Consider the following 52,214-nt stretch of genomic DNA (forward strand, 5'->3'; position numbering starts at 1 on the left):
CATCTCGATGGCGACCAGCGCGCCGTCGGTCGTCACCAGCACGGCGTTGGCGAAGACATGGCGCATGTCCTGCTTGTCGCTCTCTTTGCGCCAGTGCATGAAAGTCGCGAACCGCGCCGCGTGTGCCTCGCCCTCGAAGCGGCCGCGTGTCGTCTCGAGGCGCGAGAACACCAGCACGCGCCCGTCGAACAGATGCGGGTTCGCCGCGGTCTCGCGCTGCCAGTTCGCCTCGATCGCGGCGGCATTGCGCGCCTCGTAAGGATGCGGCGCCGGGTCGACGCGCAGCCGCGCGTCGGCGACATCCACCAGTCGGTTCATGGCGAGCGTGAAGGCCACGGGCGCGTCAGACCATGTCGAGGGTGATGGCGACCGGACAGTGGTCCGACGCCTTGGGCCGGTCCCAGCCGGTGCGCGGGAAGCGCTCCACCTTCTGGCCGGGTGGGAAGATGGTGCGGTGCGGCTGGCCGTTGCGCACGATGTCGGGCATCTGCGCGGCATTGGTGCGCGCCAGCGCCGGCGACAGCAGGATGTAATCGAGCTGGCACAGATGCCGCTCCTGCGGGCCGCGCGTGTGATAGAGCGTCCAGCGATCGAGTTCGGGACGCCGCTGCACGACGTTCTCGGAAAAGCCGTCGCCGGTGAGAACGTGGACCGAGCTTTCCATTTCGGCGGCCGGTCGGAAGTCGTAGCCGGTCTCCTCGTCGCCTTCGATCACGACGCGCTCGGCATAATCGTTGAGGTCGCCGCAGATCACCCACCGCTTGTCGGCCGCATGGTCCTTGCCGAAGCGCTCCTCGATGATGCGGCGCGTGGCCTTCGCCTCGGCGATGCGGATCGGCATCGTCGCCTCGCGGCCGGTGAGCCCGTTGCGCGGGCTGCCCATGGACTTGAAATGCAACGCGTAGATTGTCAGCGGCCTGCCGCCGATCCTCACGTCCACCTCCAGGCAGTCGCGGCGGAAGATGCGCTCGTTGCCGGCATTGCCGGTGTCGGCGAGTTCGGGCGTGTGCAGGCCGAAATCGTCGTAGGTGACGTGGGCGTGGCTGGTCATGCGCACGAACTCGATCGGCTCGCCGTGGCGGGTCTCCTCGCGCATCAGCACGGCGACGTCGATGCCGCGGCTGTCGTTTCCCGCCGTCATGTATTTGTGCCGGTAGCCCTGCCCCATCATCTTGAACAGGTAGCCGTATTCGAAGGCCTTCAGCGATTCGAGGTTGTCGACCTCCTGAAGGCACAGGATGTCGGCGCGCGTCCTGGCGATGGCGAGGGCGGAAAGCTGGCGCGTGTCGTCGGTGTGGGCGATGGTGCGGGCCCGCTCCAGTTCGCGGTACTCCGCCTCGTTCTCGACGTTGAACATCGCCACGGCCCGGTCGCGCCACAGCTCGTTGCGGTAACCGCCGAAATCGAAGCGGTTCATGAGATTTTCGATGTTGAACGTGGCGATGCGGACCGACATGGGCGCGATGTTTGCCCCGCCCGCCGCCGAATGACAAGGCGCGGACGGGAACGAGCGGGCTCCTGCGCCGTTCAGACGCCGTTCAGGTCGCGGGGCGTATTCGTTGCATCCACAGGCCCACGAGCCTCGTTTTCCCGATGGAGACACGCATGCACAAGAAGCTTTCGGCGGTCGCCGCGCTGGCCGCTCTGACGATCTCCGCTTTCGCCGCCGTACCGGCCTTGGCCGACGAGAGGTCCTGGCAAAACCCCGGCCCGACGGTCACCGACTCCGCTCCTGTGGGCTGGGTCGACGATTGTGCCGGCCGCGGCGGCGGCACCGACTGCCCGACCGAGGTCAACCGAAACCCCAACCGCTACGGCGACGGCGGGCACTATCGCGATGACCGCCACTACCGCGACGATCGCCGCCAGTATCGCGGCGATCACCGCTTCGAGCGGCGCAATTGGGAGCGGCGCCACTGGGAGCCGCGCCACGAGCGCCGCTGGGAGCGCCCGCGCATAGGCATCCAGATCGTCCCCGAATACCGGCCGCGCTACCGCCATGCGCCGGATGTCGGCCTGTCGCGCGCGCATGTGAACTGGTGCGAGAACCGCTACCGCTCGTATCGCGCCTGGGACAACACCTTCCAGCCCTACAACGGCCCGCGCCAGCAGTGCTGGTCGCCCTACAGCTGATCGCATTTGCGACGAAACGAACGAAGGGCGGTGCCGTCGGCACCGCCCTTCGTGCATCTGCGCGCGCCTGGCACAGGTTCGCGATTAATTAGGCAAAGGTCGACCGGCCGGCCCCACGCCACCGGCCGGTCGACCCGCCCCCACCGACCTCTTCGAACAGCTACCGGATGCGCACGCCGATCTCGCGCGGGCTGCGCCAGCACACCACCGCCTCGCGGGGCTCTCCGCCGGAAATGCGCAGCGAGAATTTCGGCGGAACGGCCAGCGTGTCGCCGAAGGCGAGCTTGGCCCCGTCGGCCGAAAGATTGCGCACCACGCATTCGACGGCGCCATAGCCGCGGTTGAAGGAAATGGACGCGCCCTTGAACGCGCGCTGGCGCACCGCGCCACGCCGGTCCGCGAACACCTCGCCATCGATGGCAATCGATTTCTCAGTGATCGGCATCATCTCGGTTCTCCTCGATCAGGTGGGAGGAACGATGCGAAGATCGTGCCAGAGAAGTGTGCCGGGATGGGACGCCCGCGCTTATGGGATCAGGTTTCGTGCCTGAGAAAGGTCGAAATCAGCGCCAGTCGGGACGATTTGAACTCCTCGGGGGTCCACCCGCAATCGACCACGAGGGACCGCCAGGCCCTGAGATGGCATATCTCCCATACGACATGCGCGGTCCGATCGGGATCCGCTCCCTCTCGAAGCAGACCAAGCCTGGCCATGCTACGTAGCCTCGCAACAAGACCATTCCTGAACAGGACGATCATACGGTCCTCGATCGCCGCTTTGGCTTCCGCATCCGTAATCGCAGCTGCGTCGAGCAGGATCGCTACGGGATAGACATCCGGAAGATAGTCGATCCAGGCGGAGACGACGTCCAGAAGCTGACCGGCATCCGTGCGCCTCTCACTCGCCACCTCAACGAGTCGCGCCAGGCGCGGCGACTGCTGATCCCGGTGGCGCGCCATCGCGGTAAGCAGGCCGGTCCGGTCTCCAAACGCGTAGAAGATGCTCTGGCGGGAAACACCTGCCTCCGCCGCAATTGCCGCTTGACCGATGTCCACCCTCCCTTCGCGCTCAATGAGCCTCCATGCAGCTTCCAGGATGGCGGCCCGTGTCGGCTCGGAGATCGATCTCGCCATTTTACACGCGTAAACCTTCCTGCTATTTTACGCATGTTAACCCACGCGGGAGTATTCGCAATGCCTACCGAAACCGCAGTGCTTTTTCATATCGCCGTCGGCACCGTCTGCGTCATCTTCTATTGGGCGACCTTCCTCCAGAAAAAGGGAAGCCAGCGCCACCGGCGCAACGGCAAAGTGTTCCTTGTCGCGCTGCTCGCCGTGCTCGCAACGGTGGGTGGTGTGCTGTTTCTGTCAGGCGGTCGTTCGCGCCCGAGAGGATCGTGCAGTTCGCCTATCTCACCCTGTGCGTGGTGACCGTTGCAGGCACGGCGTTCTTGGCCATACGCCTGAAGCACGACCTCGAGCGCTTCCGCGGGCTCTGGTTCAAGGTTCTGGGTATCCTGGCCTTCGCCATGGGCGCCGCCGTGCTCGCCGCCGGCATCGCGACCAGCGATCCGATGCCTGCGTTGTTCTCGGTGATCGGGCTGCTTTACGGCGGGGCAATGATCCGTTTCGCCTACATGAACGCGCCGGTCCATGCGAACTGGTCGCTGATATGGCACCTGAACGGGATGACGTTTTTGTTCAACGCGGTGCACGGCACCTTGCTGGCCGTGCTCTGGCGCTGGCTCGTCGATCCCTCGGCAGGCGTCGAGCTCAACCTGGCCACGCAGATCGGTACGATGCTCGGGTCTCTGGCGCTGCGCCTCTGGTTCGGCGCGCGGTACAATGCGCCGCTCAGGCTGACTGCTCGCCGTTCCGCCCTTGCGCCTGCGTGACGGAAGCAGTCCTGCCGCCACGCCCTGTAGCTGCACGGAGGCCGGGTGCGCGATGCTGCCCGGCCTCCGCGGAGAGCCTTAGTTCTTCGTCTTGTCGACCAACTTGTTGGCCGAGATCCAAGGCATCATGCCGCGCAGCTTCTCGCCGACCTGTTCGATCTGGTGGCCGTCGTTCATGCGGCGGATGCCCTTGAAGCGGGCCATGCCGGAGCGGTATTCCTGCATCCATTCGGACGTGAACTTGCCGGTCTGGATGTCCTTCAGCACCCGCTTCATCTCGGCCTTGGTCTCGGCGGTGATGATGCGAGGGCCCGACACGTATTCGCCCCACTCGGCGGTGTTGGAGATCGAGTAGTTCATGTTGGCGATGCCGCCTTCGTAGATCAGGTCGACGATCAGCTTCACCTCGTGCAGGCACTCGAAATAGGCCATCTCGGGAGCATAGCCGGCTTCCACCAGCGTCTCGAAGCCGGCGCGGATCAGTTCGACCAGGCCGCCGCACAGCACCACCTGCTCGCCGAACAGGTCGGTCTCGCATTCCTCGCGGAAATTGGTCTCGATGATGCCCGAACGGCCGCCGCCGACGCCGCAAGCGTAGGAAAGCGCGAGGTCGAGCGCGTTGCCCGACGGGTCCTGGTTGACTGCGACCAGGCACGGCACGCCGCCGCCCTTCTGGTATTCGCCGCGCACCGTGTGGCCGGGCCCCTTGGGCGCGATCATCAGCACGTCGACGGAGGCCTTCGGCTCGATGAGGCCGAAATGCACGTTGAGACCATGCGCGAAGGCGATCGCCGCGCCGTCGCGGATGTTGGGGGCGATCTCGTTTTTGTAGATGTCGGCCTGCAGCTCGTCGGGAGTGGCCATCATCATCAGGTCGGCCCACTTGGCAACCTCGGCGACGGTCATCACCTTGAGCCCGTCGGCCTCGACCTTCTTCGCCGTCGCCGAGCCTTCCTTGAGACCGACGGCGATCTCCTTGACGCCGGAATCCTTCAGGTTGAGCGCATGCGCCCGGCCCTGGGAGCCGTACCCGATGATGGCGACCTTCTTGCCCTTGATGAGATTGAGATCGGCATCGCGATCGTAATAGACACGCATTTCAGAGGTTTCCTTCCTTTGGTTGATTCAGATTGAGAAGATGACGGAGCCGGGAGCACGGCGGGTCCTCGGGACGAACCCGAAGATGACGGCGGTACGTTGACGAGCGTGGGACGTTCACTTGACGCCCCCGTAGAGCCGCAGGAACTGGCCGACCGCGCGGTGGGCGTCGGCGGCGATTTCGGCCCTGGACTGGGCGAGCCCGTCGCCCAAAAGCAGCCGAACCTGCACGTCGCGGCCGACGAGGCCGAAGAAGGTGCGAAACGTCACTTCGGCGTCGTCGAAGGCAAGCAGGCCGGCCTCGCGCGCGGCTTCGAGCAGTGGCTTCAGCCGTTCGCCGATGGCGAAGCGGCCGTTGGACAGAACGATGCGGCCGAGATCGCTGCGGCCCGAGCCGGCATGGCCGATCGCCACGCGGTTGAGCGCGATCGAGGTCTTGGACGAGATCACCGTCAGCCAGTTGGCGGCGAAGGCCTCCAGGCTCTCGGCGAGCGCCTCGGCGTCGAGGTGCTGGCGGTCCCAGTTGCCCGCCCTCACCTTCGAGGCCTGCCAGCGCACGGTCGCCGTCAAGAGCCCGTCGCGGTCGCCGAACCACTTGTAGAGCGTTTCCTTCGAACATGAGGCGCGCCGCGCCACCGCTGTCATGGTCAGCGCATCGCGACCTTCCACGAGCAGTTCCAGGACGGCGTCGAGCACCTCCCGCTGGCGGGGCGAAAATTCGGTATCGGGCTCGGCGGCGGCGTCCATGCGGCGCCTGTACCGTACCGTACGTTACGGCGTCAAGCGGCTTGGCGCATGACGGGGCGCTCGGGCCGGGACGTCACAGGGCCGACAGCCAGCCGGTGAACACCATCCGATCGGGATGGGGCGACCCCGCCGCCAGAGCGGGTGCGTTGCGGCCTTCCACGACCGCCTGGCGGGCTTCGCGCGGGGTAAAGCCGTAATGGGCCTTGAAGGCGCGGCTGAACTGCGCCTCGCTGGAAAAGCAGAGCGCGTGGCCGACGTCGCCCAGCCGGGCTGCCGCGCCCTGGTGGAGGATGTCGCGCATGGCCTGCTTGAGACGCGCCTCGCGGATGGCGCGGGCCACGCCGCCGACGGGCTCGAACAGGCGGTACAGCGTCGCGCGCGAGACGCCTGCGGTGCGCGCCACGGTCTCGGGATCGAGAGCCGGCGAGCGCAGGTGATTCTCGATGTGGGCGCGGGCGCGGGCGACGACGGCGAGGTCGAGATCGGCTCGCGCGCGCTCGGCAGCTTCCAGGGAGGGTTCCAGGCAGGAGGCGAGGAGCGCCGGCGTCAGCGCGCCGATGGCCTCGGCCTCCCCGGCGCCGACGGCCCCGGCATGGCGCATCACCGACACCAGATGATCGGCGAGGATCATCGCCATCGGCGTCGCGAGGAACCGGCCGTGCAGTCGCTGGAGCTGCGCGTCAGTCAGCCCGAGAACCCGGCGGGGCACGACCACGGACACGTTGTGCGACGGCGTGATCCCGTCTTCGGAGACGCGGCCAAGGTCGATCACCACCAGCCGGAAGGCGCGGCCGCCCTCCTCCGGTGCGACGTCGAGGTCGACGCGGATCATGACGTGGTCGATGAAGTCCCGCAGCAGCCGTTCGCGCGGGCGGGCGAAGACGAACTCCTTGGTGCGCATGCTGCTGACCAGCAGCGTGCCCAGGTTGACGCTGCGAATCTCGCCGGCGAAATCGGCGACGTCGGCCGCATCGACCGGCGTCATGTCGAACATGGAATTGATCCTGGCCCGGAAAGCTTCGAAGCGGAGGTCTGTCGGAAGTCGCTCGGACGAAAAGACCTGGGTCACAGGCGAAACGCGCGGCACTGCAAACTTCTCCTCGGCGATGCTCTTCGGGGACCTCTACGACGGTCCCTGAGACTTCGTATCGGCGAAAATGAGACGCCAGCGCAAATCCTGACGCCAAGTTGAGACGCTGTCGATACCGTCGCAGCCCCGTTTTCCACTATTCGCATCGATCGAAGAACGCAGGTCGGCGCTGCGCCGGCTGCACGGGAAGGGTGGGATCGATGAAGACGCAGGCGACGGGACTGGCGATCGTGTTGGTGATGGCAGCAGCCGTGGCGGGCTGCGTGACGACGGAACAGGCGAGCGAGGCGGTCCAGTCGCGCTGGGTTGGCCAGGGCGCCGACGCATTTTTCCAGCGCTACGGAGCGCCGGTGTCCGAGTACCCGCTGTCGAACGGCGACGTGCTCTACACCTGGCGCGGCGGCGAAACCACGAAGTACATCGCCGCGACCTATGCGGCGCCGACCATGCCGGCCATGCCTTCGACGACGTTCGGCGGCTCGGGTTTCGGCCCGACTCCGGCTGCGCCGCCAACCACGCAGCCGCTCTACAGCCGCGAGAAGGTGCGCACCGAGACCCAGGTCGAGAACCCCAGCCCAGGCATCACCCGCACGACGACGACGACCACGACGCGCAGTGCCTCGATCGGCATCGGCAGCTTCGGTTCGAACGCGCCCGCCCAGCCCGTCGCCGGAGGCCGGCCGATGCTGACCCCGGCGCGCACCGAGCAGCTGTTCTGCGAGGTGCAGCTCACGGTCGACAACGGCAACATGATCAAGGCGCTGCGCATTTCGCGCGACACGGCCGCGGCCGGCATCGGACTGTCGCGCTGCGCCGAGGTGCTCGAGGTCAAGGGCTGAACGGGACCGCCGACCGCGGCGATCCGCGGGAGGCTTGCCGCCGCGCGGCCAGCCGACCTTCCCGCCGCGAGCGGGGCTTGGCCTCCGACCGCGTCGAACCACCAGGCCGACCCCGGCTCTCCATCGTCGGCAATTGCCGTCTTCATGGCATGGCCTCCGGCGACCGGGCAGCGCCATCCCCGTGGATGAATTCACAGCCTCGGCAGGGATGCGCGCCCGCAACCCCTTGATTTCCCGTGCGACGGCCGACTGCCCGCTGCCTTCGGCTGCTTTTTTCACTCACGGTCCTCCCCGCGCAGGCATACTGCGTCCTGCAGCTTGCCGCCGGGAACGGGACGTACGACCGGACGACCCAGGCAAGTGCGGCGCTGGTCGATCACCCGCGAACGGTGGCGGGCTCGACCGGCCTCGACGGGAACCGTGCGCCGTGGGTCCGCAAGGACCTTCGACCGGTGGACCGTCCAGGAACAAACGCCGGCGGGGCGCGACTGCTGCGCCACCACTATTTCGCTTAGCTGGGCAAGGCACCGCGTCCCGCCTCCCGGGCTCTTCGACAATGGCCAGACGGTTCGACCGGGCGTGGCGACGATGATGCATGTCTCGCGAATGGAGAACCGCTCGGATGGCCGACCTTCGACGGAAACCGCGCCCGACAGGCGGCACGTCTGGTCGAGCGGCTTCAGTTCGCCTCGGTCGCGTCGAAGGCAGCGCGGGCGCGCAGCACCGCCGCGTGGTTGGCCGCGGCCCAATGCAGCAGATGCTGCAGCGAATCGTGCATCGAGCGGCCGAGATCGGTGAGAGAGTACTCCACGCTCGGCGGCTTGGTGGGGAAGACCTCGCGCCGCACGTAGCCGTCGCGCTGCAGGTCGCGCAGCGTCTGGGTCAGCATACGCTGCGAAATGTCCGGCACGAGGCGGCGCAGTTCGCCGAAGCGGTAGGGCTGCTCGGCCAGCGCCATCACGAGCAGCGAGGTCCACTTGCCGAAGACGTTCTGCACGACGTCGCGCACCGGGCAGTTCGCCAGCCCGTCGGGGCTCGTGCGGTAGATCTCGATCATCTGCCTCGTCGAGGCCGGCCTCGCATCCATGCTTGGTATCCTTTCAGTGCCTACCCGAGCCGAAACTGCCTTCTTTACCGCCGCCGGGCGCTGACTATTTTAGCCCTGCTCTCGTTTGGAGACCACCACGAAATCCCAATGCAGGAACCCGATCCATGTCAGACAAGATTCTCGTCACCGGCGCCTCCGGCCAGCTCGGCGGCGCCGTCATCCGCCATCTCCTCGAGACCGAGGGCGTCGCGCCCGCCCGCGTCGTCGCCGTGACGCGCGATCCGGCCAAGCTGTCGGCGCTCGCCGGGCGGGGGGTGGACGTGCGCGCCGGCAGCTTCGACGAAGAGGCCGGGCTGACGCGCGCCTTCGCCGGAGCGGACACCGTCCTCATCGTCTCCACCGACGACGTGCTGACGCCCGGCCTGCGCCTCCGGCAGCACCTCGCAGCCGTTTCCGCGGCGAAGGCGGCCGGCGCCGGGCGCATCGCCTACACCTCGATGCCCTCCCCCGAACCCGGCAATCCGGTCCTGTTCGCGTCGGACCATCACGGGACCGAAAACGCCATCCGGGCGAGCGGCATCCCGCATTCGATTTTCCGCAACGGCTGGTACCACGAGAACCTGATGCGATCGTTGCCCGCCGCCCTCGCGTCCGGCAACTGGTACACCTCGGCCGGCGAAGGCCGGACATCCTACATCCTGCGCGACGACATCGCGCGTGCGATCGCCGCCGGCCTCGCCCGACCGGATGCCGGTAACGCCACCTACACGCTGTCGGGCACGCAAGCCTTCACCAATGGAGAGATCGCGGCAATGGCCGGCGAGGTGCTCGGCAAACCGATCGCCGTGGTGAACCTGACCGACGAGCAGCTCGCCGAAGGCCTGAAGGCCGCCGGCCTGCCCGAACCGGCCATTCCGCTGATCGTGTCGCTCGAAGCGGCGACCCGCGCAGGCGTGCTGGGCACCGTGACCCAGGACGTCGAACGGCTGACGGGACGCGAGCCCTCGCCGCTGAAGGCGTGGCTCGAGGCGAACCGGGGCGTCCTCGCCGGCTGAACGCGCGTCACTCGCCGGCCGCCGTTCGCGGCCGGCCCATGGGCATTTCGGTCAGCTCTGGAGCGCCGCCAGGAACCGCCGCACCGTCTCGGCCATGCCGAACTCCAGCGCGTCCGCGGTCAGCCCGTGGCCGATGGAGACCTCGGCGAGGTTCGGCACAGCGCGCGCCAGCGCAGGGAGGTTGTCGACTGTCAGGTCGTGGCCGGCATTGACGCCGAGGCCCGCCGCGCGCGCCAGCGCGGCGGTTTTTGCGAGCTTTTCCAGCTCGATGGCCGCCTTAGCGGAATCATCGTATGAACCGCCATAGGGGCCGGTGTAGAGCTCCACGCGGTCGGCGCCCGTGTCGCGCGCCGCCGCGATCTCGGCTTCCGATGCGTCGGGATCGCAAAACAAAGACACCCGCATGCCGCCCTTCTTCAGACGCGCCACGACCGGCCGCAGGAAATTGCCCTGCCGTTCGAACGGCCAGCCATGGTCCGACGTCGCCTGCGCCGGATCGTCGGGCACCAGCGTCACCTGTTCGGGCTCGCTGCGCTCGACCAGATCGAGGAAATCCTCGCTCGGATAGCCCTCGATGTTGAACTCGGCCTGCGGGAACTCATCGTCGATCAGCGCCCTGAGATGCGGCAGGTCGGAAAAGCGGATGTGGCGCTGGTCGGGCCTGGGATGCACCGTCAGCCCGTGTGCGCCGGCTTCGAGCACAATGCGGCCGAGGTTCGTGACGCTCGGCCACGGCAGGTCGCGGCGGTTGCGCAGCATGGCGACGGCGTTGAGGTTCACGGAGAGCTTGGCGGACATTGGCGGGCCTGTCATTCCATACTTGCGGGCGAACGCGTATCATGGCTCACATGAAAAGGCACAGGTCCAGCCCCCGCTTGCGGGGTGGACAGGAAGACGGCAGATCGACCGGGGGCGCCGAATGATCGTTCACGACAATCCTCCGCACATCCGCAGGATGGAGACCGGCCGCGACGACGCCTTTGGCTTCGAGATCACCGGCCACATCACCGCGTCCGACATCGAGAACATGTTCGGCTTGCTGGAGGCCGCATACGAACTGCACGACCGGATCGACGTCCTGGTCGTCGTGCGGGAATTCGAGGGCTTCGACTGGAGCGCGGCGTTGAGGAAATCCACGCTGTCCGGCAAGGCGCACGCGCTGAAGCATATCCGGCGCTATGCCGTCGTCGGCGGTCCCGGCTGGATGAGCGCGGCAATGGGGTTCTTCAAGCCGTTCCTGTCGGTGGAGATGAGGCACTTCGCCCTCGACGAGGAGGCCGAGGCGTGGGCGTGGCTGGATGCAGCCTGAGTTCCTCGCCCACGAGATTATTTCCATGAGACGGCCATCCGCCGCCGCCCCGCGAAGCGGTGGAGGAGCCGATGGATGACGGCGGGTCGGCCGAAATCGGGCTGGAGTTCTCGTTCGAGATCCGCGCGAAAATCGCGGTCCCGCTGGACGGTGGGCCGGGGCGGGACGGGCATCGCCGCATCATCCCAATAACCGGCGGCACGGTTTCAGGCCCCGGTCTTTCCGGGCGTGTCGTTCCCGGCGGCGCCGACTATGAGCGGGTACGACCGGATGGCTCGTCCATTGTGGAGGCGCACTACGCAATCGAGGCCGACGACGGGACGCCGATCTATGTCCTCAACAAGGGACTGTTCCGGGCACCTCCCGAAGTGATCCGGCGGCTCGATGCCGATGAACCCGTCGGTCCCGGAGCGTACTACTTCCGCACGGCTCCGGTGTTCGACGCGCCGGCCGGCCACCATGGCTGGCTCTCGGACAACATCTTCGTGGCCACCTGCCGGTTCACCTCGACCGAAGTTTCGATCCGCGTCTACGTTGTGACGTGATCTATCGCACGATCGTCAGCCGTTCCGCCGCGCGGGTGATCGCGGTGTAGAGCCAGCGTTCGCGCATGTCGCGGAAGGCGAAGCTCTCGTCGAACAGCACGACGTCGTTCCACTGCGAACCCTGCGCCTTGTGGACGGTCAGGGCGTAGCCGTAATCGAAATCGTCGAAGCGCTTCTTCTGCTGCCAGGGGATCTCGGCGTCCGGATCCTCGAAGGCGGCCTTGAGCAACTTGATCTTCGACACGCCGCGGTCCGGATCGTCCTCCTCCGGCGAGACCAGCAGGTTGATGCCCGGCTTCACCGTTTCGCGGGAGGCCGTCATCACCTTCCACAGCGAGCCGTTGAGCAGCCCCTTGGCGGGGTCGTTGCGCAGGCACACCAGCTTGTCGCCCGCCTGCGGCAGCGACGAGGTGAACCCCTTCAGCTCGCGCAGCCGCATGTTGTAGCGCCGCCGCGTGCGGTTGGTACCGACCAGCACCTGGTCCGCCGCCAGCACCAGTTCCTGGTTCACGTCCTCGCGCCCAATCACCTGCGCGGTGCCGTAGTCACCCTTCATGAACTCGCGGCCCTCGCGAACGTCGAGCGCCAGCCGGATGATGGGGTTGTCGCGCGCCTGCCGGTGGATCTCGGTGAGCAGGACATCGGGTTCGTGTTCGGTGAAGAAGCCGCCGCCCGAGATCGGCGGCAGCTGCGCCGGGTCGCCGAGCACCAGGATCGGTGTGCCGAAGGTCATCAGGTCGCGGCCGAGTTGCTCGTCCACCATCGAACATTCGTCGACGACGACCAGGCTGGCGCGCGAGATCGGGCTCTGGCGATTGAGCGAAAAGGTCGGCGATATGGAGGTCCGGCCGGTCGCCTCGTCCGAGATCGCCTCCTCGCCCTTGGGGCGGTAGATCAGCGAATGGATCGTGCGCGCGTTGGTCGCGCCCTTGGAGCGCAAGACTTGCGCGGCCTTGCCGGTGAAGGCCGCGAACTGGACCTGCCCGTCGACATGCTCGGCGAAATGGCGCGCCAGCGTCGTCTTGCCGGTGCCGGCATAACCGAACAGGCGGAAGATCTGCGGCCGGCCTGCCTTCAGCCAGCGCGCCACCGCCTTCAGCGCGGCATCCTGCTGCGGAGAGAATTCCATCAGCCGGAGAGACAGGATTCGCGGGGGATGCGCAAGAGAGCCGCCTTTCGCAAGATCCGTCCGGGCAATGTCACTGCCCGTGTAGAGGAGAGGGATGCCAAGCGTTTGGCCACGATAGAAACAAGGGGCGGCTGACGACCCGCATGGGCTGTGGAGAACACTCCAGAGCCCATCTTCAACCGCGCAATGGATCGTTGTCCAGCTCGATCGGCTTGCCATGCGGGGTCGCGTGCGCGGCGCGCTGCCACGCCTCGGCCAGCGCTATGACCTCCGGCGCGCCCGCTACGTCCTTGTCCGCCAGAAGCCGCTCCAGCGCGGCGAGCCAGTGCGCGTAGTAGTCCTGCCCGTGTGGGTCCGCGTCCCCCCGCGCCCGTTCGGCCGAAAGGGCGGTAGCCCATTCCGCCCAGGTGAACAGGCCGCGTTCGTGCAGTGCCACGACCATGGCGAATGCATGCGCCTGCCAAGGCTCTGCGAAGACGGGATCGTCGCCGCCCGGCGGCATCGCCGGATCAGGCCGGCTCAAGATAGTTCTCCCAGGCGTCGACGCTGACTGTCAGCGTCGGGTCGCCGTCGTCGCCCCACAGATCCCGCCCGTCGAAGACGACGGTGTAGACCCATTCGGGGTTTTCGCCGAGGCCGTGGGCGTTGGTGTCGGGCAGGACGAAGCCGCCGCGCACCGCCTCGACGGTGCCGACATGGCCGCGCACGTAGCGCGGCAGCCGCGTATGGCCCTGCGGGTGCATGTTGCGCGCCCGGACGCGCTGGCCGGCGCGGTACCTCGGCTCTGACGACACCTCCCGGTCGCAGGGTCCGCCGCGCGCCAGCACGGCCGCGACCTCCGCCCCCTTCAGGATCCGTTTGGGAGTGGCACCCGCGACGAGCGCCCTGCCCTCCTGCAATTCCTCGTCCGAGACGAAGCCGTGGCGGCGCAGCAAGACTTCCAGCGCCTTGATCCAGATGGCGTAGTAGCTCGAGGAGTAGTACTCGGCCGGATGCAGGCTCTCGCGCGCGTTCCGGGTCTCGTCGATGTTCCAGGCGCCCATCGCGCCGGCTGCGAGCGTCACACCGAGCGCGCGCTTTTCCCAGTACCCGTGAAAGATCGGCTCGTCGACTTCGGGCGCGACGGGGCCGAAACCCATCTGGCCGCCGAGATCCTGCGGCCCGTTCATGCCGCCTCCGGCGTTTTGGCGAGCCCGGTGCCGATCATGGAATCGCGCGTCACCAGTCCGGCGAGCCGTTCCCGGTCCCACCCTTCGGTGCCGGCGGGGCGTTCGGGCACCACGAGGTAGCGCAGTTCCGCCGTCGAATCCCACACGCGGATTTCGCGATCGGCGGCCAGTTCCACCCCGAACTCCGCCAGCACGCCGCGCGGGTCGATCACCGCGCGGCTGCGATAGGCCGGCGCCTTGTACCAGACGGGCGGCAGGCCGAGCACGGACCACGGATAGCAGGAGCAGAGCGTGCAGACGACGAGGTTGTGCCGCTCGGGCGAATTGAAGACCGCCTGCATATGCTCGCCCTGGCGGCCGGTGTAACCGAGCGAGGCGATGGCCGCCGTCGCGTCAGTGCGCAGCCATTCGGCGAAGCCCGGATCGCTCCAGGCCCTGGCAACGACGTGGGCGCCGTTGCGCGGTCCGACCCTGGTCTCGTAGGTCTCCAAGATGGCGTCGATCGCGGCGGGATCGATCAGGCCCTTCTCGGTCAGGATCGTCTCCAGCGCCTTTACCCGCGCGGCCATCGGGTCCAGTTCGTTGTCGTGATGATGATGGTCGTCGTTTTTGCTCATGGCCGATCCGTAGCAGCGCGAGGCGCTTTCATCCACCCGGGTTGGGGTTGAGCGCGTAGCCGGGACCGACCGTCAGTGGCTCCTTGGGCACCACCGTGTCGCTGATCTGCGACTTCACACTCACTTGGTCGCGCCACAGCACCTGCTTCTCCTCCCGGTCCAATACCCGGATGGCGACCGTGTAGGGCCTGTCCTTCTCGACGCCGCGAACCGGCGGCGAGCGCAGCGAATAGCGGTTCGTGTCGGTCCCGACCCGCGTCCGCACCACATGTTCGGCCCCGCCTGCGGGATCCTCGAAGGCTGCCTCGATGATCGAGCCCGTCGGCAGCGGCCGCTGCACGATGGCTGTGAAGCCGTAGTAGACGTCGGCGACGCGGTAGTTGAACATGAAGCCGCTGCCCATGACTTTCAGGTAGGGTTTCGATGCCAGATCTTCGCGCGTCAACCAGCCCGCGACGAGCAGGACCGCGAGAATCGCGATGCTTGCGCCGACAAGGCGCGGGAGGGTGAACTGGTTCAGCATGGCTCGATCCGTCCAGGCGGAAGTTGCACATTATCCTTCCGCGCACCGGCTGACCAGAACGATTGCGGACGCAACTGCCGCAGCCGTGTTTGCGCCCACGATCGAGCCTCGCCTAGTCTTGCCCGATGCGGATCCTGATTCTCGGCGGCAGCGGTTTCATCGGCATTGCGGTCGCCAAGGCGCTGTCGGACCGGGGGCATGCAGTTGCCGCCCTCGCCCGCGACGTCGAGGCAGCGTCCCGGCGGCTGCCGCGCATCGACTGGATCGCCGCCGACCTCGTCGACCTGGCGACGCCCGACGCCTGGATCGCAATGCTGAAGGGGTTCGACGCGGTGGTGAATTGCGCCGGCGTGCTGCAGGACACCGCCCGCGACGACGTAGCGAAGGTCCAGGAACGGGCGATGCGGGCGCTCTACGAAGCTGCCGCACCGGCGGGGCTCCGCATGATTGTCCAGGTTTCCGCCCGCACGGGAGGCAGCGGCGGCGGAACGCCCTTCCTCGCCACGAAGCGCCGGGCAGACGACGCCTTGAAGGCATCGGGCATACCGTTCGTCATCCTGCGCCCCGCGGTCGTGATCGGGCGCAACGCCTATGGCGGATCGGCGCTCCTGCGCGCGCTGGCCGCGTTTCCGCGCGTCACGCCGCTCGTCCACGCCGAGACCCCGATGCAATTTCTGTCGATGGACGACCTCGTCTCAGCCGTGGCAGATTCGCTCGACGGGACTATGGCATCGGGAAGCGACCTCTACCTTGCCGCCGGCGAGACCCTGACGCTGGCGCAAGCCGTCTCCCTCCATCGACGCTGGCTCGGACTGCCGGAAGCCCCGGTGCTCCATGTTCCCGCCGTCATCGCCGGATCGACCTCGCTCATCGCCGATCTGCTGGGCCGGCTCGGCTGGCGTTCGCCGCTGCGATCGACGGCCATGCTGGTCGCCCGGGGCGGCGTGACGGGCGACACCGAGACTGCCGACGACAGGCTGGCAACGCTGGCGGAGACGCTCGCCATCAACCCGGCGGGCGTCCAGGACCTCTGGTTCGCCCGCCTCTATCTCGCCAAGCCCCTCGTCTTCGGTACGGTCGCCGCCTTCTGGATCGCCTCGGGCGTCATCGCGCTCGCCGGCTGGTCGGCTTCGGCGGGTCAGCTTTCCGCAGCTGGATTCCCGCCGGCGGCGGCCGCCGTCGTGACGCTGACGACGAGCCTGGCGGACATTCTTCTGGGTGTGGGCGCCGTGGTCCGGCGCTTTGCATCGGCGGCCTTGAAGGGCATGATCGGGCTTTCCGTCATCTACCTTCTGGCGGCCACCGCGCTGACGCCGGAACTGTGGCTCGAACCGCTCGGCCCGCTGGTCAAGGTGTTTCCTTCCATCGTGCTGGCGCTCGTGGCGCTCGCCATCCTCGAGGAGCGGTGATCCTTTGGAAGAGGTTCTTCGCTTCGTCCACGTCATCGGCGCGACCGTGCTCTTCGGCACGGGAGCCGGCATCGCCTTCTTCATGGTCATGGCGCACCGCACGCGCGACGCGGCCACGATCGCCCATGTCGCGGGGACCGTGGTGGTCGCCGACGCGCTGTTCACGGCGACGGCGGTGGTCCTTCAGCCGATCACCGGCGCCTGGCTCGCTCTCGTCGTCGGATGGCCGCTCTCGGAGGGATGGATCGTCCTGTCCCTTGCCCTCTACGCCGTGACCGGGCTCTTCTGGCTGCCGGTGGTCTTCATCCAGCTTCGCCTGCGCGACCTCGCCCGTCGTGCAGCAAGTGCCGGAGAAGCGCTCCCGCCCGCCTACTTCCGGCTCTACCGCGTGTGGTTCGCCTTCGGCTTCCCGGCATTCTTCAGCGTCGCCGCGATATTCTGGCTGATGCTCAACCGGCCCGCTGTAGCGCTTTGGTAAGATGCCCGGCTCAGTGCCGCCGTGCCTGGACGAGATAGGCGTCGATCTCCGTCTCGCCCAGCCACTTCGCGGCTTCCAGCCGGTGAAGGCCTTCCACCAGCACGTGGCGAACGCCGTCCTTGCGGACCTGGATTGGCACCTTCATGCCATTCTCCAGGATGTCCTCCGCCAAAACCCGCACCGTGTCCGGATGCAACGTCTTGCGGCGCTGGGTGGGAATGTAGATCGTCTCGATGGCAACCTTCTGTATCCGCAGCATCCGTCCTCGCATTCCCTCGCCCGGCCTGCCGACGGCGTCCGGTTCACGGCCATGGTAAACACAAAACGCACATTAGGCTCGCATTAACCGCGATCGGCAACAATCCGCCCGGGTTTGGTTCTGTCCGGGTGTTCGAATGCGTAGCGTGGCTTGTGTCGTGAGTTCCGTTCTCCTTGCCGCGGCTCTTGCCGGCTGCGCCAGCGCGCCGACCAAGGTCGCGGGCGATGCCCCGCCGACACTCGCCTTTGCGCCCGAACGCCAGCGCCCGGTTGGCGAAGAACTCGCGCCGCAGGTCGCCATGCTCCGCCCGGACCAGCTGCCGATCCCGGTCGGCGGACTTGCCGGACGCACCATCAGGGTCGAGCGCATCTCTGACATCCGCCTCGGCCCCAGGGAGATCGTGCTGACGTTCGACGACGGCCCGATGCCCGGCAAGACCGAAAAGATCCTGCGCGCGCTCGACGACTACGGCGTCAAGGCCACCTTCCTGATGGTCGGCCAGATGGCGAACGCCTATCCCGCCATCGCCCGCAAGGTCGCCGAGCGAGGCCACACCGTCGGCACCCACACGCAGAACCATTCCAACCTCGCCAGTCTCGGCAGCGACCGGGCGATGGCGCAGATCCTGGCCGGCCAGAACAGCGTCGCGGCGGCGCTGAAGCCTGCCGGGCTGCGACCGGCGCCATTCTTCCGCTTCCCATATCTGGCCGAGACCGCCGCCCTGCGCGCGAACCTCGCCGCGCGCAATGTGGTGGTGATCGACGCCGACATCGATTCCAAGGACTACTTCAAGACCGGTTCCGAGCCGCTGCGGGCAAGGGCGCTGTCGCGCATCACCGAGCGCGGCTCCGGCATCGTGCTGTTCCACGACATCCACGCCCGCACCGTCTCAATGCTGCCCGGCCTTCTGGCGGACCTCAAGGCGCGCGGCTACAAGGTCGTGCATCTGGTTCCCGCACGCGGTGGCGGCGGTCTGCTGATCGCCGGCGCGCCCGCCGAACCGCCGGCCTGACGAAACGGAAACCACTTCCACCGACGCCGCTTGACGGCGGTCTCGCGCAGAGATTTCCTTGCGCCTGCCGGGATCGTCCGCGCTTGGAGGAAATGGAAATGCTGCGACGTTGGCTTGCGGCCGGGCTTTGGGCCGGTACGCTTCTCGTTCCCGTGCACGCGGAAGAACCTTCGGTCGAGGCGGGCCTGCGCGTTTCGCGCATCGGCGGATGCCATGACTGCCACACGCAGGGTTTTGCCGAAACGGGCGGGCAGATCGACCCGTCGATGGCGCTCAAAGGCAGTCCCGTCGGGTTCATGGGGCCCTGGGGCACCACCTACCCGACCAATCTGCTCCTGACCGTCGAACCGATGTCCGAGGACGCTTTCCTCGACTTCGCTAAGACGCTGGAGACCCGGCCGCCCATGCCCTGGTTCAACCTCCACTACATGACTGAATTCGAGCTGCGCTCGCTTTTCCGCTACATCAAATCGCTCGGCGAACCCGGCGAGCCAGCTCCGGAATACCTCGCGCCGGGCGAGACGCCGAAGACCCCTTGGATCGTCTTCGCCCCGCCGCAGATGCCGGAGTGACGGCCACCTTCTAGGCCTGGCGCAGCGCCGTGAGCAACGCATAGGCGGCGACCATATCGCGCTGCCTGTCGCGACGGGCGGCGGCGGCCTCCGCATCCTCGCCCCAGTGCTCGATGGTCCAGTCCTCATCGACGTGAGCAGCCTTCCAGGCCTGCTCGACGTCGATCTCGCCCGCGTCGACGGCAAGGGCCAGAAGCGCCGATCCGGTGAGCGTCGTCATCACATGCAGGCAGGCGAGCCGGAAGGGTTCGGCGGCCATCCTCAGATGCACGCCCAATGCCGCGATCGCCTCGCGCGGCTGCTCGACGTGGATGACGCCCTCGGCAAGGTAGAGCCGCGCGCCGAGGCTGTTGCGCGCCCAGTCGAGCACCGGGTCCCAGGCCTCGGCCTGCAGCGCCACCAGGCGTTCCGGCCCTTCGGCGCGGTAGCACAGGAGATCGGACGACGCGTAGCGCAGGATGTCCTCCAGCACCGCATCCGGCTCCCTGGCGACGCCGTCGATGGTGGTGTTGACCAGCCGGGTCACCGGCATGGTCGGCGGATCGATCTCTTCCGCCTGTCTTTCGAACTCCTCCGCCACCAGCCGCGCGGCGGGCTCGGTGGATAGGAGGACCATAGTCCTGCCCGGCGTCAGTATCGGCTTGCCGTCCAGATGCACTGCAAAGCCGCCCTCCGACTGCCCGACCCGCGCCTCCTTGTAGAAGCGCTTGGGCCGCGGCTGGCGCATCTGCTTCTGCGCGCGCTTCATCGGGTCCGGATCGGACAGGAAACTGGCTTCGAGGTCGTTCAGAATGTCACGCATGGGCCGTGCCGTGGTCGAAATGATTGGAAGGTCGTGCCGGAGGTAGGCACCCGACGGCGCCGTTCAAGCCGGCGGTATCCGGCGGGCCGGCCGGTTGACGATGACGAGCCCCACCGCGATCAGGCCAAGGGCAATGAAGATGCGCAGGCTGAGCGGCTCGTCGAGCAGCAGTCCCCCCATCAGCACGCCGAACGCCGGCGTCAGGAAGGCAAAGCTCGACAGGCCGCCGGCCGGATAGCGCCGCATCAGCCAGAACCAGAGCAGGTAGGTGAAAGCGACGATGAAGACCGCCTGGAACAGCAGCGCCGAGGTCGAGACCGCGTCCGGATCGCGGATCGCCGGGCCGGACACGGCCAGAAGCGGCACGGTGATGACCGCCGAGACCGCGAGCTGGTAGAGCAGCGTCTTTTCCGCGCTGGCGCTGGAAAGCTTCGAACGCTTGATGACGATGATGGTCGCCGCCCATGCAATACCGGCGGCGAGGCACATCGCATCGCCCTTCAAGGCCTCGGGATCGGGAAGGCTGAGCCGGTCGGAAAAGACGAGCGCGACGCCGCCGAAGGCGAGCGCGGTGCCGACGAGCTTGAGCAGCGACATCCGCTCGCCGAGCATGAAATGCGCCCCCAGGAGCACCCAGAAAGGCATCGTGTTGATCATCAGCGCGCTGCGGGCGACGGTCGTGAAATCAAGGCCCCAGAAGATCAGAACGAACTCGATTCCGAAAAGCGCGCCGGCGAGGAGACCCGCCCCAAGCGTTCCGTCCCTTTCGAACAGCGCGATGCCGCGCCAGCGACACCAGGCGAAGACGCAGAGCGCCGCGATCGACGAGCGGGCAATCGAGATCAGCACCGGGCTGAACCCGTCGTTGGCGAGCTTCACGGCAACGCCGTTGAGACCCCACGAGAAGGTGAGGCCGATCATCAGGAGGGCCGCGGCCGTGTCGATCGCGTCGCGGCGGTCGAGCCCATGCGCCACCGCGCTCACTAGCTCGTCTCTCCCGCGCTCGCATCGTCGAGGCCGATCAGGTTCCAGCTCTGGCGCATGTGCGGCGGCAGCGGCGCGGTCACGTCGATCACGCCCCGGTCGGGATGCGGGATGACGATGCGGCGCGCGTGCAGGTGCAGCCGGTTCTGGACACCGCCCGGAAAATCCCAGTTGGTATCCGCCTCGAAGTATTTCGGGTCGCCGATGATCGGGCAGCCGATGTGGGCTGCGTGGACGCGCAGTTGGTGGGTGCGGCCGGTATGAGGCTCCATCTCCAGCCAGGACAGCGTCTGGCCCGCCTGCTCGAGGACGCGGTAGAAGGAGACCGCATGGTCGGCGCCCGGCTCGCCATGTTTGGCGACGCGCACGCGATCGCCATCCGGCGTCTGCTCCTTGACCAGCCAGGTCGAGATCTTGTCCTCGCGCTTCTTCGGCACGCCCTTCACCAGCGCCCAATAGGTCTTCTTCGCGTCGCGTCCACGGAAGGCTTCCGCCAGCTTCATGGCGGCGAGGCGGGTGCGCGCGACGACGAGCACGCCCGAGGTGTCGCGGTCGAGGCGGTGGACGAGGCGCGGCTTCTCGCCCTTCTTGTTGCGCCAGGCTTCCAGCATGTCGTCGACATGCCGCGACACGCCCGACCCGCCCTGAACCGCCAGGCCGGAGGGCTTGTTGAAGACGAACACCTTGTCGTCCTCGTGCAGCAGCATCTTGGCGAGCACCTCGCCGTCGTCCTGGCCGCGGATCGATTTGCCGGTCAGCGGAACGTCACCCTTGCGATCGACGCCGATGGGAGGAATGCGGATGACCTGCCCTGGCTCCACGCGCGTATCGGACTTGGCACGGCCGCCATCGACCCGGATCTGGCCCGACCGCAGCAGCTTCTGCAGATGGCCGAACCCGAGGCCCGGAAAATGCGTCTTGAACCAGCGGTCGAGCCGCATGCCCGCTTCGCCCGGTTCGACGCTGATCTGCTGGATGCCCGTCATGTAACTCCTGCCGCACATGTGCGTGAAAAAACCGCCACGGCGCGCGGTCTGGATAGTTCAGCGGGAGACAGAATGCAAAACGCCTTTTCGGGAGCCCTGCCCCGGAGTCATCAGGCCACGGCGCGGATGAGCCACAATCCGGCGAAGAGAGCCGCGATCGCGCCGATAACGCTCGCGGCCACGTATGCTACAGCATGGCCGCTCGCACCGCGTTCCCACAGCACCGCGACGTCGAGCGAGAAGGCCGAGAAAGTTGTGAAGCCGCCGAGCACGCCGGTCGCCACAAAGAGCCGCAACTCGTTGGACGTCCCGAAGCGCCGCACCAGAAGTTCGATGAAGACGCCCATGACGAAGGAACCGACGATGTTGACCGTCAGCGTTCCCCACGGAAAGGACATGCCGGCAATGCGAAGCATCGCGGCCCCGGCGAGATGGCGCAGCGAAGCGCCGATGGCGCCGCCCGCCGCGACGAGCGCGATTTCCTTCATCGGTTGAGACCCTCGCGACCGGTTGGCGATGCGGCGGTCTTAGCGCATCCATGCCGGGCGCACGAGTCCGGCGGCAGACGGCGTCCGGCGGGATCAGGCCGGGCTCTTCTCCTTCGCCGCGGCACCCGCTGTTTGGGCGCAATCGCCGATGAAGCCTTCCACAAAGGCCGCGAGCGCGTTCCAGTTGGTGAACTCGTGGTCCTTAGTCACGTCGGTGGGGCCGCCTTCCTTGTAGGCGATGTGCTTCATCAGGAGCCGCTTCAAGAAATCGCACTGCGGGTAGCGCAGTGCGCCGCCCGCCTGGTGCACCATGCGCGGCCGCCAGCCGGTGCGCTCGAACAGCGCCTCGGTGATCTTCTGGATCTCGGCATGTTCTTCCGGGAACGGCGACGCGGCCGCGAGCGAGACCGAGACGAAGGCGCCGGGCAGCGTCGACAGTCGTGCCGCTTTCGCCTTCAGCCAGTGCGCGATGGCGGTGGGATAGGCGCCGATGTGGACCGGTGCGCAGACGATGACGGCGTCGGCGATATCGAGATCGACGTCGCCGAGATCACCGGCATCGAAGACAGTGGTCTGGTGGCCGAGGCTCTGGACCGTGGACGAGACGTTGCGCGCGATCTTGCGCGTATGGCCTTCAACCGTTCCGTAGATGACGAGGACGTGCATGTCGCTACTCCTTTGATCGCTCGGGATGGGAATCAGCAGACCCGCGTGCCGCACTCCGAAATCTCGAACTCTGTCGCAGGCTCGACGCGCGAGGCGTCGAACTGGCGGCCGTCGACGCATTGCAGCTTCGCCTGGAGGGTTTCCCGCCCGCCGAGCTTCTGTTCGTCGATGAAGATGTAAAAGCCGACCTCGCACTGTTCCTGATCGGCGATCTGCCGCGCCAGCTCGTCGAGCCAGGCAGGATTTTCGGACTGCGCATGGACCGCGACAGGCGCGGCGAGTGTGCAGCAGGTGGCGAGGAGGATGAGGATTCGGGATGTCTGCACGGCGTGTCTGCCTCCTTCGGTTCGAAAGAAGCATGCGCGTCCTGTCGGTCCCGCGCCTTGACGAGAATCAAGACTCTGCGCGATGCGGCCCCGCCGACGTCACTTTTCCGGCGCCGCGCGCTCGCGCCTGAGCTTTGCCCAGTAATCCAGCCGTTTGCGCAATTCCCGCTCGAACCCGCGGTCCGGCGGATCGTAGAACTGCTGCCGCCCGAGCTTCTCGGGAAAATAGTCCTGGCCGGAAAAAGCATCCGGCGCGTCGTGGTCGTATTCGTAGCCCGAGCCGTAGTCCTCGGCCTTCATCAGCTTGGTCGGCGCATTGAGGATGTGCTTGGGCGGCATCAGCGAGCCGTGTTCCTTGGCCGCGCGCGTCGCGGCCTTGAAGGCGGTGTAGACCGCGTTCGATTTCGGCGCGGTGGCAAGGTAGACACAGGCCTGCGCCAGCGCCAGTTCGCCTTCCGGCGAGCCGAGATAGTCGTAGGCGTCCTTGGCCGCATTGGCGATGACCAGCGCCTGCGGATCGGCAAGCCCGATGTCCTCGCTCGCCATCCGCACCAGCCGCCGTCCGAGATAGAGTGGGTCCTCGCCGGCGTCGAACATGCGCGCGAGATAGTAGAGCGCGGCATCGGGATCGCTGCCGCGCACCGACTTGTGCAGCGCCGAGATCAGATTGTAGTGCCCGTCCTGGCTCTTGTCGTAGATCGGCGCGCGCCGCTGCACCACGCGCTGCAGTGCCTCGGCATCGAAAGTCTCGCCCGGCTTAGCAGCGCGCCAAACTTCTTCCGCCAGCGTCAGCGAAGCCCGCCCGTCGCCATCGGCCATGCGGATCAGCACCGCGCGCGCCTCCTCGTCGAGCGGCAGCAGTCGGTCCTCGGTCTTCTCGGCGCGTTCGAGCAGCCGCCCGATGGTCTCCGGCGACAGCGAATGGAACACCAGCACCCGGGCACGGGACAACAGCGCAGCGTTCAATTCGAAGGACGGATTTTCCGTCGTAGCCCCGACGAGGGTCACCGTCCCGTCTTCCATCACCGGCAGGAAGCTGTCCTGCTGAGCACGGTTGAAGCGGTGTATCTCGTCGACGAAGAGCAGTGTCTGTCGGCCGTTCGAGCGCCGCATGCGCGCCGTCTCGAACACCTTCTTCAGGTCCGCCACGCCTGAAAAGATCGCCGAGATCTGCTCGAAGGCGAGCCCGGTCTCCCCCGCGAGCAGCCGCGCAACGGTGGTCTTGCCGGTGCCCGGCGGTCCCCAGAAGATCATGGAGCCCAGCGACCCGCCGCGGATCATGCGCGTCAGCACGCCGTCTTCCCCGGTCAGATGCTCCTGGCCGACGACCTCCGGCAGCGTCGCCGGCCGCAGACGATCGGCGAGCGGCCTGCCCGGCTGGGGCCGCGTCGGCTCGTCGCGGGCGAAGAGGTCGGCCACGGGGTCAGTAACGCAGCATCTGCTGGAGCAGATTGCCGTCGCGCTCGATGGTGAAGCGCCACCAGCGTGACTTTGTCATCGCGACCTTCTCCAGCGTCTGCGGGGTGTCTATTGTCTCGCCGTTGACCTCGCGCACGATGTCGCGTGGCCTGAAGCCGAACTGCGCGGCGGGCGTGCCGCGCGGCACGTCGACCATGACGACGCCGCTGGCCGAACCCGGCATGCGCAGGCGCTGGGCGAGCCGCGGCGACAGTTCCGCGACCTTGGCGCCCGCGAAGGGGCTGTCGCCGGGGATATCGACGATCGTCTCATTGGCGCCTTCGGGCGCCCTGACGAGTTCCACCTCGATCTGCCGCTCCTTGCCCTTCGACAGGACGTCGAAGGTCACCGTGGAGCCGATCGGCTGCGTCGCCAGTCGGTAGCCGAGCGCGTCGACGTGCTGGATCGGCGCGCCGTTGAGCGTCAGCACCACGTCGCCAGGCGCCAGCCCGGCCTTTTCCGCCGGCCCGCCCTCGAACAATGAGGTCACGATCGCGCCGCGCGGCCGTGCCATGCCAAGCGCTTCCGCGATCTGCGCCGTGACGGCGTCGAACTCCGCCCCGACGAAGGGCCGCTCGAAGGCGTCGCCGCCCTGCCTGGCCGATTCGACCACGGCGCGGACCATGTTGGAGGGAATGGCGAAGCCGATGCCGATCGATCCGCCCGAGCGGCTGAAGATCGCGGTGTTGATGCCGACCAGATTGCCGGACATGTCGATCAGCGCTCCGCCGGAATTGCCCGGATTGATCGCGGCGTCGGTCTGGATGAAGAAGCCAAAATCGGAGATGCCGACATGGTTTCGCGCCAAAGCCGAGACAATACCGCTGGTCGTGGTCTGGCCGACGCCGAAGGGATTGCCGATGGCAAGCACCAGGTCGCCGACCGCGAGCGCGTCGGAATCGCCGATGCCGATGACCGGGAAGGCGTCGTCGCTTTCGATCTTCAACACCGCGAGATCGAGAGACTCATCCTTCAGCAGGATGCGGCTTTCGAACTCGCGCCCGTCGGCAAGCGCCACCTTCACCTCGTCGGCGTCGCGGATGACGTGGAAATTGGTGACGATGATGCCGGACGGATCGACGATCACGCCCGACCCCAGCGAGGACTGGACGCGCGGCGGCATCTGCCGCCCGAAGAACTGCTCGAAGAACGGATCGCCAGCGAAGGGCGAGCGGGCCCTCACCTGCTGCTTGGCGTAGACGTTGACCACCGCGGGGCCGGTCTGCGTGACCAGCGGCGCAAAGGATAGCTGGATCTCGCCGCGTCCGAACGGCACGCGACGTCCGGGCTCACCCGCCTGCGGCAGCGGTTCCGAGGGTGCCAGCGGCGCGGGCGCCTTGGCGATCGGCGCGTCCGGCACCGCCTCCGGAGCGGGCGCGGCTTGCGGCGGCTGCGCGGTATCCGGTGCTGGCGCGGGCTTGTGCTCGTCTCCGATGAAGGGCAGCAGGTCCTCGAGGAAGCCACGCAGGCCCTCCTGCGCCTGTGCCGGCAGCGCAAGCCCGCCGGCAACGATCACGAGCGCCGACAGCGCTCCGCGCGCCAAACCCATCATCCGTCCGCCCATGCGATTCTCTCCGCCTGTGGATCCAGGTTCTTTATCGCCGACAATGTGGGAATTGAAAGGCTCCGGTGCCAGCAGGCGGCTTGGCTAAACGCTGGGTGCGGCGGCCGAAATTCATTGCGCCATCACCGCAGCCGGAGCGCGCAATGGCTGAAACGACGAAGGCGGGCCTATGCGGCCCGCCTTCCGGAAATCCCGACGTGGCGCGAAACGACTTATGCCGCCTCGGCTTCCTCGTTCGTGTCTTCTGCCTCGGCGCGGGCGCGATCGGCGGCACCCTTGGCCGAGGTGTCGCGATCGACGAACTCGATGACGGCGAGTGCTGCGTTGTCACCGAAGCGGTAGCCCGCCTTCATGATGCGCAGGTAGCCGCCATTGCGCTCCGCGTAGCGGGGCGCGATCGTGTCAAACAGGCGCTTCACCAGCACGGCGCTGCCGACCTGCGCGATCGCCTGGCGGCGGGCATGCAGATCGCCGCGCTTGCCGAGCGTCACCAGCTTCTCCACGATCGGGCGAAGCTCCTTGGCCTTCGGCAGGGTCGTGGTGATCTGCTCATGCTCGATGAGCGAGGCGGCCATGTTGGTGAACATGGCCTTACGGTGGCTCGATGTGCGGTTCAGCCGGCGGCCGGAACGTCCATGGCGCATGAGCTTTCTCCTTCAACTTCCTTTTGACCGAGGCTCGATGGCGCTCAGTACTGATCTTCGTAACGCTTGGCGAGGTCTTCGATGTTTTCCGGCGGCCAGTCCTGAACCTCCATTCCGAGGTGCAGGCCCATCGCCGCGAGAACTTCCTTGATCTCGTTGAGCGACTTGCGGCCGAAGTTGGGAGTGCGCAGCATCTCGGCCTCGGTCTTCTGGATGAGGTCGCCGATGTAGACGATGTTGTCGTTCTTCAGGCAGTTGGCCGAACGAACCGAAAGCTCCAGTTCGTCCACCTTCTTGAGCAGCGCCGGGTTGAAGGCGAGTTCGGTGACCGACTCTTCCGGCTGTGCCTTCTGCGGCTCCTCGAAGTTCACGAAGAGGCCGAGCTGGTCCTGCAGGATGCGGGCCGCGAACGCGATCGAATCTTCGCCGGTGATAGAACCGTCGGTCTCGATCGTCATGGTCAGCTTGTCGTAGTCGAGGACCTGTCCCTCGCGGGTGTTCTCGACCTTGTAGGAGACCTTCTTGACCGGCGAATAGAGGCTGTCGACCGGAATGAGACCGATCGGCGCGTCCTCGGCGCGGTTGCGCTCGGCCGGCACGTAGCCCTTGCCGGTGTCGACCGTGAACTCCATGCGGATCTCCGCGCCCTCGTCCAGCGTGCAGATCACGTGGTCGGGGTTGAGGATCGCGACGTCGCCCACCGTCTGGATATCGCCCGCCGTGACGGCGCCCGGGCCCTGCTTGCGCACGACCATGCGCTTGGGACCGTCGCCTTCCATCTTGATGGCGATTTCCTTGATGTTGAGGATGATGTCGGTGACATCCTCGCGTACGCCGGGGATCGAGGAGAACTCGTGCAGAACGCCGTCGATCTGCACTGCGGTCACCGCCGCGCCGCGCAGCGACGACAGAAGCACGCGGCGAAGCGCGTTGCCGAGGGTCAGGCCGAAGCCGCGCTCCAGCGGCTCGGCCACCAGCGTCGTCATCGTCTTGTTCTTGGAAGAGAACTCGATCTTGTTCGGCTTGATCAGTTCCTGCCAGTTTTTCTGGATCATGCGTTTTTCCTTCCGTTTCCCCGACACCATCCAATCGTGCCGGGCGATCTGGAAACCGCAGAGGAGCGCCCGGCGGGCGCTCTTACAGTCTTTGATGAGAGTATCGTCAGACGCGGCGCTTCTTGCGCGGCCGGCATCCGTTGTGCGGGATCGGCGTCACGTCGCGGATCGAGGAGATCGTGAAGCCGGCGGCCTGCAGCGCGCGAAGTGCCGACTCACGGCCCGACCCCGGACCGGAAACCTCGACCTCGAGCTGGCGCATGCCGTGCTCCTGCGCCTTCTTGGCGCAATCCTCGGCGGCGATCTGGGCGGCGAACGGGGTCGACTTGCGCGAACCCTTGAAGCCCTGCGCGCCGGCCGACGACCAGGCAATCGTGTTGCCCTGCGCGTCGGTGATGGTGATCATGGTATTGTTGAAGGTCGAGCTCACATGCGCGACGCCCGACGAGATGTTCTTGCGTTCGCGACGGCGAACGCGTGCGGCTTCCTTGGCCATGTCTTTCCTTTCGTACGATATCGACGCCGCCGTAATGCCAGCGGCTACACCAGGAGGAAGGGGAGTAGGGCAGTAGCGGAGTAAGGCAGTAAGGCGAAAATGCTCCGCCGACCGTTTGCCCTACTCCCGTACTGCCCTACTCCCACACTCCCCTAAATCACTTCTTCTTGCCGGCGATGGCCTTCGCCGGACCCTTGCGGGTACGGGCGTTGGTGTGCGTGCGCTGGCCGCGGACCGGCAGCGAACGACGATGGCGCAGGCCGCGGTAGCAGCCGAGGTCCATCAGGCGCTTGATGTTCATCGAGGTCTCGCGGCGAAGATCGCCCTCGACCTGGTAGTCGCGGTCGATGGTCTCGCGGATCTGCAGCACCTCGGCGTCGGTCAGCTGGTGCACGCGGCGCTCGGCCGGGATGCCCACCTTCTCGACAATCTCCTGGGCGAACTTCGAGCCGATGCCGTGGATGTACTGCAGCGCGATGACGACGCGCTTGTTGGTCGGTATGTTGACGCCTGCTATACGGGCCATCTTCTTCTCCATTTGGGCCGCCGGAATCGTCGCGAGACCGGTCGGCGCATTCAAGGTTCCCGCGTCCGGTGGAGGCCGGCCCCTGCGGGGTTTCCCATTGAAAGCCGCGGACGCGCCACAAAGGCCCATCCGACGGCAGGTCTGGTTGGGAGACGTGGCGCTATAGTCCAGCGCGTCCGCCCCGTCAACTGTGCCGCGTCAGTTTTTGCGCGTGACACCGTCGAGGATGTTCTCGATCGATGCCGTCACGGCATCCATCTCCGCCATGCCGTCGACCCCGGTCAGGAGTCCCTTGGCATGGTAGTAGCCGATCAGCGGCGCGGTCTTCTTGTAGTACTCGCGCAGCCGCTCCTCGAAGATCGCCGGATTGTCGTCCTTGCGGACGGGCAGTCCGGCGGCTTCGGTCTCGGCAGCGCGCTTGGCGATGCGGCCGACCAGCGCCTTGTCGTCGACGACGAGTTCGATCGCCACGTCCAGCCCTAGCCCCTTCTGCCGCAGCATTTCCTCGACCGCGTCGGCCTGCGCCAGTGTGCGCGGATAGCCGTCCAGGATGAAGCCGCGCGCGCAATCGTCCGCGTCGATCCGCTCGGAGACGATCGCGTTGACGATATCGTCCGACACGAGTTCGCCGGCGTCCATGACGGCCTTGGCCTTCTTGCCGACTTCCGTCTGCGCCTTGACCGCGGCGCGCAGCATGTCTCCGGTGGAGAGTTGCGGAATGACGTGCGTTTCGACCAGTCGCTGCGCCTGCGTCCCCTTCCCCGCCCCCGGCGGTCCGAGCAGTATCAGCCTCATCGTCCCCTCTTTCCTCCGCGGAGCTTCGACTTCTTGATCAGCCCCTCGTACTGATGCGCGATCAGATGACCCTGGACCTGCGCCACCGTGTCGAGCGTTACACTCACCACGATCAGAAGCGAAGTGCCACCAAGGTAGAACGGCACGCCCGTCGCCGAGATCAGGAACTCAGGCAGCATGCAGACCAGGACCAGGTAGATGGCGCCCACGACCGTGATGCGGGTCAAGACGTAGTCGATGTACTCGGCCGTGCGCTCGCCGGGCCGGTAGCCCGGGATGAAACCCGAATGCTTCTTCAACTGGTCGGCCGTGTCCTTCGGATTGAACACGATCGCCGTGTAGAAGAACGCGAAGAACGCGATCAGCGAGGCGTAGAGGATCATGTAGAGCGGCTGGCCATGGCCGAGCGTGGCCAGCACGCCACTCGCCCAGCCCGGAAGGTTCTCCGTGTTCGAGAAACCGGCCAGCGTGGCAGGCAGAAGCAGGAGCGACGATGCGAAGATCGGCGGGATGACGCCGGCCGTGTTCAGCTTCAGCGGCAGGTGCGACGTGTCGCCCTGGAACATCCGGTTGCCGACCTGGCGTTTCGGATACTGGATCAAAAGCCGTCGCTGGGCGCGCTCGAAGAAGACGATGAGCCCGATCACCGCGATCGCCAGAACGATGATGGCGAGGATGATGCCCGTCGACAGCGCGCCGGTGCGGCCGAGTTCGAGCGTTCCGCCGAGTGCGGAGGGCAGCCCCGCGACGATGCCGGCGAAGATGATGAGCGAAATGCCGTTGCCGATACCGCGGGCGGTGATCTGCTCACCGAGCCACATCAGGAACATGGTGCCGCCGACCAGCGTGATGACCGCCGACATCTTGAAGAACCAGCCCGGATCGGTGACGATTCCGGCGCCGCTCTCCAGCCCCACGGCGATGCCGTAGGCCTGGACGGTCGCCAGCAGCACGGTGCCGTAGCGCGTGTACTGGTTGATGACCTTGCGGCCCTGCTCGCCTTCCTTCTTCAGCTGCTCGAGCGTCGGGATTACCGACGTCATGAGCTGCATGATGATCGAGGCGGAAATGTAAGGCATGATGCCGAGCGCGAAAATCGCCATGCGCTCGACGGCGCCGCCCGCGAACATGTTGAACATGCCGAGCACACCGCCCGACTGCTGCTCGAAGGCCTGTGCGAACGCGTCCGGATTGATGCCGGGAATCGGAATGTAGGTACCGAGACGATAGACCAGCAGCGCACCGAGCGTGAACCATATCCGCTTCTTGAGGTCTTCCGCTTTCGCGAAAGCCGCAAAATTCAGATTGGAGGCGAGTTGCTCAGCAGCAGATGCCATGAAGAATTCTCCGCTTCGTGACGCAGACGAGCCGCCCGTGGGGGCGGCGCGCATCTGCGAAGCCCCGAAATAGGCTCCGACCATCAGACATGCAAGCGACGGTCGCTCCGCCGCTCGCCGGTCGCGCTACTTCGCGGCCTTTTCCGGAAGCTTGACCGAACCGCCGGCCTTCTCGACCTTCTCGATCGCGCCCTTGGACGCGCCCGCGACGTCGAAGCTCAGCTTCGCCTTCAGGTCTCCGTCGGACAGGAGGCGCACGCCGTCCCTGGCACGGCGCAGCACGCCGGCCTCGACGAGCGTATCGGCGGTGATGGTGGCCGATGCGTCCAGCTTGCCCGCATCGATCGCGGTCTGGATGCGGCCGAGCGAGACGATGTTGAAGTCCTTGGCGAAGATGTTCTTGAAGCCGCGCTTCGGCAGGCGCCGATAGAGCGGCATCTGGCCGCCCTCGAAGCCGTTGATCGCGACGCCCGAACGGGCCTTCTGGCCCTTGACGCCGCGTCCGCCGGTCTTGCCCGAACCGGATCCGATACCGCGGCCGAGACGCTTCTTCGAATGGGTCGCGCCTTCGCGGTCGCGCAATTCGTTGAGTTTCATTGTCTTTCTCCCGCGTCGATCAAGCCTCGTCCACGACGCGGACGAGGTGTTGAACTTTCGCGATCATACCGCGGACCGAAGGCGTATCCTCCAGCGTCCGGCGGCGATGCATCTTGTTGAGACCAAGGCCGATCAGCGTCGCACGCTGCTCGGCCGGACGGCGGATCGGGCTTCCGATCTGCTCGACGGTCAGGGTCTTGCCCGTCTTCTTGTCAGCCATGTCAGTCGTTCCTCTTCAGCGCTGGCGCTATTCTTCGGCAACGGCGGCACCGCGGCGCGCCTGCAGCGTAGAATACTTGATGCCGCGCTGGGACGCGACGTCCTTCGGATGCATCTGGTGCTTCAGTGCGTCGAAGGTCGCGCGCACCATGTTGTACGGGTTGGAAGACCCCATGGACTTCGCCACCACGTCGTGCATGCCGAGCGTCTCGAACACGGCGCGCATCGGGCCGCCGGCGATGATGCCGGTACCCGCCTTGGCGGTGCGCAAAAGCACCTTGCCGGCGCCGTGACGGCCCGCGACGTCGTGATGCAGCGTGCGGCCGTCGCGCAGCGGGACGAAGATCATCTCGCGCTTGGCGGACTCGGTCGCCTTGCGGATCGCCTCAGGTACTTCGCGTGCCTTGCCGTGCCCGAAGCCGACGCGGCCCTTCTGGTCACCCACCACGACGAGCGCGGCAAAGCCGAAGCGCCGCCCGCCTTTGACGACCTTGGCGACGCGATTGATGTGAACGAGCTTGTCGACGATCCCGTCGTCGCGCTCATCGCGGTCGCGGCCACGGCCGCCGTCCCTGCGTTCCTGTGCCATATCCTGGTTCCTTGTTCTTTTCCGGTAGCACGGGTTGATGAAAGCCGCGGGCGCAGGCGTCCGGCGGCGGCGAAAATCAGAAGCTCAGGCCGCCCTCGCGCGCAGCCTCGGCGAGCGCCTTGACGCGCCCGTGATAGATGTAGGCGCCGCGGTCGAACACAACGTTCGTCACGCCGGCCTTCGCCGCGCGCTCGGCGATCAGCTTGCCGACGGCAGCCGCGGCAGCCGCGTCCGCGCCGGTCTTCAGCGACCCCTTGAGGTCGGCCTCGAGCGTCGAGGCTGAGGCCAGCGTGTGGCCGCGCGTATCGTCGATGATCTGCGCGTAGATGTTCTTCGACGACCGGTGGACGGAAAGCCGCGGACGGTCGCCCGCCACCTTCCTGATCTGCCGACGCACGCGCTGGGCGCGCTTCTGGTGGGATTCCTTGGAAGCCATTTGGTTCGTTCCTTGCCTTCTCAAACGGGTGCGGCCGTGTGCGGTAAGGATGAGCCCTTCCCGCGACCGCTGCCCGCGGCCTTACTTCTTCTTGCCTTCCTTGCGGACGATCTTCTCGCCCGCATATCGCACGCCCTTGCCCTTGTAAGGCTCGGGACCGCGATACTCGCGGATTTCCGCCGCGACCTGGCCGACCTTCTGCTTGTCGATGCCGGTGACGACGATCTCCGTCGGCTTCGGCGTCGCGATCGTGATGCCTTCCGGCGTCTGGTAGACCACGTCGTGGCTGAAGCCGAGCGCCAGCTGCAGGTTCTTGCCCTGCATGGCCGCGCGGTAGCCGACGCCGGTGATCTCGAGCCGCTTCTCGAAGCCGTCCTTGACGCCCGAGAAGATGTTCGAGATCTGCGTGCGCGACATGCCCCACTTGGAGCGGGCGAGCTTCGACTGGTCGCGCGGATCGACGGCGACGGCGCCGTCTTCCATCTTGACCAGAACCTCGTCGTTCACGACGAAGCGGAGTTCGCCTTTCGGCCCCTTCGCGGTGACGGTCTGCCCATCGACGTTTGCGGTGACACCCTGCGGCACCGGGACCGGTTTCTTGCCAATACGAGACATTGTCTTGTCCTCGTTCCTATTCCTGGTTCATGCCCGCCGGATCAGAAGATCTGGCAGAGCACTTCGCCGCCGACGTTCTGCTCGCGCGCCTCATGATCCGCCATCACGCCCTTGGGCGTGGACAGGATCGAGATGCCGAGCCCGTTGGACACGTGCGGGATCGTCTTCGCGGAGACGTAGACCCGACGGCCGGGCTTCGAAACGCGGGCGATCTCGCGGATCACCGGAGCGCCGTCGAAATACTTCAGCTCGATCTCGATCTCGGACTTGCCGTTGTCGAAGTCGGTCTGGCTGTAGTCGCGGATGTAGCCTTCCGCCTTCAAGACGTCCAGCACGCGGGCGCGCAGCTTGGACGCAGGCGTCGAGACCTTGCTCTTCTTGCGGCCGAGGCCGTTGCGGATGCGGGTCAGCATATCGCCGAGAGGATCACTCAATGACATGGTACGTCCTCCTTACCAGCTCGACTTGACCAGGCCCGGGATCATCCCGAGCGATCCGAGATCGCGAAGCGCGATACGCGACATCTTGAGCTTGCGGTAGTAGGCCCGCGGGCGGCCCGTGATCTCGCAGCGGTTGCGCACGCGGTTCTTCGCCGAATTGCGCGGCAGCGCGGCGAGCTTGAGCTGCGCGCGGAAACGCTCGTCCAGCGGCAGCTCCTGATTCATCACGATCTCCTTCAGCGCCTCGCGCTTGGGAGCGTACTGCTTCACGAGCTTGCGCCGCTTCTTGTTCTTCTCGACTGAGCTGGTCTTGGCCATGTCTCGAATATCCTTTTTCGCCGCCGTTACTGCCGGAAGGGGAAGTTGAAGGCCTTGAGCAGAGCCCGGGCCTCGTCGTCCGTCTTGGCAGTCGTACAAACGATGATGTCCATTCCCCAGATCTGATCAACCTTGTCGTAGTTGATCTCGGGAAACACGATGTGCTCCTTGACGCCCATGGCGAAGTTGCCGCGGCCGTCGAAGCTCTTGGGGTTCAGTCCGCGGAAGTCGCGTACGCGCGGCAGCGCGATCGTGACCAGGCGATCCAGAAACTCGTACATGCGATCCTTGCGCAGCGTCACCTTGGCGCCGATGGGCATGTTCTCGCGCATCTTGAACCCGGCAATCGACTTGCGCGCGCGGGTCACCACGGCCTTCTGGCCGGCGATCATGGCGAGATCCTCGGCAGCCACGGTGGGCTTCTTGGAATCCGCCGTCGCCTCGCCGACGCCCATATTGATGACGATCTTGTCGAGACGCGGAACCTGCATCTCGTTCTCGTACTTGAACTGCTCCTGAAGCGCCTTGCGGATCTCGTCCTTATAAAGCGCCTTCATCCGCGGTTCGCTTGCGGTCTTAGACATCGATTGTTGCTCCCGAGCGCTTGGCGACGCGCACCTTCTTGCCGTCCTTCACCTCGAAACCGACGCGGGTCGGCTTGCCGTCCTTCGGATCGGCGACGGCGAGGTTCGACAGATGGATCGGCGCTTCCTTGGAAATGATTCCGCCTTCCTGGGACTGCGACTGGCGCTGGTGGCGGCGGATCATGTTGATCCCGCGCACGAGCGCCTTGTCGTCCTTCGGCATGACGGTCACGACTTCGCCCGTACGGCCCTTGTCCTTGCCGGCGAGCACGACGACCTTGTCGCCTTTGCGTATCTTTTGCATTTTGTCCGGGCTCCTTACAGCACTTCCGGCGCGAGCGAGATGATCTTCATGTGGTTCTTGGCGCGAAGCTCGCGCGGAACCGGGCCGAAGATGCGCGTGCCTACCGGCTCTTTCTTGTTGTCGACCAGAACGGCCGCGTTCTTGTCGAAACGGATCACGCTGCCGTCGGGGCGGCGGATGTCCTTGGCGGTGCGCACGACGACCGCCTTCATCACGTCGCCCTTCTTGACGCGGCCGCGCGGGATGGCTTCCTTGATCGACACCACGATGATGTCGCCCACGGAAGCGTATTTCCGCTTCGAGCCGCCCAGCACCTTGATGCACATGACACGACGCGCGCCGGAATTGTCGGCAACGTCGAGGTTTGTTTGCATCTGAATCATGACTGGCCGCCTTCTTCTTCACTCGACACGCGGGCACCCTGGCCGCGCGGCCGATCAATTGTTGTTCTTCAAGCCTGCGCTTCGGCCTGCGCCTCGGTCACCACGACCCAGCACTTGTCCTTGGAGATCGGCCGCGATTCCTGGATGAACACGATGTCGCCGACCTTGTGGGCGTTGGCCTCGTCATGCGCCTTGTAGTTCTTCGACATGCGAACGGTCTTCTTCATCACGGGATGCGTGAAGCGGCGTTCGACCTTGACGACGACGGTCTTGTCGCTCTTGTCGCTGACGACCGTGCCCTGCAGGATGCGCTTTGGCATTTTGTTGTCCTTAAGCCTTCTTGCCGGCCGACTTCTCGGCGGCGATGGTCTTGATGCGCGCGATGTCCCGACGGACCTGCTTGACGCGCGATGTCTTCTCGAGCTGTCCGGTCGCCTTCTGGAAGCGCAGGTTGAACTGCTCCTTCTTCAGGCTGGCGAGCTCGTCGTTCAGTTCGTCGGCCGACTTGGCCCTGACGTCGGAGGCTTTCATCTTCTGAGCCCTTCCCTATTCCGCTATGCGCTGTACGAAGCGCGTCCTGACCGGCAGCTTGGCGGCGCCGAGACGCAGCGCCTCACGTGCGATCTCCTCGGAGACGCCGTCGAGCTCGAACATGATCCGGCCCGGCTTCACGCGGCACGCCCAGTAGTCCACCGCGCCCTTGCCCTTGCCCATGCGGACTTCGGTCGGCTTGGAGGTGACCGGCACGTCCGGGAAAATCCGGATCCAGACGCGGCCCTGGCGCTTCATTTCGCGGGTGATCGCGCGGCGAGCCGCCTCGATCTGGCGCGCGGTGACGCGCTCGGGTTCCATCGCCTTCAATCCGAAAGCGCCGAAATCGAGGTTGGTCCCGCCCTTCGACGCGCCATGGATGCGCCCCTTGAACTGCTTGCGGAACTTCGTGCGCTTTGGCTGCAGCATCTTCGTCTACTCCGAATTCAATCCTGTGTGGCGCTTCACGCGTTCTCGCGCTCGCGACGACGTCCGCCGCCGCCACCGCCGTGCTGGTCGCCTTCCGTCGCGCGACGCTCCGAGGCCATCGGGTCGTGCTCGAGGATCTCGCCCTTGAACACCCAGACCTTCACGCCGCAGATGCCGTAGGCGGTCTGCGCCTCGGCCGTTCCGTAGTCGACGTCGGCGCGTAGCGTGTGCAGCGGCACCCGGCCCTCGCGATACCATTCCATCCGCGCGATCTCAGCGCCGCCGAGACGGCCCGAGCAGTTGATGCGGATGCCTTCCGCGCCGAGGCGCATCGCCGACTGGACGGCGCGCTTCATGGCACGGCGGAACGCGATGCGGCGCTCGAGCTGCTGCGCGATCGACTGCGCGATCAGCGTGGCGTCGATCTCGGGCTTGCGCACCTCGACGATGTTGAGGTGCGTCTCCGACTTGGTCATCTCGGTCAGCTTGCGACGCAGCTTCTCGATGTCGGCGCCCTTCTTGCCGATGATGAGACCCGGGCGGGCAGCGTGAATCGTCACGCGGCACTTCTTGTGCGGGCGCTCGATCACGACCTTGGAGATCGCAGCCTGCTTGAGTTCCTTCATCAGGTAGGCGCGGATCTTGATGTCCTCGTGCAGCAACTCGCCGTACTCGCCGGTGTTTGCATACCAGCGCGAGTCCCAGGTGCGGTTGATCCCGAGGCGCAGGCCGATCGGGTTGACTTTCTGGCCCATCAGGCGGCCTCCACTTGCTCTTCGACTTCGCGAACGACGATCGTCAGGTTCGAGAAGGGCTTTTCGATGCGGCTGGCGCGACCGCGCCCACGGGCATGGAAGCGCTTCATGACGATCGACTTGCCGACATAGGCCTCGGCGACGACGAGAGCGTCGACGTCGAGATCGTGATTGTTCTCGGCGTTGGCGATTGCCGACTCGAGCGTCTTGCGGACGGTGCCCGCGATCCGCTTGCGCGAGAATTCCAGGTCGGCGAGCGCGGAAGCCACCTTCTTGCCGCGGATCATCGCCGCGACGAGGTTCAGCTTCTGCGGGCTGACGCGAATGGTGCGCAGCACGGCGCGCGCCTCGTTGTCAGCAAGCCTGCGCGGAGCTTTGGCCTTGCCCATTTTTATTTCCTCTTCGCCTTCTTGTCCGCGCCGTGGCCGTAATACGTACGGGTCGGGGCGAACTCGCCGAACTTGTGCCCGACCATGTCCTCGGACACGGATACCGGGATGTGCTTCTGGCCGTTGTAGACGCCGAAGGTGAGGCCAACGAACTGCGGCAGGATGGTGGAGCGGCGCGTCCACATCTTGATCACTTCGTTGCGGCCGCCCTCGCGCACCTTGTCTGCCTTCTTCAAGAGAAAGCCGTCGACGAACGGGCCTTTCCAGACTGAACGGGTCACGTAACCTTACCTCTCTTAGCTCTTGCGCGCATGGCGCGAGCGCATGATGAACTTGTCGGTCGCCTTATTCGACCGCGTCCGCTTGCCCTTGGTCGGCTTGCCCCACGGGGAGACCGGGTGGCGGCCGCCCGAGGTGCGGCCTTCGCCGCCGCCGTGCGGGTGGTCGACCGGGTTCATGGTGACGCCGCGATTGTGCGGGCGCTTGCCGCGCCAACGGGTGCGGCCGGCCTTGCCGTCGTTGATGTTGCCATGATCCGGGTTGGACACGGCGCCGACGGTGGCGATGCACGAGCCGTGAACGATGCGCTGCTCGCCCGAGTTCAGGCGCAGGATCGCCATGCCCTGGTCGCGGCCGACGAGCTGGGCGTAGGCACCGGCCGAGCGGGCGACCTGACCACCCTTGCCGGGCTTGAGCTCGACATTGTGGATGATCGTGCCGACCGGCATGGAGGCCAGCGGCATCGCATTGCCCGGCTTCACGTCGACCTGCTCGCCCGCGACGACCTTGTCGCCGGCCACCAGGCGCTGCGGCGCCAGGATGTAGCTGAGTTCGCCGTCGTCGTAACGCAGCAGAGCGATGAAGGCGGTCCGGTTCGGATCGTACTCCAGCCGCTCGACCGTCGCCGGCACGTCGAACTTGCGCCGCTTGAAGTCGATGATGCGGTAGGTCCGCTTGTGGCCGCCGCCGATGAAGCGTGCGGTCACCCGGCCGGCATTGTTGCGGCCGCCCGATTTCGTCAGGCCGTCCGTCAGGCCCTTGACCGGCTTGCCCTTGTAGAGGCCGGAGCGGTCGACGATCACCAGCTGTCGCTGGCTGGGCGTCACCGGGTTGTAATTCTTGAGTGCCATCTTGTTACCTCAAGCCTCTCAGAGTCCGGTGGCGACGTCGATCGACTGGCCGTCGGCCAGCGTCACAATCGCCTTCTTGACATCGCTCAGGCGGCCCTTGGTGCCGCGGAAGCGCTTCACCTTGCCCTTGCGGACCATGGTGTTGACCGCGGTCACCTTGACGCCGAACAGCGCCTCGACAGCAGCCTTGATCTCGGGCTTCGACGCCTTCTTGGCGACGTTGAACACGACCTGGTTGAACTCGGAGGCCATGGTCGACTTTTCGGTGATCGCCGGGCTGACGATCACGTCGTAGTGGCGAAGGTCAGTCATTTGAAGCGCTCCTCGAGTGCCTCGACGGCCGCCTTGGAAAGGACGAGCGTGCCGCGGCGAAGAATGTCGTAGACGTTGATGCCCTGGACGGGCAGCACGTCGATGTTCGGGATGTTCGAAGCGGCGCGCTTGAAGTTCTGGTCAAGCTCGGCGCCGCCGATCATCAGCGCGTTGGTCAGTCCCAGGCCGGCGAAGTTCGCCACCAGGGCCTTGGTCTTGGCATCCGACAGCATCAGGTCGTCGACGACGATGAGGCTGGACGCCTTCGCCTTGGCCGACAGCGCGTGCTTCAGGCCGAGAGCGCGCACCTTCTTGGGAAGGTCGTGCTCGTGGCTGCGCACCACCGGGCCGTGGGCCTTGCCGCCGCCGCGGAACTGCGGAGCGCGGGCAGAGTGGTGACGGGCGCGGCCCGTCCCCTTCTGCTTGTACATCTTGGCGCCGGTGCGCGCGATCTCGGAGCGGCCCTTCGCCTTGTGGGTGCCCTGCTGGCGCTTGGCCAGCTGCCAGCGCACGACGCGCTGCAGGATGTCCTCGCGCGGGTCGAGACCGAAGATCTCGTCCGACAGGGTCACCTTGCCGGCTTCGGCGCCGGCGAGCGTGGTAATCTTGATGTCCATCACGCGGCTCCTTCGACGGCCGGAGCTTCATTCTTGGCCCGCAGCGCAGCCGGCTTCGGCGCATTGTCGGGGAGCGCGACCTTGACGGCGTCCTTGACGATGATCCAGGCGCCCTTGGAGCCCGGAACAGCGCCGCGGATCAGGATCAGACCGCGTTCAGCATCGGTCGAGACGATCTCGACGTTCTGCGTGGTGACGCGGGTCTGGCCCATGTGGCCGGCCATCTTCTTGCCCTTGAACACCTTGCCCGGATCCTGGCGCTGGCCGGTGGAGCCGTGGGTACGGTGCGACACGGAGTTACCGTGCGTGGCACGGCCGCCACCGAAATGGTGCCGCTTGATGACGCCCTGGAAGCCCTTGCCGACCGTGGTGCCCGTCACGTCGACCTTCTGGCCGGCGACGAAGTGATCGACGGTGATCTCCATGCCGACATCCAGCATGTTGTCGGGCGACACGCGGAACTCGGCGACCTTGGCCTTCGGCTCCACGGAGGCGGCGGCGAAATGGCCGCGCATGGCCTTCGACGTATTCTTCACCTTGCGCATCCCGACGCCGAGCTGCACGGCATCGTAGCCGTTCTTTTCCTGGGTGCGCTGCGCCACGACCTGACAGTTCTCCATCCGGAGAACCGTGACCGGCACGTGCTCGCCCGCATCGTTGTAGATGCGCGTCATCCCGATTTTCTGTGCGATAACACCTGAACGCATCGGTTCAATTTCCTTTTCAGGGTTCCAGGTCCGGGCCGAAGCCGTTTCCGTGAGGCCCTCTGCCTAGAGCTTGATCTCGACGTCGACGCCGGCGGCCAGGTCGAGCTTCATCAGCGCATCGACGGTTTGCGGAGTCGGGTCAACGATGTCGAGCAGCCGCTTGTGCGTGCGCATCTCGAACTGCTCGCGGCTCTTCTTGTCGATGTGCGGCGAGCGATTGACGGTAAATTTCTCGATCCGCGTCGGCAGCGGGACCGGACCGCGAACGCTGGCGCCGGTACGCTTCGCCGTGGAGACGATCTCGCGCGTGGAGGCGTCGAGGACGCGATGGTCGAACGCTTTGAGGCGTATGCGGATGTTCTGGCCGTTCATTCGTCAAATCCTTCAAGTCTTTCGCGGGCGCGGGGCTTGCTCGCGCCCGCGACAGACCGTTTCGTTTTTTGTTACTCGACGATGCTCGCCACGATGCCGGCGCCGACGGTGCGGCCGCCTTCGCGGATGGCGAAGCGCAGCTTCTCTTCCATGGCGATCGGCACGATCAGCGTCACGTCGACCGTCACGTTGTCGCCCGGCATCACCATTTCGGTGCCTTCCGGCAGGGTCACGATGCCGGTCACGTCCGTCGTGCGGAAGTAGAACTGCGGACGGTAGTTGGTGAAGAACGGCGTGTGGCGGCCGCCCTCCTCCTTGGTCAGGATGTAGGCCTCGGCCTTGAACTTGGTGTGCGGCTTCACCGAACCCGGCTTGCACAGCACCTGGCCGCGCTCAACGCCCTCGCGGTCGACACCGCGCAGCAGCGCGCCGATGTTGTCGCCCGCCTGGCCCTGGTCGAGCAGCTTGCGGAACATCTCCACGCCCGTCACCGTCGTCGAGGTCGTGTCGCGGATGCCCACGATCTCGACCGTCTCGCCGACCTTGACGATGCCGCGCTCGACGCGACCCGTCACGACCGTGCCGCGGCCCGAGATCGAGAACACGTCCTCGATCGGCATCAGGAAGGGCTGGTCGATCGGACGCTCGGGCGTCGGGATGTAGCTGTCGACCTGCTTCATCAGTTCGCGAACCGCGTCCTCGCCGATCTCCTTGTTGGAGTCTTCCAGAGCGGCCAGCGCCGAACCCTTGACGATCGGAATGTCGTCGCCGGGGAACTCGTACATCGACAGAAGCTCGCGAACCTCGAGCTCGACCAGCTCCAGCAGCTCGGCGTCGTCGACCTGGTCGACCTTGTTCAGGAACACCACGATCGCCGGAACGCCGACCTGACGGGCGAGCAGAATGTGCTCGCGCGTCTGCGGCATCGGGCCGTCGGCGGCCGAAACGACCAGGATCGCGCCGTCCATCTGCGCGGCACCCGTGATCATGTTCTTGACGTAGTCGGCGTGGCCCGGGCAGTCGACGTGGGCGTAGTGGCGCGCCTCGGTCTCGTATTCGACGTGCGCCGTCGAGATCGTGATGCCGCGCGCCTTCTCCTCCGGAGCCGCGTCGATCTGGTCGTAAGCGCGGTACTCGCCGAAGTACTTCGTGATCGCAGCCGTCAGCGACGTCTTGCCATGGTCGACGTGCCCGATCGTCCCGATGTTCACATGAGGCTTGTTACGCTCGAATTTACCTTTTGCCATGTGAGGTCTCCATTTCCTGCTGCCCGTCCCGGGCGATTGATCTTACTGACGACAGTCCCTGGGGATCAGGCGTACTTCTTCTGGATTTCCTGCGCGACCGCGTTCGGCACCGGCTCGTAGTGGTCGAACTGCATCGTGTACTGGGCACGGCCCTGAGACATCGAACGCAGCGTGTCGACGTACTTGAACATGTTGGCGAGCGGCACCATCGCGTTGATGACGGTGGCGATGCCGCGCATCTCCTGGTTCTGGATCTGGCCGCGGCGGCCGTTCAGGTCGCCGATGACCGAACCGACGTAGTCTTCCGGCGTCACGACCTCGACCTTCATGATCGGCTCGAGCAGCTGTGCACCAGCCTTCTGCGCACCCTCGCGGAACGCCGCGCGGGAGGCGATCTCGAAGGCGAGAACCGAGGAGTCGACGTCGTGGTAGGCGCCGTCGATCAGGGTCGCCTTGACGCCCAGCATCGGGAAGCCCGCGACCGGACCCGAGGACATGACGCTCTGGATGCCCTTCTGGACGCCCGGAATGTATTCCTTCGGCACCGAGCCACCGACGATCTTGGACTCGAACAGGAAGTCCTCGCCGTCGGGATTGGGCTCGAACACCAGCTTGACGCGGGCGAACTGTCCCGTACCGCCGGTCTGCTTCTTGTGCGTGTAGTCGATCTCGGCGACCTTGGTGATGGTCTCGCGGTAGGCAACCTGCGGAGCGCCGACGTTGGCCTCGACCTTGAACTCGCGCCGCATGCGGTCGACGATGATGTCGAGATGCAGCTCGCCCATGCCGGCGATGATGGTCTGCCCGGATTCCTCGTCGGTCTTGACGCGGAAGGAGGGATCCTCGGCCGCCAGGCGGTTGAGTGCCAGGCCCATCTTCTCCTGGTCGCCCTTGGTCTTCGGCTCGATCGCGATCTGGATGACCGGATCGGGGAATTCCATGCGCTCCAGGATGACCGGCTTCAGCGGGTCGCAAAGCGTGTCGCCCGTGGTCGTGTCCTTGAGACCGGCCAGCGCGACGATGTCGCCGGCATAGGCCTCTTCGATGTCCTCGCGCGAGTTGGAGTGCATCTGCAGCATGCGGCCGATGCGCTCTTTCTTGCCCTTCACCGTGTTGTCCAGCGAAGCGCCCTTCTTCAGGATGCCCGAATAGATGCGGCAGAAGGTGAGCGAACCGACGAACGGGTCGTTCATGATCTTGAAGGCAAGCATCGACAGCGCCTCGTCGTCGGACGACTTGCGCGAAATCTCGGCTTCGGTCTTGGGATCGATGCCCTTGATGTCGAAGACATCGACCGGGGACGGCAGGAAGTCGACGACGGCGTCGAGCAGAGGCTGCACGCCCTTGTTCTTGAACGCGGAGCCGCAGAACATCGGGAAGAACTTGACGAGAATGGTGCCCTTGCGGATCAGCGCGCGCAACTCGTCGTTGGACGGCAGTTCGCCCTCGAGGTAGCGCTCGAGCGCGCCCTCGTCCATCTCGACCGCGGTCTCGATCATCTTCTCGCGGTACTCTTCGGCCTTCGCCTGCATGTCAGCCGGGATGTCGAGGACGTCCCATTCGGCGCCGAGGTTCTCGGAGCGCCAAACCAGGGCCTTCATCTCGATCAGGTCGATGACGCCGGCGAAATCGTTTTCCGCGCCGATGGGCAGCTGCACGACCACCGGCGTCGCACCGAGGCGGCTCTGCACCATCTCGACCGAGCGGTAGAAGTCAGCGCCAATCTTGTCCATCTTGTTGCAGAAAATCATGCGCGGCACGTGATACTTGTCGGCCTGGCGCCACACCGTCTCGGTCTGCGGCTCCACGCCGGCATTGGCGTCGAGCAGCGCGATGGCGCCGTCGAGCACGCGCAGCGAACGCTCCACCTCGATGGTGAAGTCGACGTGGCCGGGAGTGTCGATGATGTTGAAGCGGCGCTTCTTGCCGTCGCGGCCCTGCCAGAAGGTGGTCGTGGCGGCCGACGTGATGGTGATGCCGCGCTCCTGCTCCTGCTCCATCCAGTCCATGGTCGCGGCGCCGTCGTGGACTTCGCCGATCTTGTGCGACTTGCCGGTGTAGAACAGGACGCGCTCGGTCGTCGTGGTCTTGCCGGCGTCGATGTGCGCCATGATGCCGAAGTTTCGGTAGTCTTCGATTTTATAGTCGCGGGCCATGGGTGTGCCTCTCGCTTGCTCTTGTCGCCTAGCCGATTACCAGCGGTAATGGGCGAAGGCGCGGTTGGCTTCCGCCATCCGGTGGGTGTCTTCGCGCTTCTTGACGGCGGTGCCGCGGTTGTTGGCGGCATCCATCAGTTCGCCCGACAGGCGATCGACCATCGTCGTTTCGTTGCGGCCGCGCGCGGCGGTGATCAGCCAGCGGATCGCCAGCGCCTGGCGGCGCTCCGGACGCACGTCGACGGGAACCTGGTAGGTGGCGCCGCCGACGCGACGCGAACGAACTTCCACGTGCGGCGCGACATTGTCGAGCGCCTGGTGGAACACCGTGACCGGCTCCTGCTTCGTCTTGGTCTCGACCTGGTCGAGCGCGCTGTAGACGATCGTCTCGGCGGTCGACTTCTTGCCGTGAAGCATGATCGCATTCATGAACTTGGTGACGACCAGGTCCCCGAACTTCGGGTCCGGGTTGATCTCACGCTTTTCTGCTCTGTGACGACGGGACATATTTTCTCAGCCTCAAATCCTGCGGGGCGGCCCGGGCGCTGGTGACGCGACCGGAACGACCGACGCTCAGGTCACTTCGGACGCTTCGCGCCGTACTTCGAACGGCGCTGCTTGCGGTTCTTCACGCCCTGCGTGTCGAGCACGCCGCGGATGATGTGGTAGCGAACACCCGGAAGGTCCTTCACGCGACCGCCGCGGATCATGACGACCGAGTGTTCCTGGAGGTTGTGGCCCTCGCCGGGGATGTAGCCGATCACTTCGAAGCCGTTGACGAGGCGAATCTTGGCGACCTTGCGGAGCGCGGAGTTCGGCTTCTTCGGCGTCGTCGTATAGACGCGCGTGCAGACGCCCCGCTTCTGCGGGTTGGCCTGCATGGCCGGGACCTTGTTGCGCTTCACCGGCGCTATGCGCGGCTTGCGGATCAGCTGGTTTACGGTAGGCATTAAACCTTCCTCTTTCTAAATTCCGTGTCTCAAGCCCGTCGGGGGCCGCAATGAGCGCCATTTCCATACGCGAAGCCGGGCCAAACACCGCATTTGCGGTCCCGCCCGAACAAACAGCAGAGGAAGCGCTTGTGCGCCTCATGCACGCCGGAGATTTTGTCGCTCGTAAAACGAACCCTGTTTGAGACGAACTTCGAAGCGCGTCGCTCCGAAAGGCCAAGTCTCACATCGGCTCAGACGAGGCGGCTTCTACCCGCAGTCGCCCCGACCGTCAACCCCGCGGAGCCGATTATCTCGCCGAAACCACGGCTTGGACGAAGTCCGCTTCCGGCAGGCAAGATAATTGCGCGCCTCAACCGAACCCGATCCGAAAATATCGGCATTCGGGCTGTCGTGGAGGCCCCGGCCATGCGAGAACCGGAGATAGGAGCGGGGGGTGCGTCCGACAAGACGACGACAAACGGAATCACTGGCATGAACGACAATGAAATGCGTCCCGTCACCATCATCACCGGCCGCGTGTGGCGCAACAAGGGTGACGATTCGCAAGGGGTGCACGTGCTCCTGGTCGCGCCCGACGACGACACGGCGGTCCGCACCGCGCTGGAGGCACTCGCCCGCGAAGGCTACGCCGAGGCGGAACTGGACCAGATCGGAGACATGGACGGGGTCCCCGACGACGAACCGCATCTCTCCGCCTTCCAGGGTGCCATCGAAGGTGCCGTCTCGATCGTGACCTTCGACGAGGCGTTCTGACCGCCCTGCCCGCGCGACGCGGCCGCCGTCATCGGTTCTTTAGAAGGAAAAAGGCCGCCCGGCGGGGCATTTAACCGGGCGGCCAAGAAGCGGCTGGGAGGTCATTGACCCGATCGACTGCCGCAACGTCATCTAGCCCGGACCCTGGAAAGCGGTATGTGAGCTAGTTCACTCGCAGCGCGGCAATTCGCCCTGAGGGATGTTTTCCAGAACAGCGTCCAAGCGAAAACGGCCGCCGGATCGCTCCGGCGGCCGTCGTTCTGTTCAGGCAGGCTGCGGCTATTCCGCGGCGCTGCTGGTCATGTCGGCCAGCATCGGCTCGGCCATCTCCACGCCCGACGTCTTGCGCCGTTCGTCGAGGATGAGCTCGTCGCGCGCCTTGGCGATGCGGCGGATCTGGCTCATCGTGCCGCCCGTGCCCGCCGGGATCAGGCGTCCGACGATGACGTTCTCCTTCAGACCCTGCAGCGTGTCGGTCTTGCCGGCAACCGCCGCCTCGGTCAGCACCCTGGTCGTCTCCTGGAAGGAGGCAGCCGAGATGAAGGACGGCGTCTGCAGCGAAGCCTTGGTGATGCCGAGCAGCACCGGCTGGCCGGACGCAGGCTTCTTTCCTTCCTCGACGAGACGCTCGTTGATCTCGTCGAACTCGATGACGTCGACATGGTCGCCCGGGATGTAGACCGAGTCGCCCTGCTCCGTGATCTCGACCTTCTGCAGCATCTGGCGAACGATGACCTCGATGTGCTTGTCGTTGATCAGAACGCCCTGAAGCCGGTAGACCTCCTGGATCTCGTTGACGAGGTAGGACGCAAGCGCCTCCACGCCCTTGATGGCCAGGATGTCGTGCGGCGCCGGGTTGCCGTCGAGGATGTAGTCGCCCTTCTCGATGGCGTCGCCGTCCTGGAGATGGAACGGCTTGCCCTTCGGGATCAGGTACTCGACCGGCTCGGCGCCCTCCTCGTGCGGCTCGATGACGATGCGGCGCTTGTTCTTGTAGTCGCGCCCGAAACGCACCGTGCCGTCGATCTCGGCGATGATGGCGTGGTCCTTGGGACGGCGTGCCTCGAAGAGTTCGGCCACCCGCGGCAGACCGCCGGTGATGTCCTTCGTCTTCGCGCTTTCCATCGGAATACGCGCCACCACATCGCCCGGCTTGACCTGCGAGCCCGGCTCGACCGAAAGCACCGCCTCGACCGAGAGCTGGAAGCGGGCGTCGCCGCCCTTGGCCAGCTTGCCGACCTTGCCCTTGGCATCCATGATCGTGATCGCCGGCTTGAGGTCCGACCCGCGCGGGGTCGAACGCCAGTCGATGACCTCGCGCTTGGTGATGCCGGTGGACTCGTCGGTGGTCTCCTGCACGGACAGGCCGTCCACGAGATCCTCGAACTCGACCCGACCCTCGATCTCGGTGAGGATCGGACGGGTGTACGGGTCCCACTCGGCGACGCGCTGGCCGCGCTTCACCTTGTCGCCGTCGTCCACGAAGATGCGCGAGCCGTAGGCCACGCGGTGAACCGCGCGTTCCTTGCCGCCCTCGTCGAGGATGATCACCGCCATGTTGCGCCCCATGACGACCAGGTGGCCGTCGGAGTTGCGCACCACGTTGCGGTTGCGGATCGCCACGGTGCCCTCGTAGGACGCCTCCAGGAAGGAGGAGTCCACCACCTGGGCGGTGCCGCCCATGTGGAAGGTACGCATGGTGAGCTGCGTGCCCGGCTCGCCGATCGACTGCGCCGCGATGACGCCGACAGCCTCGCCCTGGTTGACGGGAGTACCGCGCGCCAGATCGCGGCCGTAGCAGACCGCGCACACGCCGACCTTCACCTCGCAGGTGAGTGCCGAGCGGATGCGGATCGACTGGATGCCCGCCTTCTCGATCGCCTCGACGTCACGCTCGTCCATCAGAGTGCCGGCCTTGACGATCAGATCGCCGGAGACCGGGTGGTTGATGTCGTCGAGCGCGGTGCGTCCCAGCACACGCTGGCCGAGCGAAGCCACGACCTGTCCCGCATCCACGATCGGCTGCATGGTCAGGCCCTTCTCGGTGCCGCAGTCGACCGCATTGACGATGCAGTCCTGCGCCACGTCGACGAGACGACGCGTCAGGTAGCCCGAGTTCGCCGTCTTCAAGGCGGTGTCGGCCAGGCCCTTGCGGGCGCCGTGGGTGGAGTTGAAGTACTCCAGAACGGTGAGGCCTTCCTTGAAGTTCGAGATGATCGGCGTCTCGATGATCTCGCCCGACGGCTTGGCCATGAGGCCGCGCATGCCGGCGAGCTGGCGCATCTGGGTCGGAGACCCGCGGGCGCCCGAGTGCGACATCATGTAGATCGAGTTCATCGGCTTCTGGCGGCCATTGTCCTCGAACTCGACCGCCTTGATGCGGGCCATCATCTCCTCGGCGACCTTCTCCGAGCACTTGGCCCAGGCGTCGACCACCTTGTTGTACTTCTCACCCTGGGTGATCAGGCCGTCATTGTACTGCTGCTCGTATTCCTTGGCGAGCGCCTCGGTGTCGGCGACCAGCTTGAGCTTGGCGTCCGGGATCAGCATGTCGTCCTTGCCGAACGAGATGCCGGCGCGGCACGCATGGCCGAAGCCGAGCTGCATGATGCGGTCGCAGAAAATGACCGTCTCCTTCTGGCCGCAGTGACGGTAGACGGTGTCGATCATGCGCGAGATGTTCTTCTTCGTCATCTCCTGGTTGCAGATGTCGAAGGGAACATTGACGTTCTTCGGCAGGAGTTCGCCGATGATCATGCGACCCGGGGTCGTCTCGTGGATCGCCGAGGTCGGCTTGCCGTCCGCGTCGACCGATTTGAAGCGGCCCTTGATCTTGGTGTGCAGCGTCACCGCCTTGGTTTCGAGTGCGTGGTGCAGCTCGCCCATGTCGGCGAACACCATCCCCTCGCCCGGCTCGTTCTGGTTGACGATCGACAGGTAGTAGAGACCCAGCACCATGTCCTGCGACGGCACGATGATCGGCGCGCCGTTCGCGGGATGCAGGATGTTGTTGGTCGACATCATCAGGACGCGGGCTTCGAGCTGAGCCTCAAGCGACAGCGGCACGTGCACCGCCATCTGGTCGCCGTCGAAGTCGGCGTTGAAGGCCGTGCAGACCAGCGGGTGAAGCTGGATCGCCTTGCCCTCGATGAGGGTGGGCTCGAAGGCCTGGATGCCCAGGCGGTGCAGCGTCGGCGCGCGGTTCAGCAGAACCGGATGCTCGCGGATGACCTCGTCCAGGATGTCCCAGACTTCCGGCTTTTCCTTCTCGACCAGCTTCTTGGCCTGCTTGACCGTGGACGAATAGCCCTTGGCGTCGAGCCGCGCGTAGATGAACGGCTTGAACAGCTCCAGCGCCATCTTCTTGGGCAGGCCGCACTGGTGCAGCTTGAGCTCGGGACCGGTCACGATGACCGAACGCCCGGAATAGTCGACGCGCTTGCCGAGCAGGTTCTGGCGGAACCGGCCCTGCTTGCCTTTCAGCATGTCGGAGAGCGACTTCAGCGGACGCTTGTTGGCGCCGGTGATGACGCGGCCGCGGCGGCCGTTGTCGAACAGGGCGTCGACCGCTTCCTGAAGCATGCGCTTCTCGTTGCGGATGATGATGCCGGGCGCCCGCAGCTCGATCAGCCGCTTGAGGCGGTTGTTACGGTTGATCACGCGGCGGTAGAGGTCGTTCAAGTCCGACGTGGCGAAGCGGCCGCCGTCGAGCGGAACCAGCGGACGCAGGTCCGGCGGGATGACCGGGATGATCTTCATGATCATCCACTCCGGACGATTGCCGGACTCCATGAAGTTCTCGACTACCTTGAGGCGCTTGAGAAGCTTCTTCTGCTTGAGGTCGGACGTAGTGGTAGCGAGTTCATCGCGCAGGTCGACCGCGATCTTCTCGAGGTCCATGCCGGCCAGAAGCTCGTGGATCGCCTCCGCGCCGATCATGGCGGTAAAGCTGTCCTCGCCGAAATTGTCGACGGCCGTCATGTACTCTTCCTCGGACAGAAGCTGATGCTGCTTCAGGTCCGTCAGGCCGGGTTCCGTGACGATGTAGTTCTCGAAGTAGAGGACGCGCTCGATGTCCTTCAGGGTCATGTCGAGCAGCGTGCCGATGCGCGAGGGCAGCGACTTCAGGAACCAGATGTGGGCGACGGGCGCGGCCAGTTCGATGTGGCCCATGCGCTCGCGGCGGACGCGCGACAGGGTGACTTCCACGCCGCACTTCTCGCAGATGATGCCCTTGTACTTCATGCGCTTGTACTTGCCGCACAGGCACTCGTAGTCCTTGATCGGACCGAAGATGCGCGCGCAGAAGAGGCCGTCGCGTTCGGGCTTAAACGTGCGGTAGTTGATCGTCTCGGGCTTCTTGATCTCGCCGAACGACCAGGACAGGATCTTGTCCGGGCTCGCGAGCGATATCCGAATGGAATCAAAGGTCTGCGCCGGAACCTGCGCATTGAAGAGATTCATGACCTCTTGGTTCATGCCGTTCTCCTGTTAGAGGCCGTCGCCGACCTCCTTTTTCAAAAATTCCGGACCGTCGGCCCGGTGTTGACGGCGGTATGGCCCTGAATATGGCCTCCGCGCCGCCTCCGACAACCACCCGCGCGCCCCTTGGGCATGCGGTAAACGCGCATCGCGGATGGTCCGCGATGCGCCTGTTTCCGTCTACTCGGCCGCGTCCGGCAGCCTTGCCGGCTGCTCGTCCAGGCGGCTGTTCTCCAGTTCCACGCTGAGGCCCAGCGAGCGCATTTCCTTGACGAGAACGTTGAAGCTCTCGGGAATGCCCGCCTCGAACGTGTCGTCGCCGCGCACGATCGCCTCGTAGACCTTGGTGCGGCCGGCCACGTCGTCCGACTTCACCGTCAGCATCTCCTGCAGCGTGTAGGCCGCGCCGTATGCCTCAAGCGCCCAGACCTCCATCTCGCCGAAGCGCTGGCCGCCGAACTGCGCCTTGCCGCCCAGCGGCTGCTGGGTGACGAGCGAGTACGGTCCGATCGAACGCGCGTGAATCTTGTCGTCCACAAGGTGGTGCAGCTTGAGCATATATATGTAGCCCATCGTCACCTTGCGATCGAACGGTTCGCCCGTGCGTCCGTCGTAGAGCACCGACTGTCCGCTGGTGTGCAGGCCCGCCTGCTCCAGCATCTCGTTGATGTCGGCCTCGTGCGCGCCGTCGAAGACCGGCGTGGCGATGGAGACGCCCCGCTTCATCTGGTCGGCGAGCCTGACCACGCTCTCGTCGTCGTAGCGCCGCACCGGTTCGTTGCGGTCGTTGTCCGGGATCAGCTGCTCGAGCGTGTCGCGCAGCGGCTGGATCTCGCCGCCCGCCCTGTAGGCCTCGACCAGATCGCCGATCTTGCGGCCCATGCCCGCGCAGGCCCAGCCCAGATGCGTCTCGAGGATCTGGCCCACGTTCATGCGCGACGGCACGCCGAGCGGATTGAGCACGATGTCGGCATGCGTCCCGTCTTCCAGGAACGGCATGTCCTCCACCGGCACGATCCGCGACACGACACCCTTGTTGCCGTGACGGCCGGCCATCTTGTCGCCGGGCTGGATCTTGCGCTTCACCGCGACGAAGACCTTGACCATCTTCATGACGCCGGGGGGCATCTCGTCGCCGCGCTGCACCTTCTCGACCTTGTCCATGAAGCGCTGCTCGAGCGCCTTCTTGGAATCGTCGTATTGGGCGCGGAGCGCTTCGATCTCGCTCTGCAGCTTCTCGTCCTCGACGGCGAACTGCCACCACTGCGAACGGGGATACTCGTCGAGTATCTCCTTCGACAGCGAGGTGCCCTTCTTGAAGCCCTTCGGCCCCGCGATGGCATCCTTGCCCTTCAGCATGTCGACCAGACGCGAATAGACGTTGCGGTCCAGGATCGCCTGCTCGTCGTCGCGGTCCTTGGCCAGACGCTCGATTTCCTCGCGCTCGATCTGCATCGCGCGCTCGTCCTTCTCGACGCCGTGGCGGTTGAACACGCGCACCTCGACGATCGTGCCGAAGGTCCCGGGGGGCATGCGCATGGAGGTGTCGCGAACGTCCGACGCCTTCTCGCCGAAGATGGCGCGCAGGAGCTTTTCCTCCGGCGTCATCGGGCTTTCGCCCTTCGGCGTGATCTTGCCGACCAGGATGTCGCCCGGCTGCACCTCGGCGCCGATGTAGACGATGCCCGCCTCGTCGAGGTTCTTCAGCGCCTCTTCCGACACGTTCGGAATGTCACGCGTGATCTCCTCCGGTCCGAGCTTGGTGTCGCGCGCCATGACCTCGAACTCCTCGATGTGGATCGAGGTGAAGACGTCATCGGACACGATGCGCTCGGAAAGCAG

Annotated in this window: 68 protein-coding genes (2 of these 68 only partly in view); 12 read left to right on the top strand and 56 right to left on the bottom strand. The window is 65.8% G+C overall.

Annotated features, from left to right (window positions below; genetic code table 11):
- Together BSQ44_RS15950 and BSQ44_RS15955 are read right to left on the bottom strand one after the other, a co-directional pair.
- A protein-coding gene (locus BSQ44_RS15950; RefSeq protein ID WP_072605907.1) for a hypothetical protein crosses the window boundary here: on the bottom strand, window positions 1-336 show its beginning. The gene continues 402 nt to the left of window position 1, outside the view; the window shows 336 of its 738 coding nt (coding positions 1-336); the start codon lies at window positions 334-336; its stop codon lies off the left edge, out of view.
- A gap of 7 nt (window positions 337-343) precedes the next feature.
- Complete coding sequence (locus tag BSQ44_RS15955) at window positions 344-1,456, bottom strand: endonuclease/exonuclease/phosphatase family protein (RefSeq protein WP_072605909.1); 1,113 nt, start codon at window positions 1,454-1,456, stop codon at window positions 344-346.
- A 149-nt stretch (window positions 1,457-1,605) separates the two neighbouring features.
- Here BSQ44_RS15955 and BSQ44_RS26610 point away from each other — a divergent pair, with 149 nt between their 5' ends.
- The gene (locus BSQ44_RS26610) at window positions 1,606-2,133 is read left to right on the top strand and encodes a BA14K family protein (RefSeq protein ID WP_235633249.1); all 528 of its coding nucleotides are present in this window, start codon (window positions 1,606-1,608) and stop codon (window positions 2,131-2,133) included.
- A 160-nt stretch (window positions 2,134-2,293) separates the two neighbouring features.
- Here the strand turns inward: BSQ44_RS26610 and BSQ44_RS15965 are convergent, their stop codons facing one another.
- Entirely contained in the window at window positions 2,294-2,581 is a 288-nt protein-coding gene (locus BSQ44_RS15965; RefSeq protein WP_083534776.1) for a PilZ domain-containing protein, read from the bottom strand.
- Window positions 2,582-2,667: 86 nt separating this feature from the next.
- Window positions 2,668-3,189: a TetR/AcrR family transcriptional regulator gene (locus BSQ44_RS15970; RefSeq protein ID WP_235633250.1), complete on the bottom strand. Its 522-nt coding sequence runs from the start codon at window positions 3,187-3,189 to the stop codon at window positions 2,668-2,670.
- Between the two features lie 138 nt (window positions 3,190-3,327).
- Between BSQ44_RS15970 and BSQ44_RS26920 the strand changes: the two genes are divergently transcribed.
- Window positions 3,328-3,564, top strand: coding sequence for a hypothetical protein (locus BSQ44_RS26920; protein WP_157894612.1), 237 nt, complete (start codon window positions 3,328-3,330; stop codon window positions 3,562-3,564).
- Entirely contained in the window at window positions 3,531-4,028 is a 498-nt protein-coding gene (locus BSQ44_RS15975) for a hypothetical protein (protein WP_072605913.1), read from the top strand. The genes BSQ44_RS26920 and BSQ44_RS15975 overlap by 34 nt, the downstream gene beginning before the upstream one ends.
- A 78-nt stretch (window positions 4,029-4,106) precedes the next feature.
- Here the strand turns inward: BSQ44_RS15975 and ilvC are convergent, their stop codons facing one another.
- From ilvC to BSQ44_RS15990, 3 genes are all read right to left on the bottom strand, one after another.
- The gene (ilvC, locus tag BSQ44_RS15980; protein WP_072605916.1) at window positions 4,107-5,126 is read right to left on the bottom strand and encodes a ketol-acid reductoisomerase; all 1,020 of its coding nucleotides are present in this window, start codon (window positions 5,124-5,126) and stop codon (window positions 4,107-4,109) included.
- Between the two features lie 117 nt (window positions 5,127-5,243).
- Window positions 5,244-5,873: a TetR/AcrR family transcriptional regulator C-terminal domain-containing protein gene (locus BSQ44_RS15985; RefSeq protein WP_072605918.1), complete on the bottom strand. Its 630-nt coding sequence runs from the start codon at window positions 5,871-5,873 to the stop codon at window positions 5,244-5,246.
- Window positions 5,874-5,946: 73 nt separating this feature from the next.
- Window positions 5,947-6,867 (bottom strand): helix-turn-helix domain-containing protein, encoded by a 921-nt coding sequence (locus BSQ44_RS15990; RefSeq protein WP_157894613.1) that lies wholly within the window; start codon window positions 6,865-6,867, stop codon window positions 5,947-5,949.
- 296 nt (window positions 6,868-7,163) lie between these two features.
- Here BSQ44_RS15990 and BSQ44_RS15995 point away from each other — a divergent pair, with 296 nt between their 5' ends.
- A complete protein-coding gene (locus BSQ44_RS15995; protein WP_072605922.1) occupies window positions 7,164-7,802 on the top strand; it encodes a hypothetical protein in 639 nt (212 codons plus the stop codon).
- Window positions 7,803-8,481: 679 nt separating this feature from the next.
- Here BSQ44_RS15995 and BSQ44_RS16000 read toward each other — a convergent pair.
- Window positions 8,482-8,889 (bottom strand): winged helix-turn-helix transcriptional regulator, encoded by a 408-nt coding sequence (locus BSQ44_RS16000; protein WP_072605924.1) that lies wholly within the window; start codon window positions 8,887-8,889, stop codon window positions 8,482-8,484.
- Between the two features lie 125 nt (window positions 8,890-9,014).
- Between BSQ44_RS16000 and BSQ44_RS16005 the strand changes: the two genes are divergently transcribed.
- On the top strand, window positions 9,015-9,905 hold the full coding sequence (locus tag BSQ44_RS16005; protein ID WP_072605926.1) for an SDR family oxidoreductase: 891 nt from the start codon (window positions 9,015-9,017) through the stop codon (window positions 9,903-9,905).
- Window positions 9,906-9,956: 51 nt separating this feature from the next.
- Here BSQ44_RS16005 and BSQ44_RS16010 read toward each other — a convergent pair whose 3' ends face one another.
- Window positions 9,957-10,703, bottom strand: a complete 747-nt coding sequence (locus BSQ44_RS16010) for a pyridoxine 5'-phosphate synthase (RefSeq protein ID WP_072605928.1) — start codon at window positions 10,701-10,703, stop codon at window positions 9,957-9,959.
- Between the two features lie 121 nt (window positions 10,704-10,824).
- Here BSQ44_RS16010 and BSQ44_RS16015 point away from each other — a divergent pair, with 121 nt between their 5' ends.
- On the top strand, window positions 10,825-11,214 hold the full coding sequence (locus BSQ44_RS16015; RefSeq protein ID WP_072605930.1) for a SpoIIAA family protein: 390 nt from the start codon (window positions 10,825-10,827) through the stop codon (window positions 11,212-11,214).
- Between the two features lie 71 nt (window positions 11,215-11,285).
- Entirely contained in the window at window positions 11,286-11,759 is a 474-nt protein-coding gene (locus BSQ44_RS16020) for a DUF3237 domain-containing protein (RefSeq protein ID WP_072605932.1), read from the top strand.
- A gap of 1 nt (window position 11,760) precedes the next feature.
- On the opposite strand, the gene BSQ44_RS16025 is transcribed toward BSQ44_RS16020, so the two are convergent.
- The 5 genes from BSQ44_RS16025 to BSQ44_RS16045 form a co-directional block, all read right to left on the bottom strand.
- A complete protein-coding gene (locus BSQ44_RS16025; protein WP_072605934.1) occupies window positions 11,761-12,888 on the bottom strand; it encodes an ATP-dependent DNA helicase in 1,128 nt (375 codons plus the stop codon).
- Window positions 12,889-13,063: 175 nt separating this feature from the next.
- Window positions 13,064-13,411 (bottom strand): nitrile hydratase accessory protein, encoded by a 348-nt coding sequence (locus tag BSQ44_RS16030; protein ID WP_072605936.1) that lies wholly within the window; start codon window positions 13,409-13,411, stop codon window positions 13,064-13,066.
- On the bottom strand, window positions 13,398-14,057 hold the full coding sequence (gene nthB, locus BSQ44_RS16035) for a nitrile hydratase subunit beta (protein ID WP_072605938.1): 660 nt from the start codon (window positions 14,055-14,057) through the stop codon (window positions 13,398-13,400). The genes BSQ44_RS16030 and nthB overlap by 14 nt, the downstream gene beginning before the upstream one ends.
- On the bottom strand, window positions 14,054-14,674 hold the full coding sequence (gene nthA / locus BSQ44_RS16040; RefSeq protein WP_072605940.1) for a nitrile hydratase subunit alpha: 621 nt from the start codon (window positions 14,672-14,674) through the stop codon (window positions 14,054-14,056). The genes nthB and nthA overlap by 4 nt, the downstream gene beginning before the upstream one ends.
- Window positions 14,675-14,702: 28 nt before the next feature.
- Entirely contained in the window at window positions 14,703-15,197 is a 495-nt protein-coding gene (locus BSQ44_RS16045; protein WP_072605942.1) for a hypothetical protein, read from the bottom strand.
- Window positions 15,198-15,322: 125 nt separating this feature from the next.
- Between BSQ44_RS16045 and BSQ44_RS16050 the strand changes: the two genes are divergently transcribed.
- Together BSQ44_RS16050 and BSQ44_RS16055 are read left to right on the top strand one after the other, a co-directional pair.
- Complete coding sequence (locus BSQ44_RS16050) at window positions 15,323-16,606, top strand: SDR family oxidoreductase (RefSeq protein ID WP_072605944.1); 1,284 nt, start codon at window positions 15,323-15,325, stop codon at window positions 16,604-16,606.
- A gap of 4 nt (window positions 16,607-16,610) precedes the next feature.
- The gene (locus tag BSQ44_RS16055; protein WP_072605946.1) at window positions 16,611-17,084 is read left to right on the top strand and encodes a DUF2269 family protein; all 474 of its coding nucleotides are present in this window, start codon (window positions 16,611-16,613) and stop codon (window positions 17,082-17,084) included.
- Between the two features lie 10 nt (window positions 17,085-17,094).
- Here the strand turns inward: BSQ44_RS16055 and BSQ44_RS16060 are convergent, their stop codons facing one another.
- Window positions 17,095-17,343: a ParB N-terminal domain-containing protein gene (locus BSQ44_RS16060; protein ID WP_072605948.1), complete on the bottom strand. Its 249-nt coding sequence runs from the start codon at window positions 17,341-17,343 to the stop codon at window positions 17,095-17,097.
- A 157-nt stretch (window positions 17,344-17,500) separates the two neighbouring features.
- Between BSQ44_RS16060 and BSQ44_RS16065 the strand changes: the two genes are divergently transcribed.
- Window positions 17,501-18,355 carry a polysaccharide deacetylase family protein gene (locus BSQ44_RS16065; RefSeq protein WP_157894614.1) on the top strand — a complete coding sequence of 285 codons (855 nt, stop codon included), beginning with the start codon at window positions 17,501-17,503 and terminating at the stop codon, window positions 18,353-18,355.
- Window positions 18,356-18,453: 98 nt separating this feature from the next.
- Complete coding sequence (locus BSQ44_RS16070; RefSeq protein WP_083535011.1) at window positions 18,454-18,927, top strand: hypothetical protein; 474 nt, start codon at window positions 18,454-18,456, stop codon at window positions 18,925-18,927.
- Between the two features lie 10 nt (window positions 18,928-18,937).
- Here BSQ44_RS16070 and BSQ44_RS16075 read toward each other — a convergent pair whose 3' ends face one another.
- The 39 genes from BSQ44_RS16075 to rpsL form a co-directional block, all read right to left on the bottom strand.
- Entirely contained in the window at window positions 18,938-19,729 is a 792-nt protein-coding gene (locus BSQ44_RS16075) for an ATP12 family chaperone protein (protein WP_072605954.1), read from the bottom strand.
- A gap of 63 nt (window positions 19,730-19,792) precedes the next feature.
- Complete coding sequence (locus BSQ44_RS16080) at window positions 19,793-20,713, bottom strand: DMT family transporter (RefSeq protein WP_072605956.1); 921 nt, start codon at window positions 20,711-20,713, stop codon at window positions 19,793-19,795.
- Entirely contained in the window at window positions 20,713-21,699 is a 987-nt protein-coding gene (locus tag BSQ44_RS16085) for an RluA family pseudouridine synthase (protein ID WP_072605957.1), read from the bottom strand. The genes BSQ44_RS16080 and BSQ44_RS16085 overlap by 1 nt, the downstream gene beginning before the upstream one ends.
- A 110-nt stretch (window positions 21,700-21,809) precedes the next feature.
- Entirely contained in the window at window positions 21,810-22,187 is a 378-nt protein-coding gene (gene crcB / locus BSQ44_RS16090) for a fluoride efflux transporter CrcB (RefSeq protein WP_072605958.1), read from the bottom strand.
- A gap of 93 nt (window positions 22,188-22,280) precedes the next feature.
- A complete protein-coding gene (locus tag BSQ44_RS26925) occupies window positions 22,281-22,853 on the bottom strand; it encodes a flavodoxin domain-containing protein (RefSeq protein WP_072605960.1) in 573 nt (190 codons plus the stop codon).
- Window positions 22,854-22,885: 32 nt separating this feature from the next.
- On the bottom strand, window positions 22,886-23,179 hold the full coding sequence (locus BSQ44_RS26930) for a hypothetical protein (protein WP_072605962.1): 294 nt from the start codon (window positions 23,177-23,179) through the stop codon (window positions 22,886-22,888).
- 99 nt (window positions 23,180-23,278) lie between these two features.
- Window positions 23,279-24,598 (bottom strand): replication-associated recombination protein A, encoded by a 1,320-nt coding sequence (locus tag BSQ44_RS16105; protein WP_072605964.1) that lies wholly within the window; start codon window positions 24,596-24,598, stop codon window positions 23,279-23,281.
- 4 nt (window positions 24,599-24,602) lie between these two features.
- Entirely contained in the window at window positions 24,603-26,201 is a 1,599-nt protein-coding gene (locus BSQ44_RS16110; RefSeq protein ID WP_235633251.1) for a DegQ family serine endoprotease, read from the bottom strand.
- A gap of 212 nt (window positions 26,202-26,413) precedes the next feature.
- Window positions 26,414-26,845 (bottom strand): 50S ribosomal protein L17, encoded by a 432-nt coding sequence (gene rplQ, locus BSQ44_RS16115; protein ID WP_072605966.1) that lies wholly within the window; start codon window positions 26,843-26,845, stop codon window positions 26,414-26,416.
- 44 nt (window positions 26,846-26,889) lie between these two features.
- A complete protein-coding gene (locus BSQ44_RS16120) occupies window positions 26,890-27,900 on the bottom strand; it encodes a DNA-directed RNA polymerase subunit alpha (RefSeq protein WP_072605968.1) in 1,011 nt (336 codons plus the stop codon).
- A 106-nt stretch (window positions 27,901-28,006) separates the two neighbouring features.
- The gene (gene rpsK / locus BSQ44_RS16125) at window positions 28,007-28,396 is read right to left on the bottom strand and encodes a 30S ribosomal protein S11 (RefSeq protein ID WP_072605970.1); all 390 of its coding nucleotides are present in this window, start codon (window positions 28,394-28,396) and stop codon (window positions 28,007-28,009) included.
- 157 nt (window positions 28,397-28,553) lie between these two features.
- Window positions 28,554-28,922, bottom strand: coding sequence for a 30S ribosomal protein S13 (rpsM, locus tag BSQ44_RS16130; RefSeq protein WP_072608108.1), 369 nt, complete (start codon window positions 28,920-28,922; stop codon window positions 28,554-28,556).
- Between the two features lie 198 nt (window positions 28,923-29,120).
- On the bottom strand, window positions 29,121-29,717 hold the full coding sequence (locus BSQ44_RS16135) for an adenylate kinase (RefSeq protein ID WP_072605972.1): 597 nt from the start codon (window positions 29,715-29,717) through the stop codon (window positions 29,121-29,123).
- On the bottom strand, window positions 29,714-31,054 hold the full coding sequence (secY, locus tag BSQ44_RS16140) for a preprotein translocase subunit SecY (RefSeq protein ID WP_072605974.1): 1,341 nt from the start codon (window positions 31,052-31,054) through the stop codon (window positions 29,714-29,716). The genes BSQ44_RS16135 and secY overlap by 4 nt, the downstream gene beginning before the upstream one ends.
- 126 nt (window positions 31,055-31,180) lie before the next feature.
- A complete protein-coding gene (rplO, locus tag BSQ44_RS16145) occupies window positions 31,181-31,651 on the bottom strand; it encodes a 50S ribosomal protein L15 (RefSeq protein ID WP_072605976.1) in 471 nt (156 codons plus the stop codon).
- A gap of 19 nt (window positions 31,652-31,670) precedes the next feature.
- A complete protein-coding gene (gene rpmD, locus BSQ44_RS16150) occupies window positions 31,671-31,871 on the bottom strand; it encodes a 50S ribosomal protein L30 (RefSeq protein ID WP_072605978.1) in 201 nt (66 codons plus the stop codon).
- Between the two features lie 27 nt (window positions 31,872-31,898).
- Window positions 31,899-32,459 carry a 30S ribosomal protein S5 gene (gene rpsE, locus BSQ44_RS16155; protein WP_072605980.1) on the bottom strand — a complete coding sequence of 187 codons (561 nt, stop codon included), beginning with the start codon at window positions 32,457-32,459 and terminating at the stop codon, window positions 31,899-31,901.
- Window positions 32,460-32,535: 76 nt separating this feature from the next.
- Window positions 32,536-32,895, bottom strand: a complete 360-nt coding sequence (gene rplR / locus BSQ44_RS16160; protein WP_072605982.1) for a 50S ribosomal protein L18 — start codon at window positions 32,893-32,895, stop codon at window positions 32,536-32,538.
- 81 nt (window positions 32,896-32,976) lie between these two features.
- Window positions 32,977-33,510, bottom strand: a complete 534-nt coding sequence (gene rplF / locus BSQ44_RS16165; RefSeq protein WP_072605984.1) for a 50S ribosomal protein L6 — start codon at window positions 33,508-33,510, stop codon at window positions 32,977-32,979.
- Between the two features lie 41 nt (window positions 33,511-33,551).
- Entirely contained in the window at window positions 33,552-33,950 is a 399-nt protein-coding gene (gene rpsH / locus BSQ44_RS16170) for a 30S ribosomal protein S8 (protein WP_072605986.1), read from the bottom strand.
- 12 nt (window positions 33,951-33,962) lie between these two features.
- Window positions 33,963-34,268 (bottom strand): 30S ribosomal protein S14, encoded by a 306-nt coding sequence (gene rpsN / locus BSQ44_RS16175; protein ID WP_072605989.1) that lies wholly within the window; start codon window positions 34,266-34,268, stop codon window positions 33,963-33,965.
- A 26-nt stretch (window positions 34,269-34,294) separates the two neighbouring features.
- Window positions 34,295-34,852 (bottom strand): 50S ribosomal protein L5, encoded by a 558-nt coding sequence (gene rplE, locus BSQ44_RS16180; RefSeq protein WP_072605991.1) that lies wholly within the window; start codon window positions 34,850-34,852, stop codon window positions 34,295-34,297.
- Entirely contained in the window at window positions 34,845-35,156 is a 312-nt protein-coding gene (rplX, locus tag BSQ44_RS16185) for a 50S ribosomal protein L24 (RefSeq protein ID WP_072605993.1), read from the bottom strand. The genes rplE and rplX overlap by 8 nt, the downstream gene beginning before the upstream one ends.
- Window positions 35,157-35,170: 14 nt before the next feature.
- Window positions 35,171-35,539: a 50S ribosomal protein L14 gene (rplN, locus tag BSQ44_RS16190; protein ID WP_024924768.1), complete on the bottom strand. Its 369-nt coding sequence runs from the start codon at window positions 35,537-35,539 to the stop codon at window positions 35,171-35,173.
- Window positions 35,540-35,607: 68 nt separating this feature from the next.
- Complete coding sequence (gene rpsQ, locus BSQ44_RS16195) at window positions 35,608-35,859, bottom strand: 30S ribosomal protein S17 (protein WP_072605995.1); 252 nt, start codon at window positions 35,857-35,859, stop codon at window positions 35,608-35,610.
- Window positions 35,860-35,869: 10 nt separating this feature from the next.
- A complete protein-coding gene (gene rpmC, locus BSQ44_RS16200) occupies window positions 35,870-36,070 on the bottom strand; it encodes a 50S ribosomal protein L29 (protein WP_072605997.1) in 201 nt (66 codons plus the stop codon).
- Window positions 36,071-36,085: 15 nt separating this feature from the next.
- Window positions 36,086-36,499, bottom strand: a complete 414-nt coding sequence (rplP, locus tag BSQ44_RS16205) for a 50S ribosomal protein L16 (protein ID WP_072605999.1) — start codon at window positions 36,497-36,499, stop codon at window positions 36,086-36,088.
- A 35-nt stretch (window positions 36,500-36,534) separates the two neighbouring features.
- A complete protein-coding gene (rpsC, locus tag BSQ44_RS16210) occupies window positions 36,535-37,254 on the bottom strand; it encodes a 30S ribosomal protein S3 (RefSeq protein ID WP_072606001.1) in 720 nt (239 codons plus the stop codon).
- Complete coding sequence (gene rplV / locus BSQ44_RS16215; protein WP_072606003.1) at window positions 37,254-37,643, bottom strand: 50S ribosomal protein L22; 390 nt, start codon at window positions 37,641-37,643, stop codon at window positions 37,254-37,256. Before rplV ends, rpsC begins: the two co-directional genes overlap by 1 nt.
- A 2-nt stretch (window positions 37,644-37,645) precedes the next feature.
- Complete coding sequence (gene rpsS, locus BSQ44_RS16220) at window positions 37,646-37,924, bottom strand: 30S ribosomal protein S19 (protein ID WP_072606005.1); 279 nt, start codon at window positions 37,922-37,924, stop codon at window positions 37,646-37,648.
- 15 nt (window positions 37,925-37,939) lie between these two features.
- A complete protein-coding gene (gene rplB / locus BSQ44_RS16225) occupies window positions 37,940-38,773 on the bottom strand; it encodes a 50S ribosomal protein L2 (RefSeq protein WP_072606007.1) in 834 nt (277 codons plus the stop codon).
- A gap of 18 nt (window positions 38,774-38,791) precedes the next feature.
- Window positions 38,792-39,085 (bottom strand): 50S ribosomal protein L23, encoded by a 294-nt coding sequence (locus tag BSQ44_RS16230; RefSeq protein ID WP_072606009.1) that lies wholly within the window; start codon window positions 39,083-39,085, stop codon window positions 38,792-38,794.
- Window positions 39,082-39,702, bottom strand: a complete 621-nt coding sequence (gene rplD, locus BSQ44_RS16235) for a 50S ribosomal protein L4 (protein WP_072606011.1) — start codon at window positions 39,700-39,702, stop codon at window positions 39,082-39,084. Before rplD ends, BSQ44_RS16230 begins: the two co-directional genes overlap by 4 nt.
- Entirely contained in the window at window positions 39,702-40,409 is a 708-nt protein-coding gene (rplC, locus tag BSQ44_RS16240) for a 50S ribosomal protein L3 (protein WP_072606013.1), read from the bottom strand. Before rplC ends, rplD begins: the two co-directional genes overlap by 1 nt.
- Before the next feature lie 63 nt (window positions 40,410-40,472).
- Entirely contained in the window at window positions 40,473-40,781 is a 309-nt protein-coding gene (gene rpsJ, locus BSQ44_RS16245; protein ID WP_072606015.1) for a 30S ribosomal protein S10, read from the bottom strand.
- Window positions 40,782-40,852: 71 nt separating this feature from the next.
- Entirely contained in the window at window positions 40,853-42,028 is a 1,176-nt protein-coding gene (tuf, locus tag BSQ44_RS16250; protein ID WP_072604130.1) for an elongation factor Tu, read from the bottom strand.
- 65 nt (window positions 42,029-42,093) lie between these two features.
- The gene (fusA, locus tag BSQ44_RS16255) at window positions 42,094-44,184 is read right to left on the bottom strand and encodes an elongation factor G (RefSeq protein ID WP_072606017.1); all 2,091 of its coding nucleotides are present in this window, start codon (window positions 44,182-44,184) and stop codon (window positions 42,094-42,096) included.
- A 36-nt stretch (window positions 44,185-44,220) separates the two neighbouring features.
- The gene (gene rpsG / locus BSQ44_RS16260; protein WP_072606020.1) at window positions 44,221-44,691 is read right to left on the bottom strand and encodes a 30S ribosomal protein S7; all 471 of its coding nucleotides are present in this window, start codon (window positions 44,689-44,691) and stop codon (window positions 44,221-44,223) included.
- Between the two features lie 71 nt (window positions 44,692-44,762).
- On the bottom strand, window positions 44,763-45,134 hold the full coding sequence (gene rpsL / locus BSQ44_RS16265; RefSeq protein WP_024585419.1) for a 30S ribosomal protein S12: 372 nt from the start codon (window positions 45,132-45,134) through the stop codon (window positions 44,763-44,765).
- 474 nt (window positions 45,135-45,608) lie between these two features.
- Here rpsL and BSQ44_RS16270 point away from each other — a divergent pair, with 474 nt between their 5' ends.
- A complete protein-coding gene (locus tag BSQ44_RS16270) occupies window positions 45,609-45,890 on the top strand; it encodes a transcriptional regulator (protein WP_072606022.1) in 282 nt (93 codons plus the stop codon).
- A 279-nt stretch (window positions 45,891-46,169) separates the two neighbouring features.
- Here the strand turns inward: BSQ44_RS16270 and rpoC are convergent, their stop codons facing one another.
- Both rpoC and rpoB read right to left on the bottom strand, forming a co-directional pair.
- Window positions 46,170-50,369, bottom strand: coding sequence for a DNA-directed RNA polymerase subunit beta' (rpoC, locus tag BSQ44_RS16275; protein WP_072606024.1), 4,200 nt, complete (start codon window positions 50,367-50,369; stop codon window positions 46,170-46,172).
- A gap of 183 nt (window positions 50,370-50,552) precedes the next feature.
- On the bottom strand, window positions 50,553-52,214 hold the 3' end of the coding sequence (rpoB, locus tag BSQ44_RS16280) for a DNA-directed RNA polymerase subunit beta (protein WP_072606026.1). The gene runs 2,475 nt beyond the window's last position; only the last 1,662 of its 4,137 coding nucleotides appear in the window; its start codon lies off the right edge, out of view — the gene reads right to left on this strand; it ends in the stop codon at window positions 50,553-50,555.

The organism is Aquibium oceanicum (assembly GCF_001889605.1).
Classification (GTDB): Bacteria; Pseudomonadota; Alphaproteobacteria; order Rhizobiales; family Rhizobiaceae; genus Aquibium; species Aquibium oceanicum.

What these genes read in the sequence shown, in the direction of transcription:
- BSQ44_RS15985 (WP_072605918.1), bottom strand. Translation starts at nt 5,873, where the DNA reads ATGGACGCCGCCGCCGAGCCCGATACCGAATTTTCGCCCCGCCAGCGG.
- rpsC (WP_072606001.1), bottom strand. Translation starts at nt 37,254, where the DNA reads ATGGGCCAGAAAGTCAACCCGATCGGCCTGCGCCTCGGGATCAACCGC.
- rplE (WP_072605991.1), bottom strand. Translation starts at nt 34,852, where the DNA reads ATGTCTAAGACCGCAAGCGAACCGCGGATGAAGGCGCTTTATAAGGAC.
- rplF (WP_072605984.1), bottom strand. Translation starts at nt 33,510, where the DNA reads ATGTCTCGTATTGGCAAGAAACCGGTCCCGGTGCCGCAGGGTGTCACC.
- BSQ44_RS15955 (WP_072605909.1), bottom strand. Translation starts at nt 1,456, where the DNA reads ATGTCGGTCCGCATCGCCACGTTCAACATCGAAAATCTCATGAACCGC.
- rpmC (WP_072605997.1), bottom strand. Translation starts at nt 36,070, where the DNA reads ATGAAAGCCTCCGACGTCAGGGCCAAGTCGGCCGACGAACTGAACGAC.
- BSQ44_RS16000 (WP_072605924.1), bottom strand. Translation starts at nt 8,889, where the DNA reads ATGGATGCGAGGCCGGCCTCGACGAGGCAGATGATCGAGATCTACCGC.
- secY (WP_072605974.1), bottom strand. Translation starts at nt 31,054, where the DNA reads ATGGCATCTGCTGCTGAGCAACTCGCCTCCAATCTGAATTTTGCGGCT.
- BSQ44_RS15995 (WP_072605922.1), top strand. Translation starts at nt 7,164, where the DNA reads ATGAAGACGCAGGCGACGGGACTGGCGATCGTGTTGGTGATGGCAGCA.
- rpsE (WP_072605980.1), bottom strand. Translation starts at nt 32,459, where the DNA reads ATGGCACAGGAACGCAGGGACGGCGGCCGTGGCCGCGACCGCGATGAG.
- rpsL (WP_024585419.1), bottom strand. Translation starts at nt 45,134, where the DNA reads ATGCCTACCGTAAACCAGCTGATCCGCAAGCCGCGCATAGCGCCGGTG.
- BSQ44_RS16020 (WP_072605932.1), top strand. Translation starts at nt 11,286, where the DNA reads ATGGATGACGGCGGGTCGGCCGAAATCGGGCTGGAGTTCTCGTTCGAG.
- BSQ44_RS16060 (WP_072605948.1), bottom strand. Translation starts at nt 17,343, where the DNA reads ATGCTGCGGATACAGAAGGTTGCCATCGAGACGATCTACATTCCCACC.
- fusA (WP_072606017.1), bottom strand. Translation starts at nt 44,184, where the DNA reads ATGGCCCGCGACTATAAAATCGAAGACTACCGAAACTTCGGCATCATG.
- ilvC (WP_072605916.1), bottom strand. Translation starts at nt 5,126, where the DNA reads ATGCGTGTCTATTACGATCGCGATGCCGATCTCAATCTCATCAAGGGC.
- rplN (WP_024924768.1), bottom strand. Translation starts at nt 35,539, where the DNA reads ATGATTCAGATGCAAACAAACCTCGACGTTGCCGACAATTCCGGCGCG.
- BSQ44_RS16270 (WP_072606022.1), top strand. Translation starts at nt 45,609, where the DNA reads ATGAACGACAATGAAATGCGTCCCGTCACCATCATCACCGGCCGCGTG.
- BSQ44_RS16135 (WP_072605972.1), bottom strand. Translation starts at nt 29,717, where the DNA reads ATGAGGCTGATACTGCTCGGACCGCCGGGGGCGGGGAAGGGGACGCAG.
- BSQ44_RS15990 (WP_157894613.1), bottom strand. Translation starts at nt 6,867, where the DNA reads ATGTTCGACATGACGCCGGTCGATGCGGCCGACGTCGCCGATTTCGCC.
- rpoC (WP_072606024.1), bottom strand. Translation starts at nt 50,369, where the DNA reads ATGAACCAAGAGGTCATGAATCTCTTCAATGCGCAGGTTCCGGCGCAG.
- rplV (WP_072606003.1), bottom strand. Translation starts at nt 37,643, where the DNA reads ATGGGCAAGGCCAAAGCTCCGCGCAGGCTTGCTGACAACGAGGCGCGC.
- BSQ44_RS16075 (WP_072605954.1), bottom strand. Translation starts at nt 19,729, where the DNA reads ATGCGTGACATTCTGAACGACCTCGAAGCCAGTTTCCTGTCCGATCCG.
- BSQ44_RS26925 (WP_072605960.1), bottom strand. Translation starts at nt 22,853, where the DNA reads ATGCACGTCCTCGTCATCTACGGAACGGTTGAAGGCCATACGCGCAAG.
- rpsJ (WP_072606015.1), bottom strand. Translation starts at nt 40,781, where the DNA reads ATGAACGGCCAGAACATCCGCATACGCCTCAAAGCGTTCGACCATCGC.
- BSQ44_RS16120 (WP_072605968.1), bottom strand. Translation starts at nt 27,900, where the DNA reads ATGATCCAGAAAAACTGGCAGGAACTGATCAAGCCGAACAAGATCGAG.
- rplP (WP_072605999.1), bottom strand. Translation starts at nt 36,499, where the DNA reads ATGCTGCAGCCAAAGCGCACGAAGTTCCGCAAGCAGTTCAAGGGGCGC.
- rpsG (WP_072606020.1), bottom strand. Translation starts at nt 44,691, where the DNA reads ATGTCCCGTCGTCACAGAGCAGAAAAGCGTGAGATCAACCCGGACCCG.
- BSQ44_RS16045 (WP_072605942.1), bottom strand. Translation starts at nt 15,197, where the DNA reads ATGCTGAACCAGTTCACCCTCCCGCGCCTTGTCGGCGCAAGCATCGCG.
- rpsK (WP_072605970.1), bottom strand. Translation starts at nt 28,396, where the DNA reads ATGGCCAAGGAAGCCGCACGCGTTCGCCGTCGCGAACGCAAGAACATC.
- rpsQ (WP_072605995.1), bottom strand. Translation starts at nt 35,859, where the DNA reads ATGCCAAAGCGCATCCTGCAGGGCACGGTCGTCAGCGACAAGAGCGAC.
- BSQ44_RS26920 (WP_157894612.1), top strand. Translation starts at nt 3,328, where the DNA reads ATGCCTACCGAAACCGCAGTGCTTTTTCATATCGCCGTCGGCACCGTC.
- rpmD (WP_072605978.1), bottom strand. Translation starts at nt 31,871, where the DNA reads ATGGCTGACAAGAAGACGGGCAAGACCCTGACCGTCGAGCAGATCGGA.
- rplX (WP_072605993.1), bottom strand. Translation starts at nt 35,156, where the DNA reads ATGCAAAAGATACGCAAAGGCGACAAGGTCGTCGTGCTCGCCGGCAAG.
- rplB (WP_072606007.1), bottom strand. Translation starts at nt 38,773, where the DNA reads ATGGCACTCAAGAATTACAACCCGGTGACGCCCAGCCAGCGACAGCTG.
- nthA (WP_072605940.1), bottom strand. Translation starts at nt 14,674, where the DNA reads ATGAGCAAAAACGACGACCATCATCATCACGACAACGAACTGGACCCG.
- BSQ44_RS16070 (WP_083535011.1), top strand. Translation starts at nt 18,454, where the DNA reads ATGCTGCGACGTTGGCTTGCGGCCGGGCTTTGGGCCGGTACGCTTCTC.
- BSQ44_RS16010 (WP_072605928.1), bottom strand. Translation starts at nt 10,703, where the DNA reads ATGTCCGCCAAGCTCTCCGTGAACCTCAACGCCGTCGCCATGCTGCGC.
- BSQ44_RS15965 (WP_083534776.1), bottom strand. Translation starts at nt 2,581, where the DNA reads ATGATGCCGATCACTGAGAAATCGATTGCCATCGATGGCGAGGTGTTC.
- nthB (WP_072605938.1), bottom strand. Translation starts at nt 14,057, where the DNA reads ATGAACGGGCCGCAGGATCTCGGCGGCCAGATGGGTTTCGGCCCCGTC.
- rplC (WP_072606013.1), bottom strand. Translation starts at nt 40,409, where the DNA reads ATGCGTTCAGGTGTTATCGCACAGAAAATCGGGATGACGCGCATCTAC.
- crcB (WP_072605958.1), bottom strand. Translation starts at nt 22,187, where the DNA reads ATGAAGGAAATCGCGCTCGTCGCGGCGGGCGGCGCCATCGGCGCTTCG.
- BSQ44_RS16110 (WP_235633251.1), bottom strand. Translation starts at nt 26,201, where the DNA reads ATGGGCGGACGGATGATGGGTTTGGCGCGCGGAGCGCTGTCGGCGCTC.
- BSQ44_RS16085 (WP_072605957.1), bottom strand. Translation starts at nt 21,699, where the DNA reads ATGACGGGCATCCAGCAGATCAGCGTCGAACCGGGCGAAGCGGGCATG.
- rplR (WP_072605982.1), bottom strand. Translation starts at nt 32,895, where the DNA reads ATGGCTTCCAAGGAATCCCACCAGAAGCGCGCCCAGCGCGTGCGTCGG.
- tuf (WP_072604130.1), bottom strand. Translation starts at nt 42,028, where the DNA reads ATGGCAAAAGGTAAATTCGAGCGTAACAAGCCTCATGTGAACATCGGG.
- rplQ (WP_072605966.1), bottom strand. Translation starts at nt 26,845, where the DNA reads ATGCGCCATGGACGTTCCGGCCGCCGGCTGAACCGCACATCGAGCCAC.
- rplO (WP_072605976.1), bottom strand. Translation starts at nt 31,651, where the DNA reads ATGAAACTCAACGAATTGCGCGACCGCGAAGGCGCGACCCATTCGAAG.
- BSQ44_RS26610 (WP_235633249.1), top strand. Translation starts at nt 1,606, where the DNA reads ATGCACAAGAAGCTTTCGGCGGTCGCCGCGCTGGCCGCTCTGACGATC.
- BSQ44_RS16025 (WP_072605934.1), bottom strand. Translation starts at nt 12,888, where the DNA reads ATGGAATTCTCTCCGCAGCAGGATGCCGCGCTGAAGGCGGTGGCGCGC.
- rplD (WP_072606011.1), bottom strand. Translation starts at nt 39,702, where the DNA reads ATGGACATCAAGATTACCACGCTCGCCGGCGCCGAAGCCGGCAAGGTG.
- rpsN (WP_072605989.1), bottom strand. Translation starts at nt 34,268, where the DNA reads ATGGCCAAGACCAGCTCAGTCGAGAAGAACAAGAAGCGGCGCAAGCTC.
- BSQ44_RS16005 (WP_072605926.1), top strand. Translation starts at nt 9,015, where the DNA reads ATGTCAGACAAGATTCTCGTCACCGGCGCCTCCGGCCAGCTCGGCGGC.
- BSQ44_RS16050 (WP_072605944.1), top strand. Translation starts at nt 15,323, where the DNA reads ATGCGGATCCTGATTCTCGGCGGCAGCGGTTTCATCGGCATTGCGGTC.
- rpsH (WP_072605986.1), bottom strand. Translation starts at nt 33,950, where the DNA reads ATGTCATTGAGTGATCCTCTCGGCGATATGCTGACCCGCATCCGCAAC.
- rpsM (WP_072608108.1), bottom strand. Translation starts at nt 28,922, where the DNA reads ATGGCCCGTATAGCAGGCGTCAACATACCGACCAACAAGCGCGTCGTC.
- BSQ44_RS16015 (WP_072605930.1), top strand. Translation starts at nt 10,825, where the DNA reads ATGATCGTTCACGACAATCCTCCGCACATCCGCAGGATGGAGACCGGC.
- BSQ44_RS16230 (WP_072606009.1), bottom strand. Translation starts at nt 39,085, where the DNA reads ATGACTGACCTTCGCCACTACGACGTGATCGTCAGCCCGGCGATCACC.